The organism is Agromyces sp. Root81 (genome assembly GCF_001429165.1).
GTDB lineage: Bacteria > Actinomycetota > Actinomycetes > Actinomycetales > Microbacteriaceae > Agromyces.
In genome coordinates, this window is sequence record NZ_LMIR01000002.1 from 342,686 (window position 1) to 387,059 (window position 44,374).

At 70.2% G+C, this 44,374-nt stretch carries 45 protein-coding genes and 1 tRNA gene (1 of these 46 only partly in view); 16 read left to right on the forward strand and 30 right to left on the reverse strand.

The window, feature by feature from the left end; genetic code table 11:
* The 9 genes from menC to ASE14_RS06575 all read right to left on the reverse strand — a co-directional run.
* Positions 1-496, reverse strand: the 5' portion of a protein-coding gene (gene menC / locus ASE14_RS06535; protein ID WP_056652531.1) for an o-succinylbenzoate synthase. Its footprint begins 716 nt before the window's first position; only the first 496 of its 1,212 coding nucleotides appear in the window; the start codon lies at positions 494-496; its stop codon lies off the left edge, out of view.
* Entirely contained in the window at positions 493-1,305 is an 813-nt protein-coding gene (locus ASE14_RS06540; protein ID WP_157372854.1) for a hypothetical protein, read from the reverse strand. The genes menC and ASE14_RS06540 overlap by 4 nt, the downstream gene beginning before the upstream one ends.
* A gap of 110 nt (positions 1,306-1,415) precedes the next feature.
* On the reverse strand, positions 1,416-2,090 hold the full coding sequence (locus ASE14_RS06545; protein WP_056652536.1) for a phosphatase PAP2 family protein: 675 nt from the start codon (positions 2,088-2,090) through the stop codon (positions 1,416-1,418).
* Between the two features lie 44 nt (positions 2,091-2,134).
* Positions 2,135-3,409, reverse strand: a complete 1,275-nt coding sequence (locus ASE14_RS06550) for a multidrug effflux MFS transporter (protein ID WP_056652539.1) — start codon at positions 3,407-3,409, stop codon at positions 2,135-2,137.
* 263 nt (positions 3,410-3,672) lie between these two features.
* Positions 3,673-5,292 carry a chaperonin GroEL gene (gene groL / locus ASE14_RS06555; RefSeq protein WP_056652542.1) on the reverse strand — a complete coding sequence of 540 codons (1,620 nt, stop codon included), beginning with the start codon at positions 5,290-5,292 and terminating at the stop codon, positions 3,673-3,675.
* A 125-nt stretch (positions 5,293-5,417) separates the two neighbouring features.
* The gene (locus tag ASE14_RS06560; protein WP_082600269.1) at positions 5,418-6,470 is read right to left on the reverse strand and encodes a DUF3048 domain-containing protein; all 1,053 of its coding nucleotides are present in this window, start codon (positions 6,468-6,470) and stop codon (positions 5,418-5,420) included.
* 77 nt (positions 6,471-6,547) lie between these two features.
* A complete protein-coding gene (locus ASE14_RS06565) occupies positions 6,548-6,751 on the reverse strand; it encodes a cold-shock protein (protein ID WP_056652546.1) in 204 nt (67 codons plus the stop codon).
* A gap of 265 nt (positions 6,752-7,016) precedes the next feature.
* The gene (locus ASE14_RS06570) at positions 7,017-7,562 is read right to left on the reverse strand and encodes a LytR C-terminal domain-containing protein (RefSeq protein WP_056652549.1); all 546 of its coding nucleotides are present in this window, start codon (positions 7,560-7,562) and stop codon (positions 7,017-7,019) included.
* A gap of 28 nt (positions 7,563-7,590) precedes the next feature.
* Positions 7,591-7,932: a DUF3263 domain-containing protein gene (locus ASE14_RS06575; protein ID WP_235511131.1), complete on the reverse strand. Its 342-nt coding sequence runs from the start codon at positions 7,930-7,932 to the stop codon at positions 7,591-7,593.
* A 161-nt stretch (positions 7,933-8,093) separates the two neighbouring features.
* Here ASE14_RS06575 and msrB point away from each other — a divergent pair, with 161 nt between their 5' ends.
* Together msrB and ASE14_RS06585 are read left to right on the forward strand one after the other, a co-directional pair.
* Entirely contained in the window at positions 8,094-8,495 is a 402-nt protein-coding gene (gene msrB, locus ASE14_RS06580) for a peptide-methionine (R)-S-oxide reductase MsrB (RefSeq protein ID WP_056652555.1), read from the forward strand.
* Between the two features lie 24 nt (positions 8,496-8,519).
* A complete protein-coding gene (locus tag ASE14_RS06585; protein WP_056655932.1) occupies positions 8,520-9,050 on the forward strand; it encodes a nitroreductase family protein in 531 nt (176 codons plus the stop codon).
* On the opposite strand, the gene ASE14_RS06590 is transcribed toward ASE14_RS06585, so the two are convergent.
* The 3 genes from ASE14_RS06590 to ASE14_RS06600 form a co-directional block, all read right to left on the reverse strand.
* Positions 9,034-10,122, reverse strand: coding sequence for a DMT family transporter (locus ASE14_RS06590; RefSeq protein WP_082600271.1), 1,089 nt, complete (start codon positions 10,120-10,122; stop codon positions 9,034-9,036). The two genes, ASE14_RS06585 and ASE14_RS06590, sit on opposite strands and share 17 nt — an antisense overlap.
* Positions 10,122-10,197 (reverse strand) — tRNA-Thr (locus ASE14_RS06595). The genes ASE14_RS06590 and ASE14_RS06595 overlap by 1 nt, the downstream gene beginning before the upstream one ends.
* A gap of 117 nt (positions 10,198-10,314) precedes the next feature.
* Positions 10,315-11,241 (reverse strand): thioredoxin domain-containing protein, encoded by a 927-nt coding sequence (locus ASE14_RS06600; protein ID WP_056652558.1) that lies wholly within the window; start codon positions 11,239-11,241, stop codon positions 10,315-10,317.
* 248 nt (positions 11,242-11,489) lie between these two features.
* On the opposite strand from ASE14_RS06600, the gene ASE14_RS06605 reads away from it, so the two are divergent.
* Both ASE14_RS06605 and ASE14_RS06610 read left to right on the forward strand, forming a co-directional pair.
* Positions 11,490-12,590, forward strand: coding sequence for an ABC transporter ATP-binding protein (locus tag ASE14_RS06605; RefSeq protein ID WP_056652560.1), 1,101 nt, complete (start codon positions 11,490-11,492; stop codon positions 12,588-12,590).
* Positions 12,591-12,840: 250 nt separating this feature from the next.
* Positions 12,841-14,163 carry a DUF4032 domain-containing protein gene (locus tag ASE14_RS06610; protein ID WP_056652564.1) on the forward strand — a complete coding sequence of 441 codons (1,323 nt, stop codon included), beginning with the start codon at positions 12,841-12,843 and terminating at the stop codon, positions 14,161-14,163.
* Positions 14,164-14,191: 28 nt separating this feature from the next.
* On the opposite strand, the gene ASE14_RS06615 is transcribed toward ASE14_RS06610, so the two are convergent.
* The 5 genes from ASE14_RS06615 to ASE14_RS06635 all read right to left on the reverse strand — a co-directional run bounded on the left by ASE14_RS06615 (position 14,192) and on the right by ASE14_RS06635 (position 19,299).
* A complete protein-coding gene (locus ASE14_RS06615; protein ID WP_157372855.1) occupies positions 14,192-14,905 on the reverse strand; it encodes a hypothetical protein in 714 nt (237 codons plus the stop codon).
* Between the two features lie 92 nt (positions 14,906-14,997).
* Positions 14,998-16,020, reverse strand: a complete 1,023-nt coding sequence (gene rlmB, locus ASE14_RS06620; protein ID WP_056652570.1) for a 23S rRNA (guanosine(2251)-2'-O)-methyltransferase RlmB — start codon at positions 16,018-16,020, stop codon at positions 14,998-15,000.
* Complete coding sequence (cysS, locus tag ASE14_RS06625; RefSeq protein WP_056652573.1) at positions 16,017-17,441, reverse strand: cysteine--tRNA ligase; 1,425 nt, start codon at positions 17,439-17,441, stop codon at positions 16,017-16,019. Before cysS ends, rlmB begins: the two co-directional genes overlap by 4 nt.
* Positions 17,442-17,486: 45 nt before the next feature.
* Positions 17,487-18,677, reverse strand: a complete 1,191-nt coding sequence (locus ASE14_RS06630; RefSeq protein ID WP_056652577.1) for a bifunctional 2-C-methyl-D-erythritol 4-phosphate cytidylyltransferase/2-C-methyl-D-erythritol 2,4-cyclodiphosphate synthase — start codon at positions 18,675-18,677, stop codon at positions 17,487-17,489.
* Between the two features lie 139 nt (positions 18,678-18,816).
* On the reverse strand, positions 18,817-19,299 hold the full coding sequence (locus ASE14_RS06635; protein WP_022889889.1) for a CarD family transcriptional regulator: 483 nt from the start codon (positions 19,297-19,299) through the stop codon (positions 18,817-18,819).
* Between the two features lie 157 nt (positions 19,300-19,456).
* On the opposite strand from ASE14_RS06635, the gene ASE14_RS06640 reads away from it, so the two are divergent.
* Positions 19,457-19,939 carry a hypothetical protein gene (locus tag ASE14_RS06640; protein WP_056652580.1) on the forward strand — a complete coding sequence of 161 codons (483 nt, stop codon included), beginning with the start codon at positions 19,457-19,459 and terminating at the stop codon, positions 19,937-19,939.
* Between the two features lie 90 nt (positions 19,940-20,029).
* Here the strand turns inward: ASE14_RS06640 and ASE14_RS06645 are convergent, their stop codons facing one another.
* Positions 20,030-20,710 (reverse strand): response regulator transcription factor, encoded by a 681-nt coding sequence (locus ASE14_RS06645; RefSeq protein ID WP_056652583.1) that lies wholly within the window; start codon positions 20,708-20,710, stop codon positions 20,030-20,032.
* Positions 20,707-21,999: a cell wall metabolism sensor histidine kinase WalK gene (locus tag ASE14_RS06650; RefSeq protein ID WP_082600273.1), complete on the reverse strand. Its 1,293-nt coding sequence runs from the start codon at positions 21,997-21,999 to the stop codon at positions 20,707-20,709. Before ASE14_RS06650 ends, ASE14_RS06645 begins: the two co-directional genes overlap by 4 nt.
* A gap of 184 nt (positions 22,000-22,183) precedes the next feature.
* Here ASE14_RS06650 and phoU point away from each other — a divergent pair, with 184 nt between their 5' ends.
* A complete protein-coding gene (gene phoU, locus ASE14_RS06655; RefSeq protein WP_056652586.1) occupies positions 22,184-22,843 on the forward strand; it encodes a phosphate signaling complex protein PhoU in 660 nt (219 codons plus the stop codon).
* A gap of 152 nt (positions 22,844-22,995) precedes the next feature.
* On the opposite strand, the gene ASE14_RS06660 is transcribed toward phoU, so the two are convergent.
* From ASE14_RS06660 to ASE14_RS06675, 4 genes are all read right to left on the reverse strand, one after another.
* Entirely contained in the window at positions 22,996-23,742 is a 747-nt protein-coding gene (locus tag ASE14_RS06660) for a phosphoglyceromutase (RefSeq protein WP_056652589.1), read from the reverse strand.
* A 38-nt stretch (positions 23,743-23,780) separates the two neighbouring features.
* Positions 23,781-24,941: a folate-binding protein YgfZ gene (locus ASE14_RS06665; protein WP_056652594.1), complete on the reverse strand. Its 1,161-nt coding sequence runs from the start codon at positions 24,939-24,941 to the stop codon at positions 23,781-23,783.
* Positions 24,941-25,549, reverse strand: coding sequence for an FABP family protein (locus tag ASE14_RS06670; RefSeq protein WP_056652597.1), 609 nt, complete (start codon positions 25,547-25,549; stop codon positions 24,941-24,943). The genes ASE14_RS06665 and ASE14_RS06670 overlap by 1 nt, the downstream gene beginning before the upstream one ends.
* 155 nt (positions 25,550-25,704) lie before the next feature.
* Positions 25,705-26,019, reverse strand: a complete 315-nt coding sequence (locus ASE14_RS06675; RefSeq protein WP_056652600.1) for a hypothetical protein — start codon at positions 26,017-26,019, stop codon at positions 25,705-25,707.
* 76 nt (positions 26,020-26,095) lie between these two features.
* Here ASE14_RS06675 and ASE14_RS06680 point away from each other — a divergent pair, with 76 nt between their 5' ends.
* The 7 genes from ASE14_RS06680 to pstB all read left to right on the forward strand — a co-directional run bounded on the left by ASE14_RS06680 (position 26,096) and on the right by pstB (position 34,198).
* Positions 26,096-26,782, forward strand: a complete 687-nt coding sequence (locus ASE14_RS06680; RefSeq protein WP_056652602.1) for a response regulator transcription factor — start codon at positions 26,096-26,098, stop codon at positions 26,780-26,782.
* Positions 26,783-26,827: 45 nt separating this feature from the next.
* Positions 26,828-29,020: an RNA degradosome polyphosphate kinase gene (locus ASE14_RS06685; protein WP_056652606.1), complete on the forward strand. Its 2,193-nt coding sequence runs from the start codon at positions 26,828-26,830 to the stop codon at positions 29,018-29,020.
* Positions 29,017-29,952 (forward strand): NUDIX hydrolase, encoded by a 936-nt coding sequence (locus ASE14_RS06690; RefSeq protein ID WP_056652609.1) that lies wholly within the window; start codon positions 29,017-29,019, stop codon positions 29,950-29,952. Before ASE14_RS06685 ends, ASE14_RS06690 begins: the two co-directional genes overlap by 4 nt.
* A 228-nt stretch (positions 29,953-30,180) precedes the next feature.
* On the forward strand, positions 30,181-31,272 hold the full coding sequence (locus ASE14_RS06695; RefSeq protein ID WP_056652612.1) for a phosphate ABC transporter substrate-binding protein PstS: 1,092 nt from the start codon (positions 30,181-30,183) through the stop codon (positions 31,270-31,272).
* A 91-nt stretch (positions 31,273-31,363) separates the two neighbouring features.
* Entirely contained in the window at positions 31,364-32,302 is a 939-nt protein-coding gene (gene pstC / locus ASE14_RS06700) for a phosphate ABC transporter permease subunit PstC (protein WP_056652615.1), read from the forward strand.
* Positions 32,302-33,396 carry a phosphate ABC transporter permease PstA gene (pstA, locus tag ASE14_RS06705; RefSeq protein ID WP_056652618.1) on the forward strand — a complete coding sequence of 365 codons (1,095 nt, stop codon included), beginning with the start codon at positions 32,302-32,304 and terminating at the stop codon, positions 33,394-33,396. The genes pstC and pstA overlap by 1 nt, the downstream gene beginning before the upstream one ends.
* A gap of 22 nt (positions 33,397-33,418) precedes the next feature.
* Positions 33,419-34,198 (forward strand): phosphate ABC transporter ATP-binding protein PstB, encoded by a 780-nt coding sequence (gene pstB, locus ASE14_RS06710; RefSeq protein ID WP_056652621.1) that lies wholly within the window; start codon positions 33,419-33,421, stop codon positions 34,196-34,198.
* A 13-nt stretch (positions 34,199-34,211) separates the two neighbouring features.
* Here pstB and ASE14_RS06715 read toward each other — a convergent pair whose 3' ends face one another.
* The 4 genes from ASE14_RS06715 to ASE14_RS06730 form a co-directional block, all read right to left on the reverse strand.
* A complete protein-coding gene (locus ASE14_RS06715; RefSeq protein ID WP_056652624.1) occupies positions 34,212-35,099 on the reverse strand; it encodes an aminodeoxychorismate lyase in 888 nt (295 codons plus the stop codon).
* Between the two features lie 270 nt (positions 35,100-35,369).
* Complete coding sequence (locus ASE14_RS06720; RefSeq protein WP_056652627.1) at positions 35,370-36,008, reverse strand: hypothetical protein; 639 nt, start codon at positions 36,006-36,008, stop codon at positions 35,370-35,372.
* A 76-nt stretch (positions 36,009-36,084) separates the two neighbouring features.
* Positions 36,085-36,765, reverse strand: coding sequence for a response regulator transcription factor (locus ASE14_RS06725; RefSeq protein ID WP_056655935.1), 681 nt, complete (start codon positions 36,763-36,765; stop codon positions 36,085-36,087).
* On the reverse strand, positions 36,762-38,030 hold the full coding sequence (locus ASE14_RS06730; RefSeq protein WP_056652630.1) for a sensor histidine kinase: 1,269 nt from the start codon (positions 38,028-38,030) through the stop codon (positions 36,762-36,764). The genes ASE14_RS06725 and ASE14_RS06730 overlap by 4 nt, the downstream gene beginning before the upstream one ends.
* Positions 38,031-38,161: 131 nt before the next feature.
* Here ASE14_RS06730 and ASE14_RS06735 point away from each other — a divergent pair, with 131 nt between their 5' ends.
* Positions 38,162-39,322, forward strand: a complete 1,161-nt coding sequence (locus ASE14_RS06735; RefSeq protein WP_056652632.1) for a hypothetical protein — start codon at positions 38,162-38,164, stop codon at positions 39,320-39,322.
* 150 nt (positions 39,323-39,472) lie between these two features.
* Positions 39,473-40,588, forward strand: coding sequence for a ScyD/ScyE family protein (locus tag ASE14_RS06740; RefSeq protein ID WP_056652633.1), 1,116 nt, complete (start codon positions 39,473-39,475; stop codon positions 40,586-40,588).
* Between the two features lie 560 nt (positions 40,589-41,148).
* Here the strand turns inward: ASE14_RS06740 and ASE14_RS06745 are convergent.
* Together ASE14_RS06745 and ASE14_RS06750 are read right to left on the reverse strand one after the other, a co-directional pair.
* Positions 41,149-41,331, reverse strand: coding sequence for a YegP family protein (locus ASE14_RS06745; RefSeq protein ID WP_056652643.1), 183 nt, complete (start codon positions 41,329-41,331; stop codon positions 41,149-41,151).
* Positions 41,332-41,495: 164 nt separating this feature from the next.
* Positions 41,496-42,536, reverse strand: coding sequence for an LLM class F420-dependent oxidoreductase (locus ASE14_RS06750; RefSeq protein WP_056652646.1), 1,041 nt, complete (start codon positions 42,534-42,536; stop codon positions 41,496-41,498).
* A 162-nt stretch (positions 42,537-42,698) separates the two neighbouring features.
* Between ASE14_RS06750 and ASE14_RS06755 the strand changes: the two genes are divergently transcribed.
* Complete coding sequence (locus ASE14_RS06755; protein ID WP_157372856.1) at positions 42,699-43,988, forward strand: MarP family serine protease; 1,290 nt, start codon at positions 42,699-42,701, stop codon at positions 43,986-43,988.
* Between the two features lie 31 nt (positions 43,989-44,019).
* On the opposite strand, the gene ASE14_RS06760 is transcribed toward ASE14_RS06755, so the two are convergent.
* A complete protein-coding gene (locus ASE14_RS06760) occupies positions 44,020-44,208 on the reverse strand; it encodes a hypothetical protein (RefSeq protein WP_056652654.1) in 189 nt (62 codons plus the stop codon).
* Positions 44,209-44,374 lie beyond the last annotated feature (166 nt).

A 44,374-nucleotide genomic window follows, 5' to 3' on the forward strand; every position in this document is an offset into this window, starting at 1 on the left:
CCGAGACGCCGCAGTCGACCCAGTCGCGCACGGCGCCGAAGGCCTCGCCCATCGAGCGCCCCTGCGCGCGCAGCTCGGCGTCGAGCACCGCCGCCTCGATGGCCCCCTTCGCCATGCGGTGGCCGGCGACGAAGGCGAGCGTCGGCGCGACGGATGCCGCGAGCGGAACTCCCGTCGAGCGGGGATCGTCTGCTCGTGCCTGAGCGGCGCGGGTCGCGCCGACGGCCGGTGCGTCGAGCAGCGCCGGCGCGAGGTAGCGCTCGATGACGGATGCCGCTCCCCCGACGTATTCGGCCGAGTAGAACGGGTCGCGGCCGGCGACGCATTCGCCCCATCCATCGCCGGCGTCGGTGCGCACGCGCACGAGCAACGCCTCGCGCACCGTCTCCCGGCCGAAGCTCGTCTCGAACGGGCGCACGAGCGGCACCTCGATGCGGTGCAGCTCGATCGCCTCGATGCGCGGTGCAGAAGCTGGCGTGGGTGCTGTGCTGGTCATTCTGCCTCCCGGTCGGGGTCGTCGCTCGTGAAGACGTAGTCGCCCGCCGCGTCGAGCTCGGGTCGCAGCCGCGCGGCGGCGAGCGCGGCGAATGCCGCGTGCGAACGCTCGCGCAGTCGGGCGGCGTCGGCCGGGGCATCCGCTCGCAGTGCCTCGAAGTCGGCGACGAGCGCCTGCCCGCCGTGCGCCGTCCACACGGGCTGCGGCCGTCGGGCGAGCGCTCGTGCGGTGCGCGTCGATTCGAGTCGCCAGCGCACCTCGAAGCGGTCGCTTCGGTCGTCGCCCGTGATGCGGTCGTCGAGGCGGCCGTAGAAGTCGGGGTGGAAGGCGGCGACCTCGGCGCCGAGTCGCACAAGGTTCATGCGGGCGTTGCGGCGGATGAGCGGGTCGTAGGTCCAGCGCACCTCGCTGATGCCGTGTTCGAGGCAGATGGCGCGCTGGCGCAGCTTCAGCGCCAGTCCGATGCCACGTCCGCGGGCGGCGGGGTCGACGGCGTTCATGTGGGAGTGGAGGTGGAGGCCGCCCTCCCAGCCGAGGAATCCCAGCGTCGCGCCGAGGATGGCGTCTGTGCCAGCCGCAGCACCCGAGCCGGCACCGGACGGCACCGCGACGAGCAGCGTGTTGCCCGCATGCTCGATCGCCTGCAGCATCGAGCGATCGGGCCCGCGCCCGACGCCCCACGTCGCCTCGAAGCGGGCGAGCACGCCGTCGAGCTCTCCCGCAGCCGCCTGGCGCGTCTCGACGCCGGCGCGCGCGTCGGCGGCATCCGCGATCTCGCTCGCCGCGGGCCGTCGGGCCCCTGCCTGCATCGAACGCGCCTCGATCACGCCGGCCGGCCCTCGTCGGCGATCACGTGCAGGAGGAAGCGCATGCCTCGACGCTAGCGCGGCGTCGCTCCGCGCGTCGACTGCGGTTTCGATCAGGGCGAGCGGCGCACGCCCCGAGCGAGTCGCTCGCGCTCCAGCGGCGCGGCGAGCAGCGCCCACAGGAGCAGCGCCACCCCGGCCCCGGCGAGCGCGCCGCCGATGGTGTCGGTCAGCCAGTGCGCGCCGAGGTAGGTGCGACTGAACGCCATCAGCACCGTGTAGACGGCGCCGAGCACCCACACCCAGGCCCGGGGCACGATCATGCCGAGCACGACGGCGATCGTCGCCGCATTCGCCACGTGCCCGGAGGGGAACGACCCGAAGTCCGAGACGACGATCATGTCCTCGGGCCGTGCGCGGCCGAACAGGTGCTTCAGGACCTGCACGACGCCGGCGCTCGCTGCCGACGCCACGATGAAGTACAGGGCTCCCCACGGTCGGCGTGCGATGAGCAGGACCACGGCGGCCCCGATCGGCACGACGAACACGCCGATGAAGCCGCCGCCCAGTGCGTTCATGAAGTACGCGAACGATTCGCCTGCCGGGGTGCGCAGGCTCACCACGAACTCCGCCCAGGCCACATCGATGGCGAACCGCTGCGCACCCGACATGGTGGTCACGAGCATCCCGAGGAGGCAGGCGAGCACGAGCGCCGCCGCCCCGGTGATGATCGGAACCCGACGGGCGACGCGCCCGGCGGCGGGCTTCTCGGCGGTCGCGCTCGTCATGCCCTCACGTTACCGGCGGCGCCGCGGCATCCGCTCGAGGCGCGTCAGTCGCTGAGCGGCGGCACCGTCTTCGGGCGAACGAGCAGCCACAGGGCCGCAATGGCCACGACGCCCGCGAGCAGCATCACGAACCCCATGGGCACGGCGCTGCCGACGCCCATGAGGCCGATGAGCGGCGAGATGACCCCGGCGAGGCCGAAGTTCAGGGCGCCGAGCAGCGATGCCGCCGTGCCGGCCTCCGCGCCGTGGTGGGCGAGGGCGAGCACCTGCACCGCGGGGAACGCGAAGCCGCACGCGAGGATGTAGAACCACAGCGGGATCGCCGTGCCCCAGAACCCGCCGCCCGAGGCGTCGAGGATCATGATCGCCGCGGCCATCGCGAGGTGCACGACCGTGGTGCCTGCGAGGATCCACTGCGGTTGCACCGAGCCCCGCATGAGCCGCGAGCTGACCTGCACGCCGATGATGACGCCGACGGAGTTCACGGCGAACAGCAGCCCGTACTCCTGCGCGTTGAATCCGTAGAGGTCCTGGAAGAGGAACGACGAGGTCGACAGGTAGCCGAAGAGGCCGGTGAACGTCATGCCGCCGATGATCGCCGCGCCGAGGTAGACCCGGTCGCGGAAGAGGGCGGCGTAGCGGTCGCGCAGCGTCGAGTGGCCGGAGACCTGTCGGCGCGAGGCCGGCAGGGTCTCGACGATGAAGAACGCGACGGCCACGACGACGACGGCACCGTAGATCGCGAGCACGACGAAGATGCCGCGCCAGTCCATGACCTGGAGCAACTGCGAGCCGATGACCGGCGCGATGACCGGCGCGAGCCCGTTGACGAGCGCGAGGCGCGAGAGCATGCGCACGAGCGGCTTGCCGCCGAAGAGGTCGCGCACCATGGCCATCGCCACCACGCCGCCGGCCGCGGCGCCGAAGCCCTGCAGCAGGCGGAAGACCGAAAGCCACACGATGTCGGGTGCGAAGGCCGCAGCGAGGGATGCCGCGATGTGCAGCGCCGTCGCCAGGATGAGCGGCAGGCGCCGCCCGACCTTGTCGCTCCACGGGCCGACGATGAGTTGGCCGAGGCCGAATCCGACCATGGTGCCGGTCAGGGTCAGCTGCACGGCCGAGGCCGAGACGCCGAGCTCCTGCTGCAGCACCGGGAACGCGGGCAGGTAGAGGTCGACCGTGAAGGGGCCGAGCGCGGTGAGCGCGCCGAGCACGAGCACGTAGACGAGGCGCTGCCTGCTGGTCAGCCGGTCGCCGGGGTGCGAGGGCCGCTCGTAGTCGTCGGGACGGATGATGGGGATGGAGGCGGTGGAGGACATGCGGTTCCTGTGCGGGATCGAGCGTGAGCTGGGAGCGGCGCACGTCCTCGGGCACCGATGGATGACGATTTGGCGTCACGCGGACGCCGTCATGCTGGGGTTCGATTCGGCCGGCACGGGCTCGAATCGATTCGACCCTCAGTGATTCTACCGCGCCGGCGCCGGAGCACAACCGGGGATCCCCGCGTTCCGCCGCCGATACGACGACGACGGGCGCCTCCCCGGAGGGAGACGCCCATCGTGTGCGTTGCGTGAGGCGCGGACTAGAAGTCCATGCCACCCGTCGGGTCGCCGGCCGGAGCCGAGTTCTTCTCGGGCTTGTCGGCGACGACGGCCTCGGTGGTGAGGAACAGGCCCGCGATCGACGCGGCGTTCAGCAGCGCGGAGCGGGTGACCTTCACCGGGTCGTTGATGCCGGCAGCGAGCATGTCGACGTACTCGCCGGTCGCGGCGTTGAGGCCCTGGCCGACGGGGAGGTTGCGCACGCGGTCGACCACGACGCCCGGCTCGAGGCCGGCGTTGAGGGCGATCTGCTTGAGCGGCGCGTCGATCGCGACGCGAACGATGTTCGCACCGGTCGCCTCGTCGCCCGTGAGGTCGAGCTTCTCGAACGCGGTCTTGCCCGCCTGGATGAGGGCGACGCCACCACCGGCGACGATGCCCTCTTCGACGGCGGCCTTCGCGTTGCGAACGGCATCCTCGATGCGGTGCTTGCGCTCCTTCAGCTCGACCTCGGTCGCCGCACCCGCCTTGATGACGGCGACGCCGCCGGCGAGCTTGGCGAGGCGCTCCTGGAGCTTCTCGCGGTCGTAGTCGGAGTCGGTGTTCTCGATCTCCTTGCGGATCTGCGCGACGCGGCCGGCGATGGCCTCCTCGTCGCCGCCACCCTCGACGATGGTCGTCTCGTCCTTGGTGATGATGACCTTGCGAGCCGAGCCGAGCAGGTCGAGGGTGACGTTCTCGAGCTTGAGACCGACCTCCTCGGAGATGACCTGACCACCGGTGAGGGTCGCGATGTCCTGCAGCTGCGCCTTGCGACGGTCGCCGAAGCCGGGGGCCTTGACGGCGACCGACTTGAAGATGCCGCGGATCTTGTTGACGATCAGGGTCGCGAGCGCCTCGCCGTCGACGTCCTCGGCGATGATGAGGAGCTGCTTGCCGGTCTGGATGACCTTGTCGACGATGGGCAGCAGGTCCTTGATGTTGGAGACCTTGCCGTTCACGATCAGGATGTAGGGGTCTTCGAAGACCGCTTCCTGGCGCTCGGGGTCGGTGACGAAGTACGCCGACAGGTAGCCCTTGTCGAAGCGCATGCCCTCGGTCAGCTCGAGCTCGGTGCCGAAGGTGTTCGACTCCTCGACGGTGACGACGCCCTCCTTGCCGACCTTGTCGATCGCCTCGGCGATGAGCGCACCGATCTGCTCGTCGGCGGCGGAGATCGATGCCGTGGCGGCGATCTCTTCCTTCGTCTCGACGTCCTTCGCGTTGGCGAGGAGCTCGGCCTCGACGGCCGCGACGGCCTTCTCGATGCCGCGCTTCAGCGAGATGGGGTCGGCGCCGGCGGCGACGTTGCGGAGGCCCTCGCGCACGAGCGCCTGGGCGAGCACGACCGAGGTCGTGGTGCCGTCACCGGCGACGTCGTCGGTCTTCTTGGCGACCTCCTTGACGAGCTCTGCACCGATCTTCTCGTACGGGTCGTCGAGCTCGATCTCCTTGGCGATCGACACGCCGTCGTTCGTGATCGTGGGCGCGCCCCACTTCTTCTCGAGCACGACGTTGCGACCGCGCGGGCCGAGGGTCACCTTCACCGCGTCGGCGAGCGTGTTGAGGCCACGCTCGAGGCCACGACGGGCCTCCTCGTTGAAAGCAATGATCTTTGCCATGTGTTTCTCTCGTCCTTTCCCGGACGTCTTCAAAGATTCGTTGGGTTAGCACTCAAAACGAGTGAGTGCTAAATCGATTCTGGCACTCGACTGCCACGAGTGCAAGCGAGGTCGGCGCTGTCCGCTCAGGGCGTGAACGTCGCAGAACCCTCGCCGGGCACGAGCTCCACCCAGGTGTTGCCGGGGGCCAGACGCAACGGCGAACCGTCGTCGGCGGTGAGGGTGATCGGCGACCCCGCGGCATCCTTCGACCAGGTGCCGTGCGCAGTGCGGCCCGCGACCGACACCCACGCCTCGCCCGAGCCGATCATGACGGTCTTCGGCACCTCGCCGTAACTCCCGTCGATGGCGACCCGCACGGTCACGACGTTCGTGGCGCGCACCCGCTCCCCCGAGGCCTCCGCATCGGGCGAGCCCTCCTGCGAACGGAGCCACACGGATGCCGCGGCATCCCAGTCCCATGCGGGGAACCGCCCGTCCGAGAAGACGAGCTCGATCCGTGACGTCGGGACCGCGGCGAGCGCCGGCGCGGCGAGCGGATCGGCCGTGCCGTAATGGAACTGCACGGGCGGCGGGGCGAGCGAGGCGTTCCGCGAGACGGCCTCCGCGGATCGGAGGATCACGTCGTGAGGGCCGGGCCGTTCGTCGGCCCGGTAGAAGAGACCGGTGTCGTCGAAGTCGAAGACGATGTTCACGAGCGGCGTCGCCATCATCATCGCGACGAACTGGTCCTGGCCGCCCGAGTAGGCGATGATGCCGCCGAGCGGCGAGGCGATGTCGGGGTCCATCGGACGGATGGAGCGCACGGGGCCGACCTCGTCGGGGACATCCGAATGCCAGACCGCGACGTAGCGGGTGAGACCGCCCTCGACGAGCTCCTCGAACACGATGTCCGTCCGGTTCAGCGCGATCTGCGGACGCGCCTCCTCGTGGTTGTCGATCTTCACGGCGATCGAGGGATGGGCGAGCGACGAGGCCTCCGCAGCGGTGCCGCGCAGCGGTGCGAACGACACGGCGGATGCTCCTGCGTCGCCCGATGGCCTGGGCGCCGTCTCGCTCGCGACGGGGTCGGGGCCGGGCGCCGACTGGCAGCCCGTCAGCAGTATGGCCGCCGCAAGGACGACCACACCGAATCGCGCTCCCCGCCCTCGCGAGGCCCGGTCGGCCGGCGCTGCCATGCGGTCAGCGTAGCGCGGGCCCCTGCGAAGACGCGGGAACGCGCCGCCGGACCGGCGACGCGCTCCGCGAGTCGAGTTCAGGCCAGGCGGACGCCTTCGGCCTGCGGCCCCTTCGAGCCCGTGCCGACCTCGAAGACGACCTGCTGGCCCTCTTCGAGGACCTTGTACCCCGACATGTCGATGGCGGAGTAGTGGACGAAGACGTCCTGGCCACCCTCGTCGACGGTGATGAATCCGTAGCCCTTTTCAGCGTTGAACCACTTGACGGTTCCGTTCGCCATGCGTTGCTCCCATGTTGCCGTGTCCGATCAGCACCGGCCCGTGGCCTGTGCCGGGCCGATCGCCCGCTCGCGTGGCTCCAGGGACGGAACCGTGCGATCGGGCCGGAGCGGCCGCATCCAGATACTCACGACAGGGCGCTGCTGCACAAGAGCCTCCGGAGCCGAGCGGATATCGGAATGGCAACGATTCGGGCCGCGCTCGGGCGTTGCCCGACGCTGAGCGCTGCCCGACGCTGGGCGCTGCCCGACGCTGGGCGCTGCCCGATCAGCCGGCCGTGGCAGTGGCGTAGTCGGACCCCAGCACGACGACGAGCTGGTTGCCCGTGGCGGCGAACTGCTCTGACACCCGCACGTCGGCCTCAGGCAGGAACTGCGCGACGCCGCGGGCGGCGCCCTCGAGGTCGGGGGTCGTGTAGTAGACGACCGTCTCGGTGAGCGTGTCGTCGCTCGCGTTCGCCGTCGATCCCACCGGCACGCCGTTGGCCGTGAGCGTCTCCGCCGCCTTCGCCGCGAGTCCGGCCGTCGCGGTGCCGTTCAGCACGAGCACCGGGATGTCGGGGGCGATGACCGGTTCGGCCGTCACGACGGGCGTCGCGCTCGGCGTCGCGACCGGCTGCTCGCCGAAGTTCAGGCGATCATTGAAGAGCATGACACCGCCGATGCCGACGGCGACGAGCACCACGGTCACGAGGGTGGCCCAGCCGAAGAGTATCCATCCGGCGCCGCGGCGAGCCGGCGCTCGATGCGCACCGACACGGTCGATGCCGTGCGGGATCGAGTCGAAACGATCGCGGGGGAACTTCTGCGCCATGGGTCCAGTCGTCGTGTCGGGGCCGCGCTCAGTCGAGCGGTCGGCCGATCGAGAGCGAGCGCCGCGATCGCGCCGCCGCTCGGGCCGCACGCATCCGCTGCAGTCGTTTGACCAGCATCGGGTCGTGCCGCAGGGCCGCGGGCGTATCGATGAGCTCGCCGAGGATCCGATAGTACCGGGCGGCCGAGATGCCGAACTCGTCGCGGATCGCCTCCGCTTTCGCACCCGGGTGCTGCCAGGCGCGCGACTCGAATGCGAGCACTCGCTCGTCGCGCTCGTCGAGCACCGATTCGACGGGGCGGTGCGGCAGGCGCTCGGCGCTCATCGGTCCTCCCGTCGCGGCGAGCCGGATGCTCCGCCTGCTCGTCATCCTAGACACCGCCGCCCGTGCGGACGCCGAGCGGTTGCGGCGTGTGACCGCCCGCCGCGGCGGAACACGACAGCGCCGGGCGGCGTTGCATCGGATGTCGGAACCCACAGGCAGACCTGCGAGCATGGAGGGGCACCGACCGAGCACGGGGAGGACGCTTCATGGCGTACAACGTTGACAAGACCGACGAAGAGTGGCGCGCCGAGCTCGGCGACGAGCAGTACGCCGTGCTCCGCGAGGCCTCGACCGAACGCCCGTGGACGGGCGAGCTGCTCGACGAGGAGCGCGCCGGCGTCTATTCCTGCGCCGCCTGCGGAGCCGAGCTGTTCAAGAGCGGTACGAAGTTCGACTCGGGCTGCGGCTGGCCGAGCTTCTACGAGTCCGTGCGACCCGAGGCGGTCCAGCTCATCGAGGACTCCTCGCTCGGCATGGTGCGCACCGAGGTGCGTTGTGCGAACTGCGGCTCGCACCTCGGGCACGTCTTCCCCGACGGCTTCGGCACGCCGACGGGCGACCGGTACTGCATGAATTCCATCGCCCTCGACTTCTCAGCCGAGTCCTGAGTGGCGGGCTCCATTCGGGAGGCGATGCTCGCGAGGCGCTCGGCGCCGAAGGTCACGGATGCCGCGCCCGGCGACGACGAGATCATCGCGCTGCTCGAGGCGGCCGGCCGGGTCGCCGATCACGCGGCGCTGCGCCCCTGGCGGGTCATCGCGCTGCGCGGCGAGGCTCGGAACCGCCTCGGTGACGCGCTTGCGGCGGCCGCCGGTCTCGGCGGCGAGCACGGCGCCCGCCTCGCGGCCAAGCCGCTGCGCGCACCTCTGCTGCTCGCGATCGTCGCGACCACGACCGCGCACTTCAAGGTTCCCGCTTGGGAACAGGAGGCGGTCGCCGCGGGCGTCGCCCATCAGCTGAGCCTGCTCCTCGACGACGCGAGGTGGGGCGTCATGTGGCGCTCGGGGCCGCACACGCGGCATCCGCTCGTCGCAGAGGCGCACGGCCTGGCCGAAGGCGAGCGACTGCTCGGCTGGCTGTACGTCGGCGGGCTGCCCGACGGCGCCCGTGCCGATCGCCGCCCCGAGGTCGACGCAGTGTCGAGGTTCAGCTCGCTCGCGTGACCTCGACGGCCGAGTCGCCCTCCGACTCGTCGGCGGGCGAATCGTCGGCCGGCGGCTGCACGTGCTTGCGGCGACCCCAGCGGATCGACGCGACACCCACGGCGACGAGGGCGAGCACGGTGCCGCCGATCGTGGCGATGCCGACCGGCCGATCGGCGGTCGGCAGCAGGAGATCGAGGGCGAGGGCGGCGACGAGCTGCCCCGCGACGCCGCAGAGGGCGAGCAGCAGCACGCCGAGCCGGCGCACCACCATCGCCTGTCCCGCGATGAAGATGCAGCCGAGTGCGCCGCCCGCGTAGAGCCAGGGCTCGGTCGGGAGCGCCTCGGGCCAGCCTGCGGATGCCGCGTGCACGAGCATCACGACGACGAGCGCCGTCGTGCCCACGGTGAAGTTGATCACGGTCGCGGTGAGAGCGCTGTCTGCGACGGCCTTCACCCGGCCGTTCACGGCCTGCTGCCATGCCGCCCCGATCCCGGCGATGAACGGCAGCACCATGAGCAGCACCGGCGCGTCGCCGGCGACCTGCGCGGACACCGCCCAGCCGATCGCGGCGAGCGCGAGCAGTGCGCCGATCACGCGGGTCGCGCTGAGCGGGCGACGCCCGCCCGGGCCGAGCCCGACGAGGTCGAACACGATGCCGCCGACGGTCTGCCCGGCGACGATCGCGATCGTGAACAGCGCGACTCCGATGACGCCCGCCGAGAGTCCCTGCGTGGTCACGAACCAGGCGCCGGCCAGGCCGCCGAGCACCATCCACCAGGCGAGCTCGCGCCGGCGGAGTGCGCCGCCGACCCTCGCGAGTCCCGCGCGACCCGGCTTCCACATGCTGAGCACGACGAGCAGGATGACGAGGCCGCTGCCGAAGGAGATCGTCGCCGCCGTGTACGGGTCGTCGAGCGCCACCGCGAGCTGCCCGTTGACGCGGGACTGCAGCGCGGTGCCCGCACCGAACAGCAGGGCGAGCACGAGGGCGACCCAGAGCGGGATGTGCGACCGCTCGACGTGCGCGTGAGGGTGAGCGGCTTCGGTGCCCGTCGACGGCTGGTGGTCAGGGGCTGCGTGCTGGTTCATGGAGCCGGCTGCGGGACTCGAACCCGCAACCACCGCTTTACAAGAGCGGTGCGCTACCAATTGCGCCAAGCCGGCGAGGGGATGCCTCGACGACATCCTACCGATCGACGACGGACGGCATCACCCGCCGACGCGCCCCCGAACGCACGAAGGCCCGGCACACGGCCGGGCCTTCGAGGCGTTGTCGCCGGGTTACGGCGCCGGGGTGGGCGTCGGCGACGGCGTCGACGTCGATTCGGAGAAGGTCTCACCGGTCGCCTGCAGCACGAACGACTGGAACTCCGCCGGGTCCTTCAGCGAGCCCTCGTACTGCTTGCCGTTCACGAGCACCGTCGGGGTGCCGGTGATCGACTCGAGTTCGGAGTTGGGCACCGGCTCGGTCAGGGCGCGCGTCGTGGCATCCTGCACCCACTTCTTGAACTGGGTGTCGTCGATGCACTTCTCGATCGTCGACAGCGAGCTCACGCCCGCCTCCTTCGCGAGGGACTTGAGTTCGGCGTTGTTGAGGCCGACGGAGGTCTCTTCGGGCTGGTTCTCGAAGAGCAGCGCGTTGAAGTCGAAGAAGGACTCGGGCGAGGTGTCCGCCACGCAGGCGGCGGCGTTCGCCGCGCGCAGCGAGTACTGGGTGCCGGCCGACTTGTTGGTCAGCAGGGCGATGGGATGCACCTCGAGCGTCGCCGCGCCGGATTCGACCATCGTGCGGATCGAATCGGCGTTGGTGACGTCGAACTGGCCGCAGAACGGGCACAGGTAGTCGATGTACGTGACGATGTTCGCCACCGTGCCGCTGTCGTCGGGCACCGTCGGCTTGGGCGTCGCACCCGCCGCCAGCGCGGGCGTCTCGGTCGGGGTGATCACGCCGTCGACGCCCGTGAGCAGGATGCCGTCGCTCGCCATGTTGGCGGGGCCGGGGCCGGCCGGCTTCACGCTGTTGAAGATCAGGCCGCCGATGAGGGCAGCGACCGCGAGGACGGCGACGATGACGCCGCCCTGGATGAGCACCTTGTTGCGTCGCTCGCGCTTCTTCTGCTCCTCGCGGAGCTCCCGCGCCTTCTCGCGCGCGGCTTCGCGCTGCTCGTTACGGGTGGGGCGTGGCTGATTCGATCCGCCGTTGCTCATCGATGGTCACTCCGGTCGCTGTGTGGGCGCGCATGTATGCATGCGGACGCAAACACGATAGTAGGGACGATGGCTGTGAAACACCCAAACGGATTCCGCGAACTCGCCGGATCCGCGCTGAGCGCCGCCTTCGGCCGGTGTACGGAGCATCCCATCGCGCGTGCGATACTGAGGGGGCGTCAGCGTCGACGCAGTCCATCACTACGGATCGTCCGGCACGTACCTGCCGGTGAAGGAGAACACGAATCATGGCGTCAGTCACGTTCGACAAGGCCACCCGCCTCTACCCCGGCGGCACCCGTCCGGCCGTCGACCAGCTCGACCTCGAGGTCGCCGATGGCGAATTCCTCGTGCTCGTCGGCCCCTCGGGCTGCGGCAAGTCCACTTCGCTCCGCATGCTCGCGGGCCTCGAAGAGGTCAACGACGGCAACATCTTCATCGGGGACCGCAACGTCACCGACGTGCCGCCGAAGGACCGCGACATCGCGATGGTCTTCCAGAACTACGCGCTCTACCCGCACATGACCGTCGCCGAGAACATGGGCTTCGCGCTCAAGATCGCCGGCGTCGGCAAGGAGGAGCGTGCCGCTCGGGTGCTCGAGGCGGCCAAGCTCCTCGACCTCGAGCCCTACCTCGCCCGCAAGCCGAAGGCGCTCTCGGGCGGCCAGCGCCAGCGCGTCGCCATGGGCCGCGCGATCGTGCGCCAGCCCCAGGTCTTCCTCATGGACGAGCCGCTGTCGAACCTCGACGCGAAGCTCCGCGTGCAGACCCGCACCCAGATCGCCTCGCTGCAGCGCCGTCTCGGCGTCACGACCGTCTACGTCACGCACGACCAGACCGAGGCCCTCACCATGGGCGACCGCATCGCCGTGCTGAAGGACGGCATCCTCCAGCAGGTCGGCACCCCGCGCGACCTCTACGAGAAGCCGAACAACGTGTTCGTCGCCGGCTTCATCGGCTCCCCCGCCATGAACCTCTTCCACGCCGACCTCGTCGACGACGGCGTGCGGTTCGGCACCGCGACCGTTCCGGTCGACCGCGAGACGCTCGCCCAGTCGAGCGGCAAGATCGCCACCATCGGCGTGCGCCCCGAGGACATCACCGTCTCCCCGGTCGAAGGCGAAGGCCTCGCGGTCGAGGTCGACCTCGTCGAGGAGCTCGGAGCCGACGGCTACCTGTACGGCCACTCCATGGTCGAGGGCAAGCGCACCGACATCGTCGCCCGCGTCGACGGCCGCATGCACCCGAGCGCCGGCGACAAGGTCTACCTCACGGCGACGCCGCACCACGTGCACCTGTTCGACGCGGAGTCGGGCGAGCGCCTCGGCAACAAGGCCGTGGTCGGCTGACCCACCCTGTCGATCGGTGATGCCGGCCGGGCTTCTGCCCGGCCGGCATCGTCGTCTCCGCGACATCCGATCACGACCCGACTACGCTGASGCGAACATGAGCGGATCACTTTCCATCACGCCGTTTCGATGCAGCCTGACCCGACTACGCTGAGGCGAACATGAGCGGATCACTTTCCATCACGCATGAGCGGATCACTTTCCATCACGCCGTTTCGATGCAGCCTGACCCGACTACGCTGAGGCGAACATGAGCGGATCACTTTCCATCACCTCGGCCATGGCTGACCCTGCGCTCCTCGATCTTCCGTGGGATCTCCCGCTCGAGGCCTGGCCGAATGACACGATCGCGGCGCTGCCCAAGGGCATCTCGCGCCACCTCGTGCGGTTCGCTCACCTCGGCGCCCACATCGTGGCGATCAAGGAGACGACCGCCGAGATGGCCAAGGGCGAATACGAGATGCTGCGCACCCTGCAGCGGCTCGACGTCCCGTGCGTCGACCCGGTCGCGGTCATCACGAACCGCACCGACGAGGAGGCCGAGGCACTGAAGCCGGTGCTCGTCACCCGCCACCTGCGGTTCTCGCTCCCCTACCGGGCGCTGTTCTCGCAGACGCTGCGGCCCGACACGGCGACGCGACTCGTCGACGCCCTCGCCGTGCTGCTCGTGCGCCTGCACATCGTGGGCTTCTTCTGGGGCGACGTCTCGCTGTCGAACACGCTCTTCCGCCGCGACGCCGGCGCCTTCGCCGCCTACCTCGTCGATGCCGAGACCGGCAAGCTGTACGAGGGCGGCCTCTCGAACGGGCAGCGGGAGAACGACCTCGAGATCGCCCGCGTGAACATCGCCGGCGAGCTGCTCGACCTCGAGGCCGGTGGCAAGGTCGCCGATGAACTCGACCCCGTCAACATCTCGAACGGCATCGTCGAGGCCTACCGCAGCCTCTGGACCGAGCTCACCGGTTCCGAGTCGTTCTCGAGCGCAGAGCGCTGGCGCATCAACGAACGCGTGAACCGGCTGAACGAGCTCGGCTTCGACATCGAAGAACTCGCGATCAAGACGGATGAATCGGGCACGACCGTGCGCATCCAGCCGAAGGTCGTCGACGCCGGCCACCACCAGCGACGACTGCTGCGGCTGACGGGCCTCGACGCGGGCGAGAACCAGGCTCGACGACTGCTGAACGACCTCGACTCCTACCGTGCCGCGTACGGCAAGACCGAACTCGACGAGGAGATGGTCGCGCACGAGTGGCTCATGCGCGTGTTCGAACCCGTGGTGCGGGCGATCCCGCTCGAGCTGCGCGGCAAGCTCGAGCCCGCGGAGGTCTTCCACCAGCTGCTCGATCACCGCTGGTTCCTGGCGCAGCAGGTCGGTCACGACATCCCACTCGCCGAGGCCGTGAGCTCGTACATCAACACCGTGCTGCGGCACCGGCGCGACGAGGCGACGGTGATCGGCCCGCCGACCGGGGCGTTCACCGTGCCGATCGAGACGATCCCGTCGACCGACACGGCGGCGTTCGCCGCGCTCGACCCCGACGACGACGGCGACTGGCGCGCGAACGTCTGATCGCAGCATCCGCTCGGCGATCCCGGGTTCAGGGGTCGACGCGGATGATGCCGTCGCGCCCCCAGCGCACGGTCACCGCACCGAGCTGCCCGTCGCGCACCGCATCGACCGTCATCTCGAGGCCGTGCTCGCCGACGTGCTCGGGCGTCGAGCAGTCGGCGACACGCCGGCCGTGCGCGTTCACCGCGACGAAGCAGTACTCGTCGCCTCCGCGTTTGGCCGCGTAGAGCGCGACGGCGTCGTCGGCACCGCCGCCGTCGACCAGGAGCCGGAACGACCCGGGTTCGAACCCCGCGGTCACGGCGTCGCCGGGGTCGACCTGCGGAAACCGACTGCCGGCGAACATCGCGAGCATCATCGTCGCCGGTGGCGGCGCCGATGGCGACGGAGACGGCTGCAGCTCACGTCCGATGGTCGCCGCCGAGAACACCACGGCGGCGATCGCCGCGCCGCCGAGTGCCGACAGCAACACCACCCTGGTGCGCGGCGCGGCGGACACGATCCGCGGTGCCGCAGCGGCTGTTCGGGTCTCGTCTTCGTCGGCCGGCTCGTCGTGCGGAACAGTCGACAGCCGCGCCGCGCTCGCGATGCGGCGGTCGTACTCCCTCAGCTCCCACGCCGAACGTCGCGTGCGCACGGTCTCGCCCGAGTCGGGGTCGACGAACGATTCGACGGGCTCCGACTCGGCTTCGCGCGAGTAGGCGCGCGCAGCGAGTCGATCGCGTTCCGATTCGTCAGGCACCTCTCCCACCCCCGACGCCCGCGCGCACGAGGCGCGCACGGAACGAGGGTACGCCGATCGGGCGTCCGCCCGCCAGCGCTGCCGAGCAGCGTTCAGCTGTCGGCGCGGAGCTTCGAGATCTCGTAGAGCGTGACGGATGCGGCGATGCCGGCGTTGAGCGACTCGGTCGCGGCCGAGATCGGGATCGAGACGATCGCATCGCAGGTCTCGGCGACGAGTCGCGAAAGCCCCTTGCCTTCACTGCCCACGACGATCACGATCGGCCGATCGGCCCAGCTGAGGCCGGGCAGCGAGACATCGCCGTCGCCGTCGAGGCCGAGCACGAAGACGCCCCGCTCCTTCAGCGCCTTGAGCGTCTGCGTGAGGTTCGGGGCCATCGCCACGGGCACGCGCGCCGCAGCGCCGGCCGAGGTCTTCCACGCCGCCGAGTTCACGCCGACGGATCGACGCTGCGGAACGATGACGCCCTGCCCGCCGAACGCGCCGGTCGAGCGCAGGATCGCGCCGAGGTTGCGCGGATCGGTGATGCCGTCGAGGGCCACGAACAGCGGCGTCTCGTCACGGGCGAGCACCTCGTCGAGCAGCTCGATGGGGTGCGAGTACTCGTAGGGCGGCACCTTGAGCGCGAGCCCCTGGTGCACTCCTCCCTCGCCGGCGAGCCGGTCGAGCTCGGGGCGCATGACCTCGAGGATCGGGATGCCTCGATTGGTGGCGACCTTCATCGCCTCGCGGACCCGGTCGTCCATCTCGACCCGCGACGCGACGTAGAGCGTCGTGGCGGGGATGCGGGCGCGCAGCGCCTCGACGACGGAGTTGCGGCCGGTCACGATCTCGGACTCGTCGCCCGACTTCGCCCGGCGAGCGGCACCGGACGCACCGCGCGGGGCGCCCGCACGCTGCCCGGAACCCTGCCCTGCGACCCGCTTGCCACCGGCGGAGGTGTACCGCTCCTGCGCCGCCTTCCGCTTGCCGGCGGGATGCCAGGCGCGGTCCTCGGCCTTCGGCGTCGGCCCCTTGCCCTCGAGGGCCTGGCGGCCCTGGCCGCCCGAGCCGACCTGCTTGTTCTTCGCCTTCCGCACGGCTCCGGCGCGCGACTTGCCGCTGCTGCCCTTCATAGTCCCAAGCTCCAATGCGTTCCGGTAGAACTGTCTTCGATGGTGATTCCCGCGGCCGAGAGTTCGGCGCGGATGCGGTCTGCGGCAGCGTAGTCCCTCGACTCGCGCGCAGCCTGTCGGTCTTCGATGAGGCGCGCGACGAGTGCGTCGAGCGCGGATGCCGCGGGGCCGGCGTCGGCCGCCGCCCAGCGGGGGTCGCGCGGGTCGATGCCGAGCACCTCGACCATGGCGACGACCTGGCCGTGCGCCACGGCGGCGTCGCGGAGTTCCTCGGCGTCGAGCGACTGGTTGCCGGCTCGCACCGTGTCGTGCAGCACGGCGAGCGCCTGCGGCACGCCGAGGTCGTCGTCCATCGCCGCGGCGAACGCGTCGGGGATCACGGGGGCGCCGACGCCGGCATACCGGGTGCCGGCCAGTCGCCGCTCGACCCGGGTGAGGAAGCCGCGCACGCGATCGACGGCCGCCTCGGCCTCGGCGAGCGAGCCGGGCGTGTAGTCGAGCGTCGATCGGTAGTGGGCGGCGCCCAGGAGGTATCGGACGGCGAGCGGCGACGCGAGTTCGAACAGCTCCGCGGCGTAGACGGAGTTGCCGAGCGACTTCGACATCTTCTGCCCGCCGATGTTCACGAGGCCGTTGTGCACCCAGTAGCGGGCGTAGCCGTCGCCGGCCGCGGTCGACTGGGCGAGCTCGTTCTCGTGGTGCGGGAACCGCAGGTCGAGGCCGCCGCCGTGGATGTCGAACTCGGCGCCGAGGTAGCGCGTCGCCATGGCCGAGCACTCGATGTGCCAGCCCGGGCGGCCGTCGCCCCACGGCGACGCCCAGCTCGCCGATTCGGGTTCCGTCGCCTTGCGGCCCTTCCAGAGCGCGAAGTCGCGGGAGTCGCGCTTGCCGCGCGGGTCGGCGTCGGCCGCCGCCTCCATGTTGTCGCGCGCCTGGCGGGTGAGCTCGCCGTAGGCGGGCCAGCTCGCGGTGTCGAAGTACACGTCGCCCGAGCCATCGGGGGCCGCATAGGCGTGGCCGAGCTCGATGAGCCGTGCGATGAGCTGCTGCATCTGGGCGATGCTCGCCGTGGCGCGAGGTTCATAGGTGGGTGCCATGATGCCGAGCGAGGCATAGGCGGCGCTGAACTCGAGTTCGACGCGGTAGGCCAGGGCCCACCATTCCTCATCGGTGCCGTTGTCGGTCGCCGCGTTCAGGATCTTGTCGTCGATATCGGTGACGTTGCGCACGAAGGCGACGTCGTTGCCGCGGTAGGCGAACCATCGGCGCATGATGTCGTAGACGAGCGCACTGCGGAGGTGACCGATGTGCGGGCTCGACTGCACGGTCGGACCGCAGACGTACATGCCGACGCGCCCATCGCGCAGGGGCGCGAAGTCGCGCAGGGCCTGGGCCTTCGAGTCGTAGAGTCGCACGGTCACCCGCCAAGCCTACCGGCCGGGCGTGTCAGCCCCCTGCGCGACGGTTCACCCGCGCGGCAGCAGCATCGCCGTCGCGATCGCCGCGACGCCCTCGCCGCGACCGGTGAACCCGAGCGCGTCGCTCGTGGTGGCCGCGACACTCACGGGTGCGTCGAGCACTCGCGAGAGCAGGGCCTCGGCTTCGGCGCGGCGCGGCGCGAGCTTCGGACGGTTGCCGACGATCTGCACGGTCACGTTGCCCACCCGCCAGCCGGCGGCTTCGACGAGTCGCCGGGTCTCGGCGAGGAACACCTCGCCGTGGGCGCCCGCGAAGCGGGCGTCGGCCGTGCCGAACACCTGGCCGACGTCGCCGAGGCCCGCGGCGGCGAGGAGTGCGTCGCAGATCGCATGCGCGGCGGCGTCGCCGTCGGAGTGCCCCGAGAGTCCGCGTTCGCCCGGCCACTCGAGACCGGCGAGCCAGAGCGGGGCGCCGTCGTCGTCGGCGAACGCGTGGACGTCGGTGCCGGTGCCGATGCGCGGCGCGGACGCGGCCGGCGTCGCCGCCGCCGCCCGCTCCGCGGCGAGCTGCTCCGCGCGATGCAGGTCGGCGGGCACGGTGATCTTGAATGCGCGCACGTCGCCGGGCACCACGTCGACGATGAGACCGGCGGATGCCACGAGCGCCGCGTCGTCCGTGAACTCCCCGTGCGCCGTGGCGTACGCGTGGTCGAGCGACGAGCGCGGGAAGCCCTGCGGCGTCTGCACGGCCCGGAGAGTCGACCGGTCGACGGTCTCGAGCACGCGCCCGTCGACCGAGACGCGCTTGACCGTGTCGACGACATCGAGCGCCGGCACGATGCCGCGTCGACGCGCCCGCACGGCTCCGGCGACCTCGTCGAAGAGCAGTGCCGGCGCGAGTGCGCGCGCGGCGTCGTGCACGAGCACGGTGTCGACCGAGGCGGGGAGCTCGGCCAGGCCGCTGGCGACGGACTCCTGCCGGGTCCGGCCTCCGGCGACGACGTCGATCGCGGCCGCAGCTCTCGCGGCGACCGGCGCGAAGAGCGACCTGGTCGACTCGACGCGATCGCCGGGCACCACGAGCACGAGGTGCGGGGTCTCGCGCATGCCGAGCACGGAATCGACCGCGACGGAGAGCACCGTGCCGGAGCCGAGCGGCACGAAGGCCTTGGGCTCGGCATGCCCGAGCCGGGTGCCGCTGCCCGCGGCGACGACGATGACGGCGATCGCTGAACTCACGGTTCGAGCGTAGTCGCGCCGGAGTCCCGCGGCAGCGGGGAACGGACGAGTGCGCGGCGCAGGGCATCCGCCGTCGTACCCGCCGTGAAACGACGAACGGCGGGTGCATGGGCACCCGCCGTTCGTGAAGTCCCTCGCGCTAGGAGGCGAGCACTTCGTCGAGCACGGTCGAAGCCGCCTCTTCGTCGGTCTTCTCAGCGAGCGCGAGCTCGGAGATGAGAATCTGGCGCGCCTTGGCGAGCATTCGCTTCTCACCGGCGGAGAGACCGCGGTCCTGATCGCGGCGCCACAGGTCGCGCACGACCTCGGAGACCTTGATCACGTCGCCGGAGGCGAGTTTCTCGAGGTTCGCCTTGTATCGACGCGACCAGTTGGTCGGTTCCTCGGTGAAGGGGGCGCGCAGCACCTCGAAGACCTTGTCGAGGCCTTCCTTGCCGATGACGTCGCGAACGCCGACCAGGTCGACGTTCTCAGCAGGCACCTCGATGACGAGGTCTCCCTGCGTGACGTTCAGCTTGAGGTAGAGCTTCTCTTCACCCTTGATGATGCGTTTCTTGACCTCGGTGATCGTTGCGGCACCGTGGTGGGGGTAAACGACGGTTTCGCCAACCTCAAAAAGCATGAATAGATGTCCTTTCGGCAACTATCAGGATATCACATTCGGGATCGTGCTAAGGTTCCGCCTCCTCTCGAGGCGGGTGCCGCTCGTACGATATGCTCGGTTCCGATCCCTTCGCGCCCGGGCCTCCGCTCGTGCGCACCACGCACTTGGAGGTTCTGTGAAGGCGCGTCTCGCGGCATCCGCTGCTCTGGCCCTCGGCATCGCGCTCGGCGCGAGCGGCTGCTCGATGATCACCTATCAGGCGACGACGGAGCACTACGACGCCAGCGACGGCGTCTCGGTCGACGTCGGCGACCTCGACCTCCGCAACATCCTCGTCGTCTCCGAAGACGGCGTCGACGGCACGCTCGTCATGACGGTCGTCAACAACGGCACCGAAGACGTCTCGCTCGACGTGCAGTTCGGCGTCGGCGGCGGCGAGACGCAGACCATCGAGGTCGAGGCCGGCTCCGAAGTCGCATTCGGCGTCGACGACGTCGAGGGCACCGATGTGGTCGATCCCATCGTGCTCGAGGACATCGACACTCTCCCCGGGGCGTTCCTGCCCATGTTCTTCCAGTACTCGGGCGCCGAGGGCGTCGAGAAGCTCATTCCGGTGCTCGACGGCCGCCTCCCCGAGTACGAGAACCTCGTTCCGTAGCCCGGCGCGGCGACAGACGACGAAACGGGTGGGATGCTTCGGCATCCCACCCGTTTCGCATGTGCCGCGGCGGCAGGGCGCCGCGCCCGATCAGGCCTCGAAGCGGTACCCGAGGCCGCGAACGGTGACGAGCTGCACCGGCTCCGACGGCTGCTGCTCGATCTTCGATCTGATGCGCTTGATGTGCACGTCGAGCGTCTTCGTGTCGCCGAAGTAGTCCGATCCCCAGACCCGGTCGATGAGCTGGCCGCGCGTGAGCACCCGGCCCGGATTGCGCATGAGCAGCTCCAGCAGCTCGAATTCCTTGAGCGGCATGGGCACGGGCTCGCCATCGACCTCGACCGTGTGCCGGTCGACGTCCATGCGCACGCGGCCCCCCTCGATGACGGCCTCGTCGAAGTCCTCGATCTCGATGCGCCGGCGGAGGACCGCGCGGATGCGCGCGAGCAGCTCGCGCGTCGAGTAGGGCTTCGTGACGTAGTCGTCGGCCCCGAGCTCGAGGCCGACGACGATGTCGATCTCGGAGTCCTTCGCCGTGAGCATGATGATCGGCACCGTCGAGCGGCTGCGGATCTCGCGGCACACCTCTGTGCCGGGCAGCCCCGGGAGCATGAGATCGAGGAGCACGAGGTCGGCGCCCGCCCGGTCGAAGGCCTCGACGGCCGACGGGCCGTCTGCCGCGACCTCCACCTCGTAGCCCTCTCGTTCGAGCAGGAAGCTCAGCGGGTCGCTCAGTGCGATCTCGTCTTCGACGAGCAGGATGCGGGTCACGTACGGTCTCCTCGATCGGAGGCTGCGAGTTTCGCAGCCGATGGTGCTGACGAGCGGCGCTTCGGGGAGCGCGATTCCGCGGCATCCGCTCGACGCTCGACGGGGCGTCCGCCGGATTCGGCGGACGCCGCCTCCAGTGCGTCTTCGGCACCCGGTTCGATCGCGGCCTCGGCGAGCGGCAGCCGGATCATGAACGTCGAACCGCGACCCGGCTGCGACCACACGCGCACGTCACCGCCGTGGTTCTGCACGGTGTGCTTGACGATGCTGAGGCCGAGCCCCGAGCCGCCGGTGTTGCGGGAGCGGGCCTGGTCGACCCGGTAGAAGCGTTCGAACACGCGCTCGAGGTCGTCGGCCTCGATGCCGATGCCCTGATCGGTGACCGCGATCTCGACGACGTCGCCGTCGACCTTCGCCCCGACGCCGACCCTGCCGCCCGGGTTCGAGTACGCGATCGCGTTGGCGATGAGATTGTGCACCGCGACGACGAGGAGCGCCTTGTCGCCGTAGACCTCGGCCTTCTTCGTCGAGGCGCGCACGGCGACCTCGACCTGCTTGGCTCCGGCCACGATGCGGTTCTGGTCGACGGCTGCGGCGATGACCTGGTCGATCCGCACGAGACGGTCGGGCCGCAGCGCATCGCGGGCCTGCAGTCGCGACAGCTCGATGACCTCGCTCGTGATGTGCGCGAGCCGCGCGGCCTCGACCGAGAGGCGTCCGGCGAACCGGCGCACCTGCTCGGGTTCGTCCGCAGCCTGGTCGAGCGCCTCGGCGAGGAGGCTCACCGAGGCGATCGGCGTCTTGAGTTCGTGGCTGATGTTGGCGACGAAGTCGCGGCGCACCTCGTCGAGGCGGTGCGCCTCGGTGCGGTCCTCTGCGAGCAGCAGCACGAATCGGGTGCCGAGTCGGGCGACGCGCACGTGCAGGCGCATCGTCGACTCGCCGAACGGCCCACGCGCCACGGTCACCTCGTCGACCAGCGGCTCGCCGCCGCGTCGAACGGATGCCGCGAGCTCGAGCAGCTCGGGATGCACGAGCGCCTGCTGGCGCACGAGCCCCATCGCGAGCGCGCCGGGCGAGGCGCGGAGCACGTTGTTCGAGGGGTCGAGCACGACGCCCGCGGACTCCAGCACCTCGAGCACCTGGTCGACCCCGTCGGGGATCGTCGGCGCGACGACCTTCGCCGCGCTCGAGCCGCGACGCTCGGCCATGTGCAGCACGATCATGAATGCGGCGCCGAGGAATATGCCGAAGGCCAGGGCGGTGAGCACCGTCCAGGTGGAGTCCATGGCACCAGACTAACGAGCCGCTCGAGCCCGATCCGCCGTTGTCCCGCTGTGCGGCGGTACGTTAACGAGTATTCAGCGTCCCGGCACCTGTTGTTCATCTTGCGCCGGGAGGATGCCCCGAGGGCCGGAATGCCCGGGCACGTCCGCGCCCGGCACGGGCCAGAGCAGAGAAGGATTCGAAGACATGCGTGAGGTGTTCCAGCAGGAACTGCGCGAGGTGCAGGAAGGGCTCGTCGAGCTCGCCGGCCTCGTCGCCGATTCGATCGACAAGGCGACGCGTGCGTTCAACGAGTCCAACGTGAGCCTCGCAGAGGAGGTGATCGCCGACGACGACCGCATCGACCAGGAGACGGTCGCGCTCGACGAGCTCGCGATCACGATCCTCGCCCGCCAGCAGCCGGTCGCGCGCGACCTCCGCATCGTCGTGAGCGCCCTGCGCATCAGTGCCTCGCTCGAGCGCATGGGCGACATGTCGACGCACATCGCCCAGCTCGCCCGCTACCGCTTCCCCGACAAGGTCGTGCCGAAGTCCCTGCGGCCGACGTTCGCCGAGATGGGCCGGCTCGACGTCGAGATCGCCCGCCGGCTCGTCGAGCTGCTGCGCACCGAGGACGTGCACCTCGCCGAGGAGATCCGCAACGAGGACGACAAGATCGACGCCCTCCACCTGCAGGTCTTCGACAAGGTGCTCGGCGAGACGTGGAAGGGCGAGGCCGTCGACACGGTCGACGCCACCCTCGCAAGCCGATACCACGAGCGCTTCGCCGACCATGCGGTGTCGATCGCCAAGAAGGTACAGTACCTCGCCACGGGCGATTGGGACCCCGAGAAGTCCGCGCTCTGACCCAGCGCCGCGGGATCACTCGTTTCGCACCGGACCCGCGATATCCGCGGTCCTGAGCGAAACGAGGCGTCCCGATCGCGGGTGCGTGAACGTGCGAGAAGGCCCGGCGGATGCGACATCCGCCGGGCCTTCGTCGTTCGTGGGAGCTGAAGCTACTTCTTGCCCTGCGCGGCGACGGCGGCAGCGCCGGCCGCTGCGGCCGCGGGGTCGAGGTACTCCCCCGGGCCGAGCGGCATGAAGTCGTCGTCGAGGCGGTAGACCAGCGGGATGCCGGTCGGGATGTTGAGCTCCGCGATGTCGTCGTCGCTGATGCCGTCGAGATGCTTCACAAGAGCGCGCAGCGAGTTGCCGTGCGCGGTCACCAGCACCGTCTTGCCGGCCGCGAGGTCGGGCACGATGTCGGACTGCCAGTACGGCAGCATGCGCGCGATGACGTCTTTCAGGCACTCGGTGCGGGGCAGCTCGGAATCGTCGAGGTTCGCGTAGCGCGGATCGCCGACCTGCGAGTACTCGGCGTCGTCGGCGAGCACGGGCGGCGGCACGTCGAACGAACGGCGCCAGAGCTGGAACTGCTCGGGGCCGTACTTCTCGAGCGTCTCGGCCTTGTCGAGGCCCTGCAGCGCGCCGTAGTGGCGCTCATTGAGGCGCCACGAGCGACGCACATCGATCCATGCACGGTCGGCGACGTCGAGAGCGATGTTCGCCGTCTGGATCGCACGCGTGAGCACCGAGGTGTGCAGCACGTCGGGCAGCAGGCCCGACTCGGCGAGCAGCTCGCCGGCGCGGGCCGCCTCGGCGGTACCGAGTTCGCTGAGCCGCACGTCGACCCAACCGGTGAACAGGTTCTTCTGGTTCCATTCGCTGTTGCCGTGGCGAAGCAGCACGAGGGTGTGAGGCATGCGATCAGCCTACCGGCGAGGCATCCGTCGTCGTGTCGTCACCGCTTGTGCACGCCGAGGCGCGGCAGGCGCGGCACCTCGACGGCGGCGCCCGAGTCGGCCGGTACGATCTCGACCTGAGCGGCCGCGACCTCGACGCCGTGGCTCAGCACGATGAGCGGAAGGTCGGCGGGCACCGCCCGCTTCACGACCGCGAGCGCGACCGGCCCGAGCTCGTGGTGCATGACCGCCGTCGTGATGCGGCCGACCACCTTGCGTTCGGGCGCTTCGCCCTCTGCGGGCTCGGGGCGCACCTTCTCGCCGACGACCTCGTCGCCCGGGGCCGGCAGCACGGTGTCGCTGCCGTCGAGGTGGAGGAGCACGAGCCGGCGCGGCGGCCGACCGAGGTTCAGCACCTTCGCGACCGTCTCCTGGCCCTTGTAGCAGCCCTTGCCGAGGTCGACGGCACTGCGCAGCCAGTCGAGCTCGTGCGGGATGGTGCGCTCGTCGACCTCGGTCGCGAGCCGGGGTCGCCAGGCGGCGACGCGCAGGGCCTCCGCCGCCATCGAGCCGGCTGCGTCGACCGTGCCGGCGCGCACGGCATCGGCCGCTTCGACGAGTGCGGTGCGCGGCACGATGCGTTCGATCCAGTGCCACTCGGATGCCGGGTGGCCGGCGTCGTGCGCGTACTGGTGACCCCCGGGGCGCGGGTGCGCCCACGGGTCGACCCAGTCGAGCGCCACGCCGGCGGGGGCGAACGCCGGGGTCGCGGCGTCGAGCGCGGCCGTCGACATGGCGCCGAGCACGGCGACCTCGCCGCTCGCGTCGGCGACCTCGACACGGAGCATGAAACGCATGCGGTCGAGGAATGCGGCGAGGCCCGCAGCCTCGTCGCCCTCGACGATGAGCCAGGTCGTCTCGCCGTCGTCGATCACGTGCGCGGCGTGCTCGACCCGGCCGGAGGCGTCGAGCAGCAGCGCCTCGGCGCCGTCACCGGGCTGCAGGCGGGCGAGCGCCTGGCTCGCCATGGAGTGCAGCCAGGACAGTCGGTCGGGGCCGGTGACGGTCACGACGCCGCGGTTCGAGAGGTCGACGATCGCCGCGCCGCGCTCGAGGTGGCGCTGCTCGACGATGGGGTTGCCGTAGTGGCCGGCGACACCGGTGTCGACGCCCTCGGCGGCGACCGCGGCGGGCAGGGCGAGGAACGGTGAGGCGGTCATCAGTCGACCTTCGCGAGTCGGGCGGACGCGTGGGTGCGGAGGTCTTGGCCGAGGGCGGCGATGTCCCACGCCCAGAGCAGGTGTCCGTCGACGAGTCCGTAGAGGCGGGTGGCCGCCGCGTACTCCTTCGCTCCGCTCCCGCGCATGACGGCATCGGTCGCGAGGTCGACCCGCGGCCCCGAGACCTGGCCGAGGTAGAGCTCGCTGACACCACCGGGGTGCACGAGCGAGACCTCGATGTCGAAGCCGCCCTCCGCGTTGCGCAGCGACTCGACCGACTCGGCGTCGGTGAAGCGCGGCTCGCCGATCGAGGGCAGCATGCCGGGGCCCTGGTCGCCGTCGTCGAGTTCGCGGGCGAGCCGCCAGTAGCCGGTCTCGGTGACGAGCGGCGTCGGTTCGCCGCCCTCCTCGGTGGGGAACAGCCACGTGTACGAGGTGTAGTTCAGGTGCGGCAGGCCGTCGTGACTGAAGCTGACGCGCTGGCCGAACTCGTGGGTGATCGACTCCTCGCCGATCTTGTAGTCGATGACGCCCGACCCCTCCCAGACGCCGAGGAGCCAGGAGAGCGGTACGAGCTCTGCCGGGAGGTCGACGGGCAGCTCGATCATCGCCACGTCTTCACCAGCACCTAGCGCTGGCCCTTGAAGAGCTTGTAGACGACCACACCGCTGATCCACGCGATCGCGAGGCTCGCGAGGCCGAGCAGGCCGATGAAGAGGAGTTCGAGGGCGAGCAGCTCAGACATGCTCCGAGTCTATCCCGCTCAGGCCATCGCGATGGGCGCCACCGCGACGGCGGCGATCGCGACGATCGCAGCCGCACCCGTGATGCTCCAGCTCACCCGCACGACGAAGCCCTCGGGGCGGCGCGTCGCCAGCTGCACGATGAGCGCGCCGATGACGGATGCCGCGAGCACCACGCCGAGCGCACCGTAGACGCCGACCGTCGAGGTGTCGCCGAACCATGCGCCGTTTCCGGCGTAGGCGAGAGTCACGACCACGATCGCCCCGATGAGTGCGATCGCCCAGACGAGCGCGATGCCGAGCCATCCGCTGCTCGTGTCGGTCTCGTCCGTCATCGTCTCCCCGTTCGTGTCGCGGAGCGCCTCGAAGCGTCCCGTAGTATTGACCGCACCTTACTACTGGAGGGTGTGCGTGGCGCAGCTGCTGATCTTGTCGCCGGCAGCCAACGATGAAGTTCTTCCGGCTCTGTCACTCCTGACTCACCGAACGCGGATCATCCCCGCTTCGCCTGAGCAGCTGGTCAGAGCGCCGGAATCCGATCTCGTCTTCCTCGACGCCCGCACGAATCTCGCCGGCGCGAAGGCGCTCTCCCAGATCCTCCGCACCACCGGGCTCTCCGTGCCGCTCGTGCTGATCGTCACCGAGGGCGGACTCACCGCCGTCACGCCCGACTGGGGCATCGACGACGTCGTGCTCGAGCACGCCGGACCGGCCGAGCTCGATGCGCGCATCAGGCTCGCGATCGGGCGCGCGCAGTCCTCCCGCCCGAGCGAGCGCATCCAGACCTCCGGCGTCGTGATCGACGAGGCGAGCTACTCCGCGAAGGTGCACGGCCGCACGCTCGACCTGACCTACAAGGAGTTCGAGCTGCTCCGCTTCCTCGCGGCGCACCCGTCGCGCGTGTTCACCCGCGAACAGCTGCTGAGCGAGGTGTGGGGCTACGACTACTTCGGCGGCACCCGCACCGTCGACGTGCACGTGCGACGGCTGCGGGCCAAGCTCGGCGACCTCGACAGCCTCATCGGCACGGTGCGCAACGTCGGCTACCGATTCAATGTGCACGAAGACGACGAGGACGCCCCCGTCACCGCCCGTTGACCTGCACCTCATCTGCCGGTCACACCCCAGTGGCATGATGAGGGGATGACCGCCGACAGCATCCTCGACGACCGCACGTCGAGCGACTTCGACGACGACTTCGAGCCGTTCGACCTCGAGGGCGCACCCGAGCTCGCCGCCGAGCGCTATCTCGATCGCGAGCTCAGCTGGCTCGCGTTCAACCAGCGCGTGCTCGAGCTCGCCGAAGACCCCCGAGTTCCCGTGCTCGAACGGGCGAACTTCCTCGCGATCTTCGCGTCGAACCTCGACGAGTTCTTCATGGTCCGCGTCGCCGGACTGAAGCGACGCATCGTCACGGGTCTCGCGGTGCCCACCAACGTCGGCCGTTCGCCGCACGACGTGCTGAGCGACATCTCGGCGAAGGCGCACGAGCTGCAGGAGCGGCACGCTGCCGCCTACCAGCGGCTCGTCAAGCCGACGCTCGCGGAGGCGGGCATCCGCGTCATCACCTGGGCCGAGCTCGGCGACGTCGAACGCGAGCACCTGCGCGACTACTTCTCGAAGCAGATCTTCCCCGTGCTGATGCCGCTCGCGGTCGACCCGGCGCACCCCTTCCCCTACATCTCGGGGCTCTCGCTCAACCTCTCGGTCCGGGTGCGCAACAGCCGCACCGGCCGGCAGGAGTTCGCGCGCGTCAAGGTGCCGCAGATGCTGCCGCGGTTCGTGCGCGTCGACCCCAGCGAGTCGATCGAGGACGCCAGGTACATCACGCTCGAAGACCTCATCGCCAACCACCTCGGCGACCTCTTCCCCGGCATGGAGATCGTGGAGCACCACGTGTTCCGCGTCACGCGCAACGAAGACGTCGAGATCGAGGAGGACGAGACCGAGAACCTGATCAAGGCGCTCGAGAAGGAGCTCCTGCGTCGGCGCTTCGGACCGCCCATCCGGCTCGAGATCACCGACGACATGGACGAGGTGACGCTCGGCCTGCTCGTGCGCGAGCTCGACGTCACCGAACAGGAGGTGTTCCGCCTCCCCGCCCCGCTCGACCTCGGCGGCCTGTTCGACCTCTCCCGCCTCGACCGCCCGGAACTGCACTATCCGACCCACGTGCCGACGACCGCGCTGCAGCTGCAGCCGAGCGACTCGAACCTTCGGGCCGACGTCTTCACGGCGATCTCCCGCCAGGACGTGCTGCTGCACCACCCGTACGAGTCGTTCGCGACGAGCGTGCAGGCCTTCCTCGAGCAGGCCGCAGCCGACCCCGACGTGCTCGCGATCAAGCAGACGCTCTACCGCACCTCGGGCGACAGCCCGATCGTCGAGGCGCTCATCGACGCGGCCGAGTCGGGCAAGCAGGTGCTCGCCCTCGTCGAGATCAAGGCCCGCTTCGACGAACAGGCGAACATCTCGTGGGCGCGCAAGCTCGAGAAGGCCGGCGTGCACGTCGTCTACGGCCTCGTCGGGCTGAAGACCCACTGCAAGCTCGCCCTCGTGATCCGGCAGGAGAAGGGGGGCCTGCGCCACTACAGCCACATCGGCACGGGCAACTACAACCCCAAGACGAGCCGCATCTACGAAGACCTCGGCCTGCTCACCGCCGACGACCAGGTCGGCAAGGACCTGACCCGCCTCTTCAACGAGCTCTCGGGCTACGCCATCGAGAAGAAGTTCAAGCGACTCCTCGTCGCGCCGCTGCACCTGCGCAAGGGACTGCTGAAGCTCATCCAGGGCGAGATCAGCAACGCCGAGGCCGGCCGGCCGGCCGGCATCCGCATCAAGATGAACTCGATCGTCGACGAGTCGATCATCGACGCCCTGTACCGCGCGTCGAACGCGGGCGTGCCGGTCGAGGTGTGGGTGCGCGGCATCTGCAGCCTCCGCCCCGGCATCCCCGGCCTCAGCGAGCACATCACGGTGCGGTCGATCCTCGGGCGCTACCTCGAGCACTCGCGCATCTTCTCCTTCCTGAACGACGGCGACCCGCAGGTCTACATCGGCTCGGCCGACATGATGCACCGCAACCTCGACCGCAGGGTCGAGGCGCTCGTGCGGCTGGCCGACCCGGCTCACCTCGCAGAGATCGACGACCTCTTCGACCAGGCCATGGCCGGGACGACGAGCTCGTGGTGGCTCGACGGCGAGGGCGTCTGGACGCGGCACGCGACCGACGACGCGGGGCATCCGCTCGACGACCTGCAGAATAGGCTCATGCAGCAGATCGGACAGCGCACCCGTTCCGGGCAGCGCCCTCGATCGGGACCCAGGCGGTGACGACGGCGATCTACGCCGCGGGGGCCGTCTGCTGGCGCCTCATCGACGGCAAGGTGCACGTGCTGGTCATCCACCGCACGGTCTACGGCGATGTCACGATCCCCAAGGGCAAGGTCGACCCCGGCGAGTCCCTGCCGCAGACCGCGGTGCGCGAGATCGAAGAGGAGACGGGGCTCGAGGTCGCGCTCGGCGTGCCGCTCGGGGTCTCCCGCTATCCGCTGCCGAGCGGTCGCGAGAAGATCGTGCACTACTGGGCCGCCGAGGTGAGCGAGCGGGCGGTGCAGCGCTCGACGTTCAAGCCCAACGCCGAGGTCGCCGCCCTCGAGTGGGTCACCATCAAGCGAGCCAGGGGCTACCTGAGCTACGAGCCCGACGTCGAGATCCTCGACGCCTTCGCGACGCTCCTCGACCAGGGCGTCACCTCCACGTTCGCGCTCGCCATCGTGCGCCACGGCAAGGCAGTGGGTCGGTCGAGCTGGCCGGGTGACGACGCCGCGCGACCGCTCACCGAGCGCGGCGTCGAGCAGGCGGCAGGACTCGTGTCGACGCTCGGCGCGTGGGCGCCGAAGCGGATCGTGTCGAGTCCCGCAGTGCGCTGCGTGACGACGGTCACCCCGATCGCAGTGGCGGCCGGCGTCGAGATCAAGCGCGATGCGGGCATCAGCCAGGACGCGTGGGAGGCCGGCGCCGACGAGGTGCGGCGAGTCGTCGGCAAGCGAGTGCGCGCCGGCAAGAGCGCGATCATCTGCAGCCACGGTCCGGTGCTTCCCGAGATCATGCGCGAGGTGGCGCTGGCCACCGGCACCCCCCTCGGGTCCTACGTGACGGATGCCGCGGGGCTCGAGACCGGCGCGTTCAGTGTCGTGCACCTCTCGGCGACGAGCCCGGGTTCGGGCATCATCGCGATCGAGACGCACGCGCCACGCGCCTGAGCCGGCCTCCACGAGGCGAGCAAGCGCACCAGCGCCGTCTCGAAACCCCGACAGGTTCGAGAACACCCCACGCTGAGGACTCCCAGGTATCCCGCGAGTCCAGTGCGACAGCGGTCGTTCACCTGCTGTTTACCGTCGTAACGGATGCTCGTAAGGCGCGCTCATTAGCGTCGCAGGCGGGTCGGCACCGGCCCACAACCTGCAATCGAACCCCGGAAGGGAATTCACGTGAACTTCAAGCGTCTCGGCGTGCCCGCCGTCATCGCCGTCACCGCGGCGATCGCGCTCAGCTCCTGTGCCTCGAACGAAGGCGGCGCAGCTCCGTCGGAGTCGGCATCGACGCTCTCGGGCAACCTCGTCGGCGCGGGCGCGTCCTCGCAGGATGCGGCCCAGCAGTCGTGGATCGCCGGTTTCCAGACCGCGAACCCCGACGTCACCGTCGACTACGACCCCTCCGGTTCGGGCGCTGGTCGTGAGACCTTCCTCGAGGGCGCCAGCGACTTCGCCGGCTCCGACCGCGCGTTCAAGGACGAGGAGCTCGCCGCAGGCGGCTTCAAGAAGTGCGCCGCCGACTCGAGCATCGTCGAGCTTCCGCTCTACATCTCGCCGATCGCCGTGATCTTCAACGTCGAGGGCGTCGACTCGCTCGATCTCGACGCTGCGACCGTCGCTGGCATCTTCGCCGGCACGATCACCAACTGGAACGACCCGGCGATCGCCGCGACGAACCCCGACGCGACGCTCCCCGACCTCGCCATCACGCCCGTGCACCGCTCGGACGACTCCGGCACCACCGAGAACTTCACCGAGTACCTCGGCGCAGCTGCCGCTGACGTGTGGACCTGGGAAGCCGACGGCGTGTGGCCGTTCGAAGGCGGCGAAGCCGCTCAGGGCACCTCGGGCCTCGTCGACGCAGTGAGCAACGGCAACGGCACCATCGGCTACGCCGACGCGTCGCGCGCCGGTGACCTCGGCACCGTCTCGATCAAGGTCGGCGACGAGTTCGTGCCGTACTCCCCCGAGGCCGCTGCCGCCATCGTCGACGCCTCGCCGTTCGCCGAAGGCCGCGCCGAGGGCGACCTCGCCATCGAGATCGACCGCACCTCGGAAGAGGCCGGCGTCTACCCGATCGTGCTCGTGAGCTACCTCATCGCGTGCGGCCAGTACGAGGACCCGGCGAACGTCGACCTCGTCAAGGGCTACCTGTCCTACATCGCGAGCCCCGAGGGCCAGGAAGTCGCAGCGGCTGACGCCGGTTCGGCTCCGATCTCGGACACGCTCCGCGAGAAGATCACTGCTGCGATCGACTCGATCAAGTAGTAGGTTCGTGCCCGACCCCGATCGTTCGCGACGGGGTCGGGCACGATCGCGTCTCCAGAATCCGACTCAAGAACTCCGAGGATCGCACCAGATGACGTCCGCACCGGCCCCGATCAAGGCGAAGCTCCGCATCGGCGACCTCGTCTTCTCCCGCTCGGCGGTGTTCGCGGGATCGATGATCCTCGTCACCCTGGCAGCGGTGGCCCTCTTCCTCATCGTGCAGAGCATCCCCGCGGTGGTGGCCACCAACGAGGACGCCTCCATCCTCAAGACGAACTTCTGGGACTACGTCGGTCCGCTCGTCTTCGGCACGGTCTGGGCCGCCACGCTCGCCCTCGTCGTCGCCCTGCCGATCTCCATCGGCATCGCCCTCTTCATCTCGCACTACGCACCTCGCCGCCTCGCCTCGGTGCTCGGTTACATCGTCGACCTGCTCGCCGCGGTTCCCTCGGTCGTCTTCGGCCTGTGGGGCATCGGCGTCTTCGCTCCGGCGCTCGTCGACGCCTACGCCTGGCTGAACGAGAACCTCGGCTGGATCCCCCTCTTCAGCGGCACGCCGTCGGCCACCGGCCGCACGATCCTGACGGCGGCCCTCGTGCTCGCCGTCATGGTGCTCCCGATCATGACCGCCATCTGCCGCGAGGTGTTCCTGCAGACGCCGGTGCTGCACGAGGAGGCGGCCCTCGCACTCGGCGCCACTCGCTGGGAGATGATCCGCACCGCGGTGCTGCCCTTCGGCCGCTCAGGCATCATCTCCGCCTCGGTGCTCGGCCTCGGCCGAGCGCTCGGCGAGACGATGGCCGTCGCGATGGTGCTCTCCGCGTCGCCCGTGATCACGTTCCAGCTGTTGACCTCGGTCAACCCGAACACGATCGCGGCGAACATCGCACTCAGCTTCCCCGAGGCGTACGGACTGAACGTCAACGTCCTGATCGCCACCGGCCTCATCCTCTTCGTCGTGACCTTCGCGGTCAACGCCTTCGCGCGCTGGATCGTCAGCCGCCGCAAGGAATTCTCGGGAGCCAACTGATGACCATCCAGACCACTCGGCCCCCCGAGACATCCGCCCCCATCGCCAACTCGCTCACCGCGGGGCGCCTGCCGAAGTCGGCGCCGTGGACGATCCTCGTCGCGGCGATCGCCGTCGCAGCAGCCGTGTTCGGCGTCGTGGCGATCGGTTCGGGTTCCGGCTACAACTGGGGCGGGGCGCTCTTCATCGGCGCACTGCTCTACATTCCCGCGATCTGGCTGTTCTCCATGCTCGTCGAGGGGCGCCGGCGTGCGATGGACCGCCTCGTCACCGCGCTCGTCACCGGTGCGTTCCTGCTGGCGATGATCCCGCTCGTCTCCCTCGCGATCACGGTCGTGAGCCTCGGCGCCGCACGCTTCGACGCCGACTTCTTCACGATGTCGATGCGCAACGTCACCGGCGAGGGCGGCGGTGCGCTGCACGCGATCATCGGCACCCTGCTCATGACGGGCGCCGCGGCGGTCATCTCGATCCCGATCGGACTCATGACCTCGATCTACCTCGTCGAGTACGGACGCGGCAGGCTCGCCCGCGGCGTCACGTTCCTCGTCGATGTCATGACCGGCATCCCGTCGATCGTGGCCGGCCTCTTCGCCTACTCGCTGTTCGCGATCTTCCTCGGCCCCGGCACCCGCACCGGCATCGCCGGCGCCGTCGCCCTGTCGCTCCTCATGATCCCCGTGGTCGTGCGCTCGAGCGAGGAGATGCTCCGCCTCGTGCCCAACGAGCTCCGCGAGGCCGCCTTCGCGCTCGGCGTGCCGAAGTGGCTGACGATCGTCAAGGTCGTGCTGCCCACGTCGATCGCGGGCATCACGACGGGCATCATGCTCTCGATCGCCCGGGTCATCGGCGAGACCGCACCGCTGCTGATCGCGGCAGGGTTCACCGCGAGCGTGAACTACAACCTCTTCGACGGGCGGATGCAGTCGCTACCCGTGTTCGTCTACACGCAGTACGCGAACCAGGGGAACCCGCCGGAGGAGTACATCAACCGTGCCTGGGCCGCCGCGCTCACCCTCATCCTCATCGTCATGGCGCTGAACCTCATCGCGAGGCTCGTCGCCCGATTCTTCGCGCCGAAGTTCGGCCGCTGACCCCCGCAAGCAAAGGAAGCCCGTGTCCAAGCGCATCGAGGTCCGCGACCTCAACGTCTACTACTCGAAGTTCCTCGCCGTCGAGGACGTGAACCTCGCGATCGAGCCCCGCAGCGTCACCGCGTTCATCGGCCCCTCGGGCTGCGGCAAGTCGACCTTCCTCCGCACGCTGAACCGCATGCACGAGGTCATCCCCGGCGCCCGCGTCGAAGGCGAGGTGCTCATCGACGGCAACAACCTCTACGACCCCGACGTGGACCCGGTGCTGGTGCGCCGGCAGGTGGGCATGGTCTTCCAGCGCCCGAACCCGTTCCCGACGATGTCGATCAAGGAGAACGTGCTCGCGGGCGTGAAGCTCAACAACAAGCGCATCTCGAAGTCCGACGCCGACGAGCTCGTCGAGCGGTCGCTGCGCGGCGCGAATCTCTGGAACGAGGTCAAGGACCGTCTCGACCGCCCGGGTTCGGGCCTGTCGGGCGGACAGCAGCAGCGTCTCTGCATCGCGCGGGCGATCGCCGTCTCCCCCGAGGTCATCCTCATGGACGAGCCGTGCTCGGCGCTCGACCCGATCTCGACCCTCGCGATCGAGGACCTCATCGAGGAACTGAAGCTGAAGTACACGATCGTGATCGTGACGCACAACATGCAGCAGGCCTCGCGCGTCAGCGACCGGACCGCGTTCTTCAACATCGCGGGCACGGGCAAGCCCGGCAAGCTCATCGAGTACGACGACACCACGACGATCTTCTCGAACCCGTCGGTGAAGGCGACCGAGGACTACGTCTCCGGCCGCTTCGGATGATCCCGCCCCTGCGCTAGTCGCGGGGCGAGAGCAGGTAGTCGTTGAACGCGCGCGTCTCGGCCGCGTCGTAGGCGACGGATGCCCCGTCGAGTCGGGTCACCCCGACGGCGAGGCGCACGCTCGACACGAGCCAGATCGCGTCGGCCGTGCCGAGTTCGGCGGTCGGGATGTCGCGGTACCCCGTCGTCCGACCGGTCGCGGCGAGGTGCTCGAAGAGGCTCTGCTGCGTCGTGCCATGCAGGATCGCGCCCGACGGAGCGGGCGTCGAGTACGCCTCGCCGTGCCGGAGGATGACGCTCGACGTCGGCCCCTCCATGACGTAGCCGTCGGAGGAGACGAAGATCGTGTCGTCGGCGCCGCGTCGGTGCGCCTCGCGCAGCGCCGCCATGTTCGTGGCGTAGCTCAGGGTCTTCGCACCGAGCAGCAGCCACGGGGCGCGTTCGGCGGCGTCGTGCGCGTAGCCGCGGTCAAGCGTGACCGCGGTCACGCCGCGCTCCCGCACCGCGCTGAAGTCGGTGGCGCGCACGGCATGCAGCCAGGCGGTGGGCGTCGGCCCGTGTTCGATGCCGCGGCTCAGCACGAGCTTGAGCGCCCACTGACCCTCGTCGGGCAGTGCGGCGACGGCCCGATCGATCGCCGTGCGCCACTGCGCCAGGTTCGGTTCGGGCAGCTCGCAGATGAGCGCCGAGTTGCGCAACCGCTCGAGGTGGGGGCCAGTCTCCTGCGCGTGGCCGTCGATCACGGCGAGCGTCTCGAAGACCCCGTCGCCGCGCTGCGTCGACAGCTCGCCGACACGGAGTGCCGGGGCCTCGGCGTCAACCTCGCGCAGCGTCGTCGCGAGGTCGAGGTCGCGTGCGTCGGCGGGAACGGGTTCGATGAGGAGCGTCACGGTCTCGGGCATGCTCCGATGCTACGCGGACGCCGCGGGCTCTCGCGGCGCCGGAGCATCCGCTCGCCCGCGTCGGCGATCAGTGCGCACGGCGCTCGAGACATGGAAGAGGCCGGCCGCAGAACGCCTCTCGGCGCGAGGCCGCTCGGAGCGGCGAATATTGGAGCCCGGGGTTACTGCGGCCGGCCACGTCAATTCTAAACGACGTCGGGAGGGTGTTCATTCCCACCCGCCCGTGCGGGCGCGTCAGTCGAGCGCGTCGCGTCAGTCGAGCGCGTCGCGTCAGTCGAGCGCGTCGCGTCGCCAGAGTCGCGCGCAGGAGGCCAGCTCCTCGGCGAGCTCCGTGAGACGGTAGGCCCTCGTGGTGAGCTTCGCCGAGCGGTCGGGATGCACGGAGTCCGTCTCGTCGGCGTCATCGGCGAGGCTCGCCGAGCCGGCCGCCGCGACTCGCGCGAACGCTGCGGCGCGCTCGAGGGCGACGGCGAAGTCACCGGTGAACAGTCCGTGCAGGATGCGGTCGGCGAGTTCGACCACCTCGTCGGGGCCGGCGGGGACGGCGGCGCCCGCGACCACCTGGTCGATCGTGTGGGAGACTTCGGAGCCGCGCTGGAACGCGAGGCTCATGCTGCGCGGGTCCTGGCGGATGAGCGCACGAAGCAGGTAGACGCGCCAGAGCGCACCCGGCAGGCTCTTCGCGGAGGCGCGCGACCAGAGTTCGGCGATCGCGTCGATGCCGTGCTCGTCGGTGTAGGAGACGAGGCGCGCGACGACCTCGGGATCGGGGTCGGACTGCACACGCGAGAGCAACGCGGCAGCGGTGTCGTGGGCGACCCTGCTCAGGTGCGCCGGATCCTCCGCACCTTGGAAGGCCTCGAACATGCCGGGCGGGAACTTGGTGGGACGAGAGAATTCGGAAGCCATCGCCGCACACCTTACCCGTCTTCGCCGGGAGCCTCGGCCGAGTCTTCGCCTGGGCGGCCGACCTCGCGCGCGATCGCTACCGCGCGCCGGCGATCCCGTTCTCGAACGCCCAGATGACGACGTGCACGCGGTCGGCGAGGTCGAGCTTGGCGAGGATCGCCCGGACGTGCGTCTTCACGGTGTTGCCGGTCAGGTAGAGGCGTTCGGCGACCTGTTCGTTCGACGCACCGGTCACGAGCAGCATGAGCACCTCGCGCTCGCGCGGCGTCAGGGCGGCGAGCAGCGCGTCGGGGTCGGCGGGCGCCGGGCCGCGTGCCACGAATTCGACGAGGCTCGCGGTGGCACGCGGCGCGAGCACGGCGTCGCCGATGTGGACGGCACGGATCGCCGCGGCGATCTCGTCGCTCGACGCATCCTTCGTGAGGAAACCGCTCGCTCCGGCGCGGATCGCCGCGAACACGTACTCGTCCAGGTCGTAGGTGGTGAGGATGAGCGCCCGCGTCGCGGGATGCTCGGCCACGAGTCGGCGGGTGGCCTCGATGCCGTCGAGGCGGGGCATCCGGATGTCCATCAGCACGACTTCGAGCCGGTGGGCGCGTGCAAGCTCGAGGAGCTCGCCGCCGTCGGACGCTGTCCCGACGAGCTCGAAGTCGGCATGCGCCTCCACCATGACGGCGACGGCAGAGCGGATCAGCTCCTGGTCGTCGGCGATGGCGACGCGGACGCGAGCGGATGCCACGGGGTCGAGGCCGGTCATCGAGGCGTCTCCGCAGGCGGCAGCGGCAGGGAGAGCCGAGTGCGCCACCCGCCTCCCGTGAGCGGACCGTTCTCGAGGTCGCCCCCGAGCTGCCGCGCCCGTTCCCGCATGCCGCGGATGCCGCGGCCGTCAGGTCCTCCGGTCGAGGCGAGGCCCGCCCCGCCGTCGTCTTCGATGGTCACCTCGACCACGTCGCCTCCCCATTCGAGTCGTACGACGCTGCTCGTCGGCGGATCCGTGTGCTTCAGCGTGTTCGTGAGCGACTCCTGCACGATGCGGTACGCCGTGAGCCCGAGGCCCGGGCTGACTTCTCGAGCGACCCCGAGCTCTTCGAACGTCACCGCGCGACCGGGGGCGGAGGCGCGACCGACGAGGTCCGGCAGCTCGGTCAGACCCGGACTCGGCTCCATCGGGGCGGCATCGTGTCGGCCGTCGCCGGCCGGCGCGGCCAGCACGGAGACGAGCCCGCGCATGTCCGACATCGCGCTCCGGCCGGTCGTCACGACATGCTCGATCGCAGCGCGGGCCCGCTCGTCGTCGCGCCCGAGCAGCAGACGGGACGCCTCCGCCTGGGCGACCATGACGGCGAGCGAGTGCGACACGACGTCGTGCAGGTCGCGACCGAGGCGTCGGCGTTCCTCGGCCGAGGCTTCGCGCTCCCGTTGCATCCGGAGTGCGGCGGCCTGCTCGCGAGCGAGTTCCCGGGCGGCGCGGGTGCGACGGAGTTCGAGCCGGGAGCGACCGAGCGCCCATGCCGCCCCGATCGACGCAACGAGGAACCCCGCGAGCGTGACGATCGCGCCCGGCTCGGAGCCGATCGCCTCGGCCGCGTCATTCGCGATCGCCACCGCCGTCATCATCGCGGCGCCCGCGAGCCCCAACGCGATCGCAGCGGCGTCGGCGAATCGCTCTCCGCTCGCCGCCGCCGTGAAGACGAAGACGAGGTAGACGAGGCTGCTGGGCAGCAGCACTGCGACGGTGGGGCTGCCGGGCAGGCTCGCTGCGGTGAGTGCCAGCATGATCGCCGAGGCGATCACGAGCCCGCCGATCGGCGAACGCCGACGCAGGATCATGGCCGTGTGCAGCAGCACGAACAAGCCGATGACGACGGCCGCCCAGCTGGCGTTCGGGGGTGTCGCACCGAGCACTTCGACGATCGTGAGCGGCAGCAGCGCCGCGGCCGCGGCGAGCGCGGCGACCAGATCCGCAGACGAAGGGTTCCGCGACGATCGGGCTGTGGCGTCTGAACGGGACGGAGCATCCATATCGACGCTCACGCTACCCGGCGCCCTCCGACGTTCGCCTCACCCGTCGGGGTGAGGCGCGCGATCCGTCGCGCTGGCACGCTGACCGTGGCCGCATCGGGCGGCCGCACGCCGAACCAGAGGAGCCACACGTGACCAGCACCGAACCGGCCGCCCGCGCCGTTCCGAGTCGACCGGGCGCGCCCCGCCGCCGAACCCCGGAACGCCTCCGACCGCTCGCCCTCACTGCGCTCGTCGCCTCCGCGGTCGTCACCGGACTCTCGATCGCCTGGCTCGCCGTTCCGGCGATCAGCCCGTTCGCCCACCCCGTCACGCCGAGCCTCGCGACCATGCTGCTCGAGCCGACGGCCGCGGCGCTGCTCTCACTCGGCACCGGCGCGGCGGGTGTCGTCCTGGGTGCCGTCCTCGCACGCAGACGCGCATCACGTCCTCAGTCGACCGCCGCGGGCATCGCCGCAGCGGCGCTCGCGCTCGCGCTCGCCTTCACGTTCGGCAGCATGTCGGGCATCGCCATCACCGGCTATCTCTTCGGGGCCGCCGCGGTGGTCGGCGGCCTCGTCGCGATCGCGGTCGCGCTCGTACGCGCACCCCGACTCGGCGCGGCGCTGCTGGCCGGGTTGCTCGTGCTGATGGCGGCATCCGTCTGGTGGGCCGGACTGACGCTCGATGGGCTCACGGGATTCGCGGTCGGAGTCGTCGGCGCTCTCGCCGCCGGTCTCCCCGAGTTCGCGGTCGTCGGCCTCGGGCTGATCTCCGCTCTGGTCTGGGCGGCGACGGCGATCGTGGCCCTCCGCTCCGCCGGTTCGGGTCGCCTGGCATCGTGGCTCGTCCGCCACCGCACGACGATCACGATCCTCGCCGCCCTCGGGCCGCTCCCCTACGCACTTGCCCGAGCGACCTGGTTGACCCCGTGGCCGCTCTTCGGCCCGAGCAGCACGCAGCTCGAACCGGCGACACTCGCGACCGGCCTCGTGATCGGTGCCGGCGGAGCCGCCGCCAGCCTCCTCACGCTCGGGCTCATCCTGCCGTGGGGTCGTGTCTTCCCGAGCTGGATTCCCCGCATCGGCGGACGACCGGTTCCGGTCGGCCTGGCCGCCGTGCCCGGCTTCATCGCGTCGGGCATCCTCTGCATCGCCGCCGTGCCCATGCTGCTGACCACCGTCGGCCCGGCTGATGCGCCTGCCGACGCTCTGCTCGTGAATCTCGTGCTGCCCTTCTGGTACTGGGGCCCGATGCTCGGACTCGCCGTGGGCGCGTACGTGGAGTGGCGTGCTCGAGATCGGAAGCCGTGAGCAGACGGGGTGCCCCCTGTTCTGGGTGGAGCCGCTCCCTCGACGCCCGCGGAACCGAGGAATACTCTGACATCGGCTGCCGGAGACGGCACCCACCGGGGGAACGCCGTCCGGCATGCCTCGGATCACTCCATCCCGAGGAGATCGTTCATGCACACGCGTATTCCACTCATCGGCGTCGCGATGGCCGCAGCTGTCGCGCTCGCCGTGGCGACACCGGCGATCGCCGCGCAACCCAGCGGCACTCCCTCCACACGGGCAGACGGACTCGTCAGCCCACTCGGCCTCGCGGTCGACGCTTCCGGCCAGGCTTACGTCTCGCAGAATTTCATCGGCGTGCTCTCGCTCGTCGACAAGAAGGGCCAGGCGACGCAGCTCGTGGCCACCCAGGGCGACGAGGTCAGCGCACCAGCCGTCGACGGCAGCACGGTGTACTACGTGACGACGAACGGCGATCACACGAGTGCGTGGCTGATGTCGATGTCCAACGGGGTCGAGACCCCCGTCGCCGACCTCGCCGCGTACGAGGCGACCGAGAACCCCGATGCGGTCAACACCTACGGGTTCAGCGACCTGAGCGCGGAGTGCGAGGCCGAGTTCGTGCCGTTCCCGCCGTTCCCGCCGCTCGGTATGCCGAACTACACCGGCATCATCGACACGCACGCGTACGGCGCAACCGTCGTCGACGGCGAGGTCTACATCGCCGATGCCGGCGCGAACGCCGTGCTGAAGGTGGACGCCGAGGGCGTCGTCTCGACCGTCGCGGTGCTGCCTCCCGCGGCACCGGTGACCGTGACCGCTGAGAACATCGGCGAGGCTCCGTGGCCGGCTTGCGTCTACGGGCACGAGTACCGTGCCGAACCCGTGCCGACCGACGTCGAACTCGGACCCGACGGGCTGCTCTACGTGACGAGCCTGCCCGGCGGCTCGGAGGATCCGACCCTCGGCCCGCGCGGCGTCGTGTACTCGGTCGACCCCGGCACCGGCGAGATGGATCTCGCTGCGACTGGCTTCGGCGGTGCCACCGGCATCGCCGTCTCACCGAACGGCACCCTCTACGTCGCCGAGCTCTTCGGCGGCCCGATGGGCGCCGGACAGGTGGCGGTCGTGGCGCCGGGTGCGAGTTCGGCGACCTCCGTCATCGAGGTCGCGATGCCCTCGGCCGTCTCGGTTCGTGCCGAGATGCTCTACGTGACGACGGACTCGCTGGGTGACGCCAAGCTGACCGTCGTTCCGTTGAAGGGCACGGCGCACGCCAAGAAGTGATCGCACGACGGCGGATGGGTCGCGCTCGAGCGCGACCCATCCGTCGTTCCGGCGCGAATCGCCGCGGGTCAGTCGTCGCCGGCCGCCCTCCGTCGGAAACGGCCTGTTAGGCTGTCTTCGCCCCCATAGCTCAGTTGGTTAGAGCAACGGACTTCAACAAAAAATAGGAGCGCCAGCGTCGAAATACGCTGGATGACCGCCGCTATATGCTGGAACACCCTGAGAGCCCGAGGTACTCGCCCGAAACGGCAGTGACAATCCGAGGGATTGGGCAATCAGCAGGTAACCGCAAGGGAACCTCAGAGACTACACGCGGCGCACCTGACCGGCTCGGCCGAAGGTGAAGATATAGTCCAGACTGCAAGCCGGTGACGGTGGCTAGGGAGACCTAGTGCAGCAGGTTAATCCGTGGGTCGAGAGTTCGAGCCTCTCTGGGGGCACCGATCGGTGCGAGGGCATCGCCGCATGACGCCGCGCTCTCGACGCCGAGGTGCGAAGACACGGAGAGCGCACGCCGCAACGCGGCCCGATCCCGGGCACCGCCTCGGCGGGCGCTCGAACTACTCGGTCTGGTCGACGAGGGGAGCATCGGGCGCATTCGTGCGCACCGACTCGATGCCGTTCTTCGCGGCCGCCTTCGTCGTATAGGCCTCGGATGCCGCGATCGTCTGACCGTTGCCGGCCTTCAGCCGGAACCTGAACTGCCCGCTCGCATCCTCGTAGAGCTCGAACGTTCCCGCCATGGCGGCTCCTCCCCAGGTGTCCCCTTGTGCCCGCGTCTTCGTGGCCACGATCTCAAGCTAGCCCTGCATCAGCCCCGACGCCAGAGGAAGGCGGGAGTTGCCCGGGAATGTTTCCCGCCGCGACATCCGCTCGCATCGACGCGAACGGATGCCGCAGCGCCGCGTCAGCCGACGATCGAGCGCAGCCCGGCCATCAGCGCGACCCGCTCGGCGGAGTTGCGGGCGAGCGGGGTGACGGCGAGGGTGGTGACGCCGGCCTCCGCGAAGGCCGCGACCCGCTCGGCGACGTGACCGGCCGGCCCGATGAGCGACACCGCCCGCACGAGTTCGTCGGGCACCGCGGCGATCGCCTCGTCCTTGCGGCCTTCGAGGTAGAGGTCTTGGATGTGCGCCGCCTCGGCCTCGAAGCCGTAGTTCGAGATGAGCTCGTTGTAGAAGTTCTTGCCGCGGGCGCCCATGCCGCCGATGTAGAGCGCGAGCTGCGGCTTCACGAGCGTCAGCACCTGCTCGGGGTGGTCGGTGATCGCGAGCGCCGGGCTCGCGAAGATGTCGAGCGGCGCGAGCTCGGGTGCGCGCCGGGCGATGCCTGCGGCGAGCGCGTCGCCCCACACGCCTGCGGCTCGCTCGGGGTGGAAGAACATCGGCAGCCAGCCGTCGGCGATCTCGGCGGTCTGCTCGACCGACTTGAGGCCGAGCGAGGCGATCGTGATCGGGATGCGCTCGCGCACCGGGTGGTTGATGAGCTTCAGCGGCTTGCCGAGCCCCGTGCCCTGTCCTGCGGGCAGCGGGATCTGATAGCGGCGCCCCTCGTGCACGACCGGCTCCCGGCGCCAGACCATGCGGCAGATGTCGACGAGCTCGCGGGTGCGGCCGAGCGGTGCGTCGTACGGCACCCCGTGGAAGCCCTCGATGACCTGCGGGCCCGATGCCCCGATGCCGAGCTCGAACCGGCCGTCCGAGACGTAGTCGAGGCCCGCGGCGGTCATGGCGGTGAGCGTGGGCGTGCGCGTATAGAGCTGCAGGATGCCGGAGGCCAGCGTGATGGTCGACGTGCGGGCGGCGAGGAAGCCCAGCTGGCTCACCGCGTCGAAGGAGTACGCCTCGGGGACCGCGATGAGGTCGACCCCCGCGCGTTCGAGTTCGACGACCTCGTCGGCGACCTCTCGGAATCCGCCCGCGTAATTCAGGAACATGCCGACGCGCATCCGTCACTCCTCTTCGTGTGCTGGGCCCGGCCGATCGGCCGCGGGCATTCAGACCCTAACCGAGGTGCGGCGAGGCTGCGGCATCCGTTGTCGCAGGTCGACTACGCGGGCGCGACGACGATCCGATCGGTCGTGGGATGCGGCGAACCGCCTGCCGGCTCGATGGCACGGACCGTGGCGGCCGTTCCCGCGCCCGTCGACCGTCTGCGCGCCTTCAGCACTCTCGAAGACGGATGCCTCAGGCTGGAGTCCCCCGGCCTCGAAGGGAGCCCCGTGGTCTGGAGCATCCTGCTCGACATCGCCCTCGTGCTCGTCTTCATCGGCGCGATCGTGAACGGCTGGCGCGCCGGGCTCCTGCACACGGCTGCCGGGCTCGTCGGCCTCGTCGCCGCCGGCGTCGCCGCGTACTTCGTGATGCCCTGGGTCGCCGGCATCGTGCCGTGGCCCGAGTGGCGGGCGCCCGCGGCGATCGCGACCGCGATCGCTCTGCTCTGCCTCGGCGCCTGGCTCGGCGCGGTCATCGGTCGGGCTCTCCGGCGCGGCGTACGGGCGGTCAAGCTCGGCGTACTCGACCGCATCCTCGGCGCCCTCGGCAACCTGCTCGTGACGGCGTTCGTCGTCGCCCTCGTCGCCTCGGGCGTCTCGGCGATGGGCGTGCCCGTGGTCTCCCCCGCCATCGCCGGCTCGCGCGTGCTGCAGGGTCTCGACGCCGTCACCCCTGCGCCGGCTCGCACACTGCTCGCCGAGATCCGCACCGCCGCGCTCGGCGAGGGGTTGCCCTGGCTCGTCGGCGTGCTCGACGGGCCGACCGAGTCCCCCGCGCTGCCCACGTTCGACGTCGACGATGTCGAGCTCGCGCGCGCCGCGGCATCCGTCGTTCGGGTCACCGGCAGCGCCTTCCAGTGCGGCTCGACGCTCTCGGGAAGCGGCTTCGTCGTCGCTCCCGACCGCATCGTCACCAACGCCCACGTCGTCGCCGGCGTCACCGAGCCCATCGTGGAGGCGCCGGGTCAGCCGGCGGCGCCGGGCCGCGTCGTCGCCTACGACGAGACGAACGACCTCGCACTCATCGCGGTCGACGACCTCGCGACGCCGCCGCTCGACCTGGCGACGCCGGCGCTCGGGCAGGAGGTCGCCGTGGCCGGCTACCCGTTCGGCGGCCCGTTCGAGCTGCGCCCCGCGAACGTCATGGCGAGCGGGCCGCTCACGATCCAGACGGGCGGGCGCACCTCGACCCGCGAGATCGTGACGCTCGCGGCGGACGTCGACCACGGCAACTCCGGCGGACCCGTCCTCACGGGTGATGGCGAGGTCGCCGGGGTCGTCTTCGCGAAGTCGGAGACGGTCGACAACGTCGGCTTCGCGATCCCGATCTCGACGCTGGCGCCGCTCGCGAGTTCCGCGCCAAGCCTCGACGCCGCCGTCGGCTCGGGGTCCTGCGTCTTCGGCTGAGCTCACAGCGTCGACTGCCACGCAGCTCTCTCTACTGGGTCTGCTTCACCGACCGCAGGCTCGCTGTGGCCGGAACGAGCGCAACCGCGACGAGAACGCCGGCACCGAACCAGAGCCACGAATTGGGCTGGCCGAACGCTGCTCCGATCCCGCCCCCGAGGAAGCCGAGCATCAGGCTCGTGAGAAGGATCCACTGCTTGACGGGTCGACGAAAGAACATGCGAACAGTCTGATCGAAACGTGACGGCAGCGCCAGCTCCCCAATCCCGATGATCGCCCTCGGGAGTTCRGCGCTGCTACTCCGCCGCGAAGCCCTCGAAGCGGATGATCGCCCTCAGGAGCTCAGCTCTGCTACTCCGCCGCGAAGCCCTCGAAGCGGATGATCG

What these genes read in the sequence shown, in the direction of transcription:
- ASE14_RS06540 (WP_157372854.1), bottom strand. Translation starts at nt 1,305, where the DNA reads ATGCAGGCAGGGGCCCGACGGCCCGCGGCGAGCGAGATCGCGGATGCC.
- ASE14_RS06545 (WP_056652536.1), bottom strand. Translation starts at nt 2,090, where the DNA reads ATGACGAGCGCGACCGCCGAGAAGCCCGCCGCCGGGCGCGTCGCCCGT.
- ASE14_RS06550 (WP_056652539.1), bottom strand. Translation starts at nt 3,409, where the DNA reads ATGTCCTCCACCGCCTCCATCCCCATCATCCGTCCCGACGACTACGAG.
- groL (WP_056652542.1), bottom strand. Translation starts at nt 5,292, where the DNA reads ATGGCAAAGATCATTGCTTTCAACGAGGAGGCCCGTCGTGGCCTCGAG.
- ASE14_RS06560 (WP_082600269.1), bottom strand. Translation starts at nt 6,470, where the DNA reads ATGGCAGCGCCGGCCGACCGGGCCTCGCGAGGGCGGGGAGCGCGATTC.
- ASE14_RS06565 (WP_056652546.1), bottom strand. Translation starts at nt 6,751, where the DNA reads ATGGCGAACGGAACCGTCAAGTGGTTCAACGCTGAAAAGGGCTACGGA.
- ASE14_RS06570 (WP_056652549.1), bottom strand. Translation starts at nt 7,562, where the DNA reads ATGGCGCAGAAGTTCCCCCGCGATCGTTTCGACTCGATCCCGCACGGC.
- ASE14_RS06575 (WP_235511131.1), bottom strand. Translation starts at nt 7,932, where the DNA reads ATGACGAGCAGGCGGAGCATCCGGCTCGCCGCGACGGGAGGACCGATG.
- msrB (WP_056652555.1), top strand. Translation starts at nt 8,094, where the DNA reads ATGGCGTACAACGTTGACAAGACCGACGAAGAGTGGCGCGCCGAGCTC.
- ASE14_RS06585 (WP_056655932.1), top strand. Translation starts at nt 8,520, where the DNA reads ATGCTCGCGAGGCGCTCGGCGCCGAAGGTCACGGATGCCGCGCCCGGC.
- ASE14_RS06590 (WP_082600271.1), bottom strand. Translation starts at nt 10,122, where the DNA reads ATGAACCAGCACGCAGCCCCTGACCACCAGCCGTCGACGGGCACCGAA.
- ASE14_RS06600 (WP_056652558.1), bottom strand. Translation starts at nt 11,241, where the DNA reads ATGAGCAACGGCGGATCGAATCAGCCACGCCCCACCCGTAACGAGCAG.
- ASE14_RS06605 (WP_056652560.1), top strand. Translation starts at nt 11,490, where the DNA reads ATGGCGTCAGTCACGTTCGACAAGGCCACCCGCCTCTACCCCGGCGGC.
- ASE14_RS06610 (WP_056652564.1), top strand. Translation starts at nt 12,841, where the DNA reads ATGAGCGGATCACTTTCCATCACCTCGGCCATGGCTGACCCTGCGCTC.
- rlmB (WP_056652570.1), bottom strand. Translation starts at nt 16,020, where the DNA reads ATGAAGGGCAGCAGCGGCAAGTCGCGCGCCGGAGCCGTGCGGAAGGCG.
- ASE14_RS06635 (WP_022889889.1), bottom strand. Translation starts at nt 19,299, where the DNA reads ATGCTTTTTGAGGTTGGCGAAACCGTCGTTTACCCCCACCACGGTGCC.
- ASE14_RS06650 (WP_082600273.1), bottom strand. Translation starts at nt 21,999, where the DNA reads ATGGACTCCACCTGGACGGTGCTCACCGCCCTGGCCTTCGGCATATTC.
- phoU (WP_056652586.1), top strand. Translation starts at nt 22,184, where the DNA reads ATGCGTGAGGTGTTCCAGCAGGAACTGCGCGAGGTGCAGGAAGGGCTC.
- ASE14_RS06660 (WP_056652589.1), bottom strand. Translation starts at nt 23,742, where the DNA reads ATGCCTCACACCCTCGTGCTGCTTCGCCACGGCAACAGCGAATGGAAC.
- ASE14_RS06665 (WP_056652594.1), bottom strand. Translation starts at nt 24,941, where the DNA reads ATGACCGCCTCACCGTTCCTCGCCCTGCCCGCCGCGGTCGCCGCCGAG.
- ASE14_RS06670 (WP_056652597.1), bottom strand. Translation starts at nt 25,549, where the DNA reads ATGATCGAGCTGCCCGTCGACCTCCCGGCAGAGCTCGTACCGCTCTCC.
- ASE14_RS06675 (WP_056652600.1), bottom strand. Translation starts at nt 26,019, where the DNA reads ATGACGGACGAGACCGACACGAGCAGCGGATGGCTCGGCATCGCGCTC.
- ASE14_RS06685 (WP_056652606.1), top strand. Translation starts at nt 26,828, where the DNA reads ATGACCGCCGACAGCATCCTCGACGACCGCACGTCGAGCGACTTCGAC.
- pstC (WP_056652615.1), top strand. Translation starts at nt 31,364, where the DNA reads ATGACGTCCGCACCGGCCCCGATCAAGGCGAAGCTCCGCATCGGCGAC.
- pstA (WP_056652618.1), top strand. Translation starts at nt 32,302, where the DNA reads ATGACCATCCAGACCACTCGGCCCCCCGAGACATCCGCCCCCATCGCC.
- ASE14_RS06715 (WP_056652624.1), bottom strand. Translation starts at nt 35,099, where the DNA reads ATGCCCGAGACCGTGACGCTCCTCATCGAACCCGTTCCCGCCGACGCA.
- ASE14_RS06720 (WP_056652627.1), bottom strand. Translation starts at nt 36,008, where the DNA reads ATGGCTTCCGAATTCTCTCGTCCCACCAAGTTCCCGCCCGGCATGTTC.
- ASE14_RS06725 (WP_056655935.1), bottom strand. Translation starts at nt 36,765, where the DNA reads ATGACCGGCCTCGACCCCGTGGCATCCGCTCGCGTCCGCGTCGCCATC.
- ASE14_RS06730 (WP_056652630.1), bottom strand. Translation starts at nt 38,030, where the DNA reads ATGGATGCTCCGTCCCGTTCAGACGCCACAGCCCGATCGTCGCGGAAC.
- ASE14_RS06740 (WP_056652633.1), top strand. Translation starts at nt 39,473, where the DNA reads ATGCACACGCGTATTCCACTCATCGGCGTCGCGATGGCCGCAGCTGTC.
- ASE14_RS06745 (WP_056652643.1), bottom strand. Translation starts at nt 41,331, where the DNA reads ATGGCGGGAACGTTCGAGCTCTACGAGGATGCGAGCGGGCAGTTCAGG.
- ASE14_RS06750 (WP_056652646.1), bottom strand. Translation starts at nt 42,536, where the DNA reads ATGCGCGTCGGCATGTTCCTGAATTACGCGGGCGGATTCCGAGAGGTC.
- ASE14_RS06755 (WP_157372856.1), top strand. Translation starts at nt 42,699, where the DNA reads ATGGCACGGACCGTGGCGGCCGTTCCCGCGCCCGTCGACCGTCTGCGC.
- ASE14_RS06760 (WP_056652654.1), bottom strand. Translation starts at nt 44,208, where the DNA reads ATGTTCTTTCGTCGACCCGTCAAGCAGTGGATCCTTCTCACGAGCCTG.